The following is a 57671-nucleotide window of genomic DNA, read 5'->3' on the forward strand; positions in this document are numbered from 1 at the left end:
AAGATTAGCAGAACTGTGACTTGCCTCTTATATTCAAATGGAATTGTTTATACCTAAAATGACTTTTTGGCTGATTTATTAGTCAATCTGATGCGTTATGAAACGATTGAACTGCATTTGTAGCGTATTAATCATCTGCGAAGACCAGCGTACCGCGCTGTTCTCTTGTACGGTTTGCGGCATCCAGATTGCCCATGCGAACAGTGCCATACACAGAAACCGCTCCAGTTGATTGCCTTTTTGCGGCACGAGGATAGGCAGACGAAAACGCCAGCGGCAGGGCCAAAGCAGGGGAACGCCTGCTGGGGTCAGCATGTCGGCCAGAATGTGACTAAGATAGCCGAGTACCATACCTTGTAAGGCATCGGCAGGTATTATCCAGGTATCCGGGACTTTCAGGTAGAACGTGGCCAGCAGGGCAAAAACCGCCAGCAGGCTATGTGTAAACCCGCGATGGCCAAATGCCCGGGCAATGGGTTTTGATATCCACTTCAGACGCTGCCCCAGCAGAGATTTGGGATGATCGATATCCGGCAGCAGGCACGTTAAAATGGCTGAAGGAACAATATGCCACCAGTCACCCTGCGCAAGAACGGGCGTTAGCTCGGCATTCTTGGCAAATACCGCACAGGCAATAGAAAAAAGAAGGTGGCCTTCCGCCGTCATGATAAAACCCAATAAACTGTCGATTCATACAGTATAGGGGTTTTATACAGTAGGCGGAAGAGGTGACGTTGTAACCCTTTGTCACAAGTGCGCCTTTACCGCGCCAGCCAACCGCCATCCACCGCCAGCGTATAACCATGAATATAGTCAGAGGCGGGACTTGCGAGGAACACGACCGGACCTTTTAGATCATCCGGCGTGCCCCAGCGCCCTGCGGGAATACGATCGATAATCTCCTGATTGCGCTCGCTGTCTGCGCGCAGTTGCTGGGTGTTGTTGGTCGCCATATAGCCGGGCGCGATGGCGTTGACATTAATTCCTTTGGCCGCCCATTCATTGGCGAGCAGGCGAGTGATGCCCAGAACGCCGCTTTTTGATGCGGTATAGGAAGGTACACGGATACCCCCCTGAAAAGAGAGCATCGAGGCAATGTTAATGATTTTTCCGCCATTGCCCTGAGCCAGAAACTGGCGCGCCACGGCCTGCGACAGAAAGAAAACGGATTTTAGATTCAGATTCATCACGTCATCCCAATCTTTTTCACTGAAGTCCAGTGCATCCTGACGGCGTATAGTTCCTGCATTGTTGACCAGAATATCGACCCGGCCAAACGCCGACACCGTTTGTGTCACGATGCTGGTGAGAGCATCTTGTTGACTGAGGTCGGCCTGAATGGCCATAAAGCGTCGACCGAGGGCGTTAATTTTCTCTGCGGTTTCATGCGGTATTTTACGATTCACGCCGACTACATCGCAGCCCGCTTCAGCCAGCGCCACTGCCATACCCTGCCCGAGGCCGGTGTCACATCCAGTGACGATGGCGACTTTACCTTCGAGACGAAAAGCTTCCTGAATCATGTTTACCTCAACTATTTAAGTCATTAACGCTTGCGCTATAGGGCAAGGATAGGAGAGGTTAAACAGAAATACAATTAAAAATGAAACGCTGTTTTAAAAATTCAAAGGTGAAAAATGAAAAAGCGGGCAATACGATCATTGCCCGTTACAGGATTAGCCGCGCAGATGAGCGGCTGTGAGTTCGGTGAGCGAGGTTAGTTTGACGTCGGCAAGCACGAAGCGAGGATCGTCCTGATTCTCATGCGCTGGTACGACGATGGAACGCATACGGGCAGCTTTCGAGGCAATCATGCCGTTCACTGAGTCTTCCAGTGCTACGCAGTTTAACGGGGCAATGCCCAGTTTCGCCGCACTATCGAGGTAAACTTGTGGGTGCGGTTTGCTGTAAGGCAGTTTTTCTGCAGAAGCCAGCGCGTCGAAGTCATCGCGCAGATCAAACATGGTCAGCACTTTTTCCAGCATATGTAGCGGCGAGGCGGATGCCAGTCCTACTTTGATTCCCTGAGATTTGCACAGTGCCACAGCTTCACGAACGCCTGGCAGCAGCGGTTTTGTCTCTTCAACCAACGCAATGGCCCGGGTAATGATGCGCTCGGTGACTTCCTGACGTGAGGGGTCGTTCCAGGGTTGCTGCGCAAACCACAAATCAACCACCATGTCGATGCGTAAGCCAAGGGTATCGGGAAGTTCATGGCGGCGGGAGATATCAACGCCTAAACTTGCTATCACATCCAGTTCAGCCTGATCCCAAAGCGGTTCAGAATCGACCAGTAACCCATCCATATCGAAAATTGCAGCAAGAATTTGACGCGGGGTTGACATTACAACCTCTCCTTTACGGTGATAAAAGGGATTAGAGCCAGCCTGGACGGACTCTGAGCGTTCATTATGGCTAATTCAGAAGTATACCGCCTTTAAAGATCAGGCGAAAACGGTAATCAACGGGTAAACTTAGGCCAAAATGACGCGTCTTAATCAAGGGGAACTCATGACGTATCAACAAGCTGGACGCATTGCCATCTTGAAAAGGCTGGTGGGATGGGTGGTTTTCATTCCCGCGCTGATTTCAACGCTGGTTTCAGTACTAAAGTTTATGTACGCGCACAGCGAAAAGCAGGAAGGGATTAACGCGGTCATGCTCGATTTTGCCCATGTGATGATCGACATGATGCGGGTGAACACACCTTTTCTTAACGTGTTCTGGTATAACTCGCCAACGCCCGATTTTCAAAGTGGGCTGAATCTCGTTTTTTGGCTGATATTCATCCTGATTTTTATCGGCCTGGCGTTGCAGGACTCAGGCGCCAGAATGAGCCGTCAGGCGCGTTTCTTACGCGAAGGCGTAGAAGATCAGCTAATTCTGGAACAGGCAAAGGGCAGTGAAGGATTATCCCGCGAGCAACTGGAGTCGCGAATTGTGGTACCGCACCATACGATCTTCTTACAAATTTTCCCGCTTTATATTCTGCCGGTGATCGTTATCGTGATCGGCTACTTCTTCTTCTCATTGCTGGGCTTTTTGTAAGTGCCGAACTATCGGGCCTGCCACGTTGCGAAACGGCAGGCCTGATAAGCAACGCGGTACGTCGTTAAGCCGCCAGTAATCTATCCAGTGCTTTCTGCGCCACAACCAAATGCTGTCCCCCGAACAGAATTGCCCGATTCAGTAGCGTATAGAGCTGGTAGATTGGCTGCCTGTCGAGAAAGTCCAGCGGCAGTGGCGAGACAGACTGGTAACCGTCATAAATTTGCGGCGGCTGATCGGTATGTAACGGCAGCATTGCCAGGTCACACTCTCTGTCCCCCCAGTAGCAGGCAGGGTCAAAGATGTACGGACCGTTAGGACCGAGGGCGCAGTTCCCGGACCACAAATCACCGTGCAGGAGAGACGGCTGCGGCTGATGAGAAGAGAGACGTTGCTGAACGTGTTCGACGATGGCGTCAATATTGCCAAACGCTATGCCTTTTTCAGCGGCGAGTTCCAGCTGCCAGCCTATACGCTGCTCGGCGAAAAAGGTTGACCAGCGACGTTGCCAGGTATTTGGCTGCGGCGTGGTAGAGAGCGCGTTATCGAAGTCGAGACCAAACTGAGGCTGGTCGCTCCATTCGTGCAAATGCGCAAGCTGTTGACCGAGGATAAACGCGTTATGCGCATCAAGCGGACGGGGAGGGAGGAAATCCATCACCAGAAAGCTGTAATCTCTGTCTGCGCCTACTGCCCAGACTTTCGGTACAGATACAGTTTGACTGCGGGAAAGTAGCTCCAGCTGATCGGCTTCTGCCGTAAAGCCGGTTAACAGCTCTCTTTCATCGCATTTGACGAAAAAATCTCGCCCCGCATAGCGTAAATGCCATGCGGCGTGGATCTCTCCGCCGGGCAGTTCATTACGCAGTTCGATTTCGCCTTCACCTAATTGCTCGCTTAAAAGACGACTGATAGCCTGCCACATGATGTCTCTCCCCATGTTGTCTGCCAGATCATAAGGTTAGCGCAAGAATGCGGTTAAAAAACACGAACTGACGCACACCACGGACGCGTCATCGCTGGAAAGGCACTTAATGTTTGTCGTTCTTCTTCACCCCGTACCGTTGTGGAGACGTCTGACTGCACATGATTCACTTCTTTGTAATCACGTGATTTTTTAGCATAGACGTATAACCCCCATGCCGACAGTTTTACCGGAACATCCCCCTTCTGTTAAAAGGGGGACGGTGCCATTACTGCGCAAGGTATGCATATATTTTTTGCGTATCGTCCAAAGCGCACAGACGCGTACCCTGATTCAGGGTTGCTGCGCTACCGGCGGCGACACCGTAACGGACAATATCCTCAAAAGGCGCGTTCTCTGCCAGTTTAAGCGTCATGGCTCCGACCATACTGTCGCCCGCGCCTACGGTACTTTGACTTTTCACCGGTGGCGGAACCACCTGAACGCAGGTATCGCGATCTACACCCAGCGCCCCTTGCGGCCCAAGCGATACCACAACGCGGTGCGCTTTTCCGCTTTGCACGATTTCCTGCGCGGCCTTGCGCACATCATCGGGTTGAGTGAGTTCGCGGTTTACCAGCGCACTCAGTTCTTTGAGGTTGGGTTTGACCAGTTCGATATTGCCGATGGCTAACGCCGCCGTCAGTGCTTCGCCTGAACTGTCGACAATACAGCGGATCCCCTGTTTTTGTGCGGTGGTAATGAGTCGGGTCAACTTCTCAAGCTGTACGCCGGGCGGCAAACTGCCGCTGATGACCAGCAGCGCACCAGACTCAATTTCCAGCACCTGATCCTGAAGTTGGTAGAACTCGTCATCGGTCAGCGCAGCGCCTGGCATGACAAAACGATATTGTTCGCCGCTGGACTCCACGTGGACATGAAGATTTTGTCGGGTCCAGTCTTTGGCTTCGACGGTAGATACGGGAACATTTTCGTCGGCGAGCAATGCAACAAGATGCTCTCCGGTTGCTCCCCCCGCGGGGAAAATCGCTGTTGCGGTTCCGCCAAGATGGGCAATTGCGCGAGCGACGTTGATACCGCCGCCGCCGGGTTCAAAAACCGGCGAGGTACAACGAAGCTTACCTTCCGGGTAAATTTGCGGGGTGATTGTTGCGCTATCGAGAGAGGGCGCAAGTGTTAACGTATAGATACGTACCATCTTTACCTCCTGTTAGGCTGAACTCAGTCTGGCACTTAACCTCCCGAAAGTGAAGTAATTAACAACATGATTTTTCATATCTTTATTTAAAATTATCGTCATAAAGATATATAAATAAAATAAAGGTTTAGGAACGCTCTTATTCAAAAAATGAAATAAGAATTTATTGCTATGTTATTCGAGTCTTTTTATAATTTGTTACCTTTCAAGGGTCTTTTGTCATTGATCCATATGAAAGTTTCCGAGACCGTAATGGTCTCTTTTTTTGTTGTACGGACTCTTAATAAATGAAGCTTTTGAAGACAGTGCCCGCAGCATTACTGCTGACGGGAGGCCTGCTTGCGTCAATGCATGCTGTAGCCGATGATTCCGTTTTTACTGTCATGGATGACCCTTCCAGCGCGAAAAAACCCTTTGAAGGTAACCTGAACGCGGGATATCTCGCCCAGTCAGGCAACACAAAAAGTTCTTCTTTAACCGCAGATACCACCATGACCTGGTACGGCCAAACGACGGCATGGTCTCTGTGGGGAAATGCCAGCAATACCTCCTCAAATGATGAGCGTTCATCGGAGAAATATGCCGTAGGTGGCCGTAGTCGTTACAACATGACCGACTATGACTATCTCTTTGGACAGGCAAGCTGGTTGACCGACCGCTACAACGGCTACCGCGAGCGTGACGTGCTGACAGCGGGTTATGGTCGTCAGTTCCTCAACGGACCTGTGCACAGCTTCCGTTTCGAATTCGGTCCTGGCGTGCGCTATGACGAGCACACGGATGGCACCACCGAAACACAGCCGTTGGGCTATGCGTCCGGGGCTTATGCATGGCAGATGACGGACAACACCAAGTTTACTCAGGGTGTGTCGGTATTCGGCGCTGACGATACCACGCTCAACTCTGAAACTGCCCTGAACGTTGCCATCAACGAGCACTTTGGGTTAAAGGTGGCTTACAACGTGACCTGGAACTCTGAACCGCCGGCAACAGCGCCGGAGCATACCGATCGCCGCACGACAGTTTCCCTCGGCTATCGGATGTAACGACAAGCCGGGTCAAATAAATGACCTGGCTTTTCTAAATTAAAGTTAAGTTTATTTAATATTTAATTTGCGTTTTATTTTTTTATCTGTTCATAACGCGCTATTTTCAGACAAATTCGATTAATCGATAAATAAACGAAAGCGGAACAGTGGGTGAGCGTCATTTAGCCCCAGATCATCGCAGCCCAGCGCAGCATCAACATGGCCGCACAAATAACGAGCAGAATCACAACCATCTTCCAGTGTTTCTTCGCAAAGCGATTTGTGGGCATTGTTTTTTTCCTGCTCAGGTTAGATGACTTTGTGCAAGTGTAACAAAGACGGTTGGGTGTCAGTGAATTGATTTACATCATAGAGCGCGCGTTGATTGTTGCTTTGATCGACCCGTAATGCCGTGTACACTGTCAAACGGTGTTATCAAAAAGCGGGTGTAGGTCCAGTGTGGTCTTTAAGGCAACCAGTGACATATTTCGCAGAGTGAAGCGGGAATCAGCCCACACCTTTTTGATAATTTTAAATATTGAATCTTTGTATGTGATCTTACGTGTGGGTCACCACTGCAAATAAGGATATAACATGCCTGTTATTACTCTTCCTGATGGCAGCCAACGCCATTATGACCACGCTGTAAGCCCCATGGATGTTGCGCTGGACATCGGTCCAGGTCTGGCGAAAGCCACTATTGCTGGCCGTGTTGACGGTGAGCTGGTAGATGCTTCCGATCTGATTGAGCATGATGCGAAGCTCTCCATCATCACCGCGAAGGATGAAGAAGGTCTGGAGATCATTCGTCACTCCTGTGCGCACCTGTTAGGGCACGCGATCAAACAACTCTGGCCGCACACCAAAATGGCGATCGGACCGGTTGTTGATAACGGTTTTTACTACGATATCGATCTTGACCGTACGTTAACCCAGGAAGACGTCGACGCGCTCGAGAAGCGGATGCACGAGCTCGCTGAGAAAAACTACGATGTCATTAAGAAGAAAGTCAGCTGGTACGAAGCGCGTGAAACCTTCGTGAAGCGTGGCGAGACCTATAAAGTCTCCATTCTTGATGAAAACATTGCCCATGATGACAAGCCTGGCTTGTACCATCATGAAGAATATGTCGATATGTGCCGTGGCCCGCACGTGCCGAACATGCGTTTCTGCCATCACTTCAAACTGATGAAGACCGCAGGGGCATACTGGCGTGGCGACAGCAATAACAAGATGCTGCAGCGTATTTATGGTACTGCATGGGCAGATAAAAAAGCCCTGAATGCCTACCTGCAACGTCTGGAAGAAGCGGCCAAACGCGATCACCGTAAAATCGGTAAACAGCTTGACCTGTATCATATGCAGGAAGAAGCACCGGGTATGGTGTTCTGGCACAACGATGGCTGGACTATCTTCCGTGAACTGGAAGTATTCGTTCGTTCAAAACTGAAAGAATACCAGTATCAGGAAGTGAAAGGTCCGTTCATGATGGACCGCGTGCTGTGGGAAAAAACAGGTCACTGGGATAACTACAAAGATGCAATGTTCACCACCTCTTCTGAGAACCGTGAATACTGCATTAAGCCAATGAACTGCCCAGGCCACGTGCAGATCTTTAATCAGGGTCTGAAATCCTATCGCGATCTGCCGCTGCGTATGGCTGAGTTTGGTAGCTGCCACCGTAATGAACCGTCAGGTGCGCTGCATGGCCTGATGCGTGTTCGTGGCTTCACTCAAGATGATGCACATATCTTCTGTACTGAAGAGCAGATTCGTGATGAAGTTAACGCGTGCATTCGTATGGTCTACGATATGTACAGCACCTTTGGCTTCGAGAAAATCGTCGTCAAACTGTCCACTCGCCCCGAAAAACGTATCGGTAGCGATGAAATGTGGGACCGTGCTGAAGCTGACCTGGCCGTTGCGCTGGAAGAAAACAACATCCCGTTTGAGTTCCAACTGGGTGAGGGCGCGTTCTACGGTCCGAAAATTGAATTTACCCTGTATGACTGCCTCGATCGTGCATGGCAGTGCGGTACTGTACAGCTGGACTTCTCCCTGCCGTCCCGTTTAAGCGCCTCTTACGTTGGCGAAAACAACGAGCGTCAGGTTCCGGTTATGATTCACCGTGCAATTCTTGGGTCGATGGAACGTTTCATCGGTATCCTGACCGAAGAGTTCGCTGGCTTCTTCCCGACCTGGCTCGCGCCGGTTCAGGTTGTGGTCATGAACATCACCGATTCTCAGTCTGAATACGTTAACGAATTAACGCAGAAACTACAAAATGCGGGTATTCGTGTAAAAGCAGACTTGAGAAATGAGAAGATTGGCTTTAAAATCCGCGAGCACACTTTACGTCGTGTCCCTTACATGTTGGTCTGTGGCGACAAAGAGGTAGAAGCAGGCAAAGTTGCCGTGCGCACCCGTCGTGGCAAAGACTTGGGCAGCCTGGACGTAAATGAAGTGATTGAGAAGCTGCAACAAGAGATTCGCAGCCGCAGTCTTCAACAACTGGAGGAATAAGGTATTAAAGGCGGAAAACGAGTTCAAACGGCACGTCCGAATCGTATCAATGGCGAGATTCGCGCCCTGGAAGTTCGCTTAACAGGTCTGGAAGGCGAAGCTTTGGGTATTGTGAGTCTGAGAGAAGCGATCGAAAAAGCTGAAGAAGCTGGAGTAGATTTAGTTGAAATCAGCCCTAACGCCGAACCGCCAGTTTGTCGTATTATGGACTACGGCAAGTTCCTTTATGAAAAGAGTAAGTCTTCTAAGGAACAGAAGAAAAAGCAAAAAGTTATCCAGGTTAAGGAAATTAAATTCCGTCCTGGCACCGACGATGGCGATTACCAGGTAAAACTCCGCAGCCTGGTACGCTTTCTGGAAGATGGCGATAAGGCTAAGATCACGCTGCGTTTTCGCGGTCGTGAGATGGCCCACCAACAGATTGGTATGGAAGTGCTCAACCGCGTCCGTGACGATCTGAGTGAACTGGCAGTAGTCGAATCCTTCCCTACGAAGATCGAAGGCCGCCAGATGATCATGGTGCTCGCTCCTAAGAAGAAACAGTAAGGCCTTCAAGTAGCAATGTCTGTGGAGCCCACGGGTTCCACAGCCGTTGTTCGCCTACGTTTCGTTTATTAACAATGCGAAGTGGAAGTTATTAAAATGCCAAAAATTAAGACCGTACGCGGTGCTGCTAAGCGTTTCAAAAAAACCGGTGGTGGTGGATTTAAGCGTAAGCACGCAAACCTGCGTCATATTCTGACCAAAAAATCTACTAAGCGTAAACGTCACCTGCGTCCAAAAGGCCTCGTGTCTAAAGGCGATCTGGGTCTGGTTATCGCGTGCCTGCCGTACGCATAAGCCGTTAACGTTTAATTCATTTTTTTACTAAGAATATAGATACAGGAGAGCACATATGGCTCGCGTAAAACGTGGTGTAGTTGCCCGTGCACGTCACAAGAAAATTTTGAAACAAGCTAAAGGCTACTACGGTGCGCGTTCTCGCGTATACCGCGTTGCCTTCCAGGCTGTTATCAAAGCTGGTCAGTACGCTTATCGTGACCGTCGTCAGAAAAAGCGTCAGTTCCGTCAACTGTGGATTGCGCGTATCAACGCAGCAGCACGTCAGAACGGTATTTCTTACAGCAAATTCATCAACGGCCTGAAAAAAGCCTCTGTTGAAATCGACCGTAAGATCCTGGCTGACATCGCAGTATTCGACAAAGTAGCGTTCACCGCTCTGGTCGAAAAAGCGAAAGCAGCTCTGGCATAAGCCGGTGAAAAGAGGGAGCCTGGCTCCCTCTCTTTTATTTGTAGTGCAATCAATTAGTTGACAATTTATCCGTAAGCCTTTTCAATAAAGGTTGTCCGGTTTTTACCACACAAGGTAACGCAAGCATGAATGCTGCTATTTTCCGCTTCTTCTTTTACTTTAGCACCTGAACTCAGGAGGCTTGCGCGTGAAAGAAGAAACGGAAAACAGCGCCTAAAAGCCTCCCTGGTGGAGGCTTTTTTTATACGCGTCATCCTTCAAGTTGTCTCTGTATTGGCTGCATTCGCTCTTTGGCCGCGTTGATACAACTTGAATGATTTTGCGTATATACGAGCGACTAGTGAATATCGCAACATAACGAGGAAAACCATGTCACATCTCGCAGAGCTGGTTGCCAGTGCAACGGCCGCCATTAACCAGGCTTCAGATGTTGCCGCGTTAGACAATGTCCGCGTCGAATATTTGGGCAAGAAAGGGCACTTGACCCTTCAGATGACAACCCTGCGCGAACTGCCGCCAGAAGAGCGCCCGGCAGCAGGTGCGGTGATTAACGAAGCCAAAGAGCAGGTACAGCAAGCGCTGAACGCGCGTAAGGCCGAATTAGAAAGTGCTGCGCTGAATGCTCGTCTGGCTGAAGAAACGATCGATATCTCCCTTCCTGGGCGTCGTATCGAAAACGGCGGTCTGCATCCTGTAACGCGTACAATCGACAGGATTGAAAGTTTCTTCGGTGAGCTGGGCTTTACCGTGGCGACTGGTCCGGAAATCGAAGATGACTATCATAACTTCGATGCGCTCAACATTCCTGGCCATCACCCGGCGCGCGCTGACCACGACACTTTCTGGTTTGACGCGACGCGTCTGCTGCGCACACAGACTTCCGGCGTGCAGATCCGTACCATGAAAGAAAAACAGCCGCCGATCCGTATTATCGCCCCGGGCCGCGTATATCGTAACGATTACGATCAGACTCACACCCCAATGTTCCACCAGATGGAAGGGCTGATTGTTGATACCAACATCAATTTCACCAACCTGAAAGGCACACTGCACGATTTCCTGCGCAACTTCTTTGAAGAAGACCTGCAGGTTCGTTTCCGTCCTTCCTACTTCCCGTTCACTGAACCATCTGCGGAAGTTGACGTGATGGGCAAAAACGGCAAATGGCTGGAAGTGCTGGGCTGCGGGATGGTTCACCCGAACGTGTTGCGTAATGTTGGCATCGATCCGGAAATCTATTCCGGCTTTGCATTCGGTATGGGTATGGAGCGTCTTACTATGTTGCGTTACGGCGTTACCGATCTGCGTTCTTTCTTCGAAAACGATCTGCGTTTCCTCAAACAGTTTAAATAAAGGCAGGATAAAACAATGAAATTCAGTGAACTGTGGTTACGCGAATGGGTAAATCCGGCGATTGATAGCGATGCGCTGTCAAACCAAATCACGATGGCGGGTCTTGAAGTTGACGGTGTGGAACCTGTTTCCGGCGCGTTCAATGGCGTTGTGGTAGGTGAAGTGGTTGAATGCGGCCAACACCCTAACGCTGACAAACTGCGCGTCACCAAAGTGAATGTAGGCGGCGACCGCCTGCTGGATATCGTCTGCGGCGCGCCAAACTGCCGTCAGGGGTTGAAAGTGGCTGTGGCAACCGTTGGTGCCGTTCTGCCGGGCGATTTCAAAATTAAAGCCGCGAAACTGCGCGGTGAACCATCTGAAGGCATGCTGTGCTCGTTCTCCGAGCTGGGTATTTCCGACGATCATAACGGGATTATCGAACTGCCTGCCGATGCGCCAATTGGCACCGATATCCGTGAATACCTGAAGCTTGACGACAACACCATCGAAATCAGCGTCACGCCGAACCGCGCCGACTGCTTAGGCATCATCGGTGTAGCGCGTGATGTTGCTGTACTGAACAAAGCCCCGCTGGTTGAACCGGAAATCGCGCCAGTAGCCGCGACCATTAGCGACGTCCTGCCGATTCAGGTCGAAGCCGTGGAAGCCTGCCCACGCTATCTGGGCCGCGTGGTGAAAGGCATCAATGTTAAAGCGCCGACCCCTCTGTGGATGAAAGAAAAACTGCGCCGTTGCGGTATTCGTTCTATCGATGCCGTGGTTGACGTGACTAACTATGTGCTGCTCGAACTGGGTCAGCCGATGCACGCATTCGACAAAGACCGCATTGAAGGCGGAATTGTTGTCCGTATGGCAAAAGAGGGTGAGACCCTGGTATTGCTGGACGGCAGCGAAGCGAAGCTGAATGCAGATACGCTGGTGATTGCGGACCACAACAAAGCGCTGGCGATGGGCGGCATCTTTGGTGGCGAACATTCCGGTGTGAACGATGAAACACAAAACGTCCTGCTGGAATGTGCATTCTTCAGCCCGCTGTCTATTACCGGTCGCGCGCGCCGTCACGGTCTGCACACCGATGCATCTCACCGCTATGAACGTGGTGTCGATCCTGCGCTGCAACATAAGGCCATGGAACGTGCAACGCGCCTGCTGATTGATATCTGCGGCGGTGAAGCGGGCCCAGTCATTGATGTGACGAACGAAGCCACGCTGCCAAAACGCGCAACCATTACGCTTCGTCGTAGCAAACTGGATCGTCTGATCGGACACCATATTGCCGATGAGCAGGTGAGCGACATTCTGCGTCGTCTGGGTTGTGACGTGACGGAAGGGCAGGATGAGTGGAAAGCGGTCGCGCCGAGCTGGCGTTTCGATATGGAAATCGAAGAAGACCTGGTCGAAGAAGTCGCCCGCGTATACGGGTATGACAATATCCCGAACACGCCGATTCAGGCGGGTCTTATCATGGGTACGCATCGTGAAGCGGATTTGTCGCTGAAACGTGTAAAAACCATGCTGAATGACAAAGGCTACCAGGAAGTCATTACCTATAGCTTCGTCGACCCGAAAGTCCAGTCGCTGCTGCATCCGGGTGAAGAAGCGCTGCTGCTGCCAAGCCCAATCTCTATTGATATGTCGGCAATGCGTTTGTCCCTGTGGACCGGCTTGCTGTCTACGGTAGTGTATAACCAGAACCGTCAGCAGAACCGCGTACGTATTTTTGAAACGGGTTTACGTTTCGTGCCAGATACGCAGGCCAACCTCGGGATCCGTCAGGATCTGATGCTGGCTGGCGTGATCTGCGGTAACCGTCATGATGAACACTGGAATCTGGCAAAAGAGACCGTTGATTTCTATGATCTGAAAGGCGATCTGGAAGCAGTTCTCGACCTGACCGGAAAACTGGGGGACATTCAGTTCAAAGCTGAAGCGAATCCAGCACTGCATCCGGGTCAGTCTGCGGCGATTTATCTGAAAGGTGAACGTATTGGTTTCATTGGGGTTGTTCATCCTGAACTGGAACGTAAACTGGATCTGAACGGTCGCACTCTGGTGTTTGAACTGGAGTGGAATAAGCTCGCAGACCGCGTGGTGCCTCAGGCGCGTGAAGTTTCTCGCTTCCCAGCGAACCGTCGCGATATCGCAGTCGTTGTGGCAGAAAACGTTCCCGCTGCGGATATTTTATCCGAGTGTAAGAAAGTTGGCGTAAATCAGGTAGTTGGCGTAAACTTATTTGACGTGTACCGCGGTAAGGGTGTTGCGGAGGGCTATAAGAGCCTCGCTATCAGCCTGATCCTTCAGGATACCAGCCGTACACTTGAAGAAGAGGAGATTGCCGCTACCGTCGCCAAATGTGTAGAGGCATTAAAAGAGCGATTCCAGGCATCATTGAGGGATTGAACCTATGGCGCTTACAAAAGCTGAAATGTCAGAATATCTGTTTGATAAGCTTGGGCTTAGCAAGCGGGATGCCAAAGAACTGGTCGAGCTGTTTTTCGAAGAGATCCGTCGTGCTCTGGAAAATGGTGAGCAGGTAAAACTCTCTGGTTTTGGTAACTTCGATCTGCGTGATAAGAATCAACGTCCGGGCCGTAACCCGAAAACGGGCGAAGATATTCCCATTACAGCACGGCGCGTGGTGACCTTCAGACCCGGACAGAAGTTAAAAAGCCGGGTTGAAAACGCAACGCCCAAAGAAGAGTGATTTAACGATACGCAGAGTATGACGCGTATAACTAAAAAGGCCGCTATGCGGCCTTTTTCCTTTTCACTACCGAATCAGCACCGTAGAATCACCTCCATCTCTTTTCAGCAGAATGGAAAACATGCTGACTTTCGCCCATCAACAGCAGCGTCGAAACGTACGCTGGATACTGTCACTGTCAGTACTTATGCTACTGGCAACGATTCTAAGCTTGTGCTCAGGAGAACAATGGATCGCTCCCGGCGACTGGTTCAGCGCCCGCGGCGATCTGTTCGTCTGGCAAATTCGACTTCCCCGTACCCTTGCCGTTTTGCTGGTAGGCGCTGCATTGGCCTTATCTGGCGCAGTGATGCAAGCTCTGTTTGAAAACCCGCTCGCAGAGCCTGGATTACTGGGCGTATCTAACGGCGCGGGAGTCGGGCTTATCGCGGCGGTTCTGCTGGGGCAGGGGCAACTCCCCGGCTGGGCGTTGGGCCTTTGCGCCATTGCCGGAGCGCTGATTATCACGCTTATTCTGCTACGTTTCGCTCGTCGACATCTGTCTACCAGCCGCCTGCTGCTGGCGGGGGTGGCGCTGGGGATAATCTGTAGCGCGCTGATGACATGGGCTATCTACTTCTCTACCTCGTTTGATTTACGTCAGCTGATGTACTGGATGATGGGGGGCTTCGGTGGCGTAGACTGGCATCAGGCTTGGCTCATGGTGGCGTTGATTCCGGTGCTGGTGTGGATCTGCTGTCAGTCGCAGCCGATGAATATGCTGGCGTTAGGAGAGACTTCTGCGCGTCAGCTAGGACTGCCATTATGGTTCTGGCGCAACCTGCTGGTGGTTGCCACAGGCTGGATGGTTGGCGTGAGCGTGGCTCTGGCAGGGGCGATTGGTTTTATTGGGCTTGTGATCCCGCATATTTTGCGACTGTGCGGCCTCACCGATCACCGTGTTTTACTGCCAGGTTGTGCGTTGGCTGGCGCAATCGCATTATTGTTTGCTGATGTTGTCGCGCGTTTGGTGCTGGCCTCGGCTGAATTACCTATCGGCGTGGTAACGGCCACCATGGGCGCACCGGTATTTATCTGGCTATTGTTAAAAGCCGCGCGCTAGAACGCGTTGGTTCGGTCTATGATTAAAAACTGAAAATCCACCTGTTGTTCTGGAGATGCTATGCAAAACACTATCCTCGATACAGAAGTGACGACCATTGACGGCGAGGTTACCTCACTGCAGCCGTATTCCGGGAATGTGCTGTTAATCGTCAACGTTGCTTCAAAATGTGGACTGACGCCGCAGTACGAGCAACTGGAAAATCTGCAGAAAGCCTGGCACCAACAGGGCTTCAGCGTTCTTGGTTTCCCTTGCAATCAGTTTCTGGGCCAGGAGCCGGGCAGCGAAGAGGAAATAAAAACGTACTGCAGTACCACATGGGGCGTAACTTTCCCGATGTTCAGCAAAATTGACGTCAACGGCGAGGGACGCCATCCGCTGTATCAGAAGCTGATTGATGCCGCGCCAACGGCCGTTGCGCCTGCGGATAGTGGGTTCTACGAGCGAATGGCGAGCAAAGGTCGTGCGCCGCTCTACCCGGACGATATCCTGTGGAATTTCGAGAAGTTTTTAGTGGGTCGCGATGGAAAAGTGCTGCAACGATTCTCACCGGATATGACGCCTGAGGATCCCATCCTGGTGCAAACCATCAAGCAGGCGCTGGCAAACTAATGTCTCGATTGATGCAGCTACAGGACGTCGCGGAATCGACCCGTCTCGGCCCGCTTTCTGGTGAGATCAAAGCAGGAGAGATCCTGCATTTAGTGGGACCAAACGGTGCCGGAAAAAGTACGCTGTTGGCGCGTATGGCGGGTCTGACAAACGGAGAGGGTAGTATCACTTTTGGTGATATGCCGTTGGAGGAATGGCCTGCCGCCAGGCTGGCGCAATATCGCGCCTATCTTGCGCAACAGCAAAATCCGCCGTTTGCCATGCCGGTCTGGCATTTTCTGACGCTGCATCAACCCGACAAAGCACGCACCGATCTGTTACAGGAGGTCGCCGATGCGCTCGGCCTGGGAGATAAACTGGGGCGCGGCGTGAACCAACTCTCCGGCGGTGAGTGGCAGCGTGTGCGCCTGGCTGCGGTTATCCTGCAGATTTGCCCACAAGCGAATCCATTAGGTCAGCTTTTACTGCTGGATGAGCCGATGAACAGTCTGGACGTCGCGCAACAAAACGCACTGGACCGCTTGTTGAGTCAGCTGTGTTTGCAGGGCATAGCGATTGTGATGAGTAGCCACGACCTTAATCACACCTTACGCCATGCGCATAAAGCCTGGCTACTCAAACGCGGGAAACTGCTTGCCAGTGGTTCACGAGATGCGGTACTGACGCCGGCCAATCTGTCTGCGGCCTATGGCGTCAACTTCCGACGTTTGGATATTGAAGGGCACAGAATGCTCATATCAACCACTTAAGTGAAATGGGTTCTTGAAAATCATATAATTTCCACGCTAAATTGGCATAAAAATAAAATTCAGAGGATTCGTACTGAATGCGCTTTTGGCTCCTTTTCATCACAGCATTGTTTTTGGCGGGCTGCAGCAGCCATCGTGCGCCTGCGCCAAATGCCCGCTTGTCGGATTCTATTGCCGTTATCGCCGGTCTTAATGATCAGCTACAAACCTGGCATGGCACACCCTATCGTTATGGCGGTATGAGTCGTAGTGGGGTGGATTGTTCTGGATTTGTTTTGATGACGATGCGCGATAAATTCGACCTGCAACTTCCGCGCGATACGCGTACGCAATCAAAGATTGGTACCGAAATTGATAAAGACGATTTGCTGCCCGGCGATCTGGTTTTCTTTAAAACCGGGTCTGGGGAAAGCGGTCTGCATGTTGGTATTTACGATACCAATAATCAATTTATTCATGCTTCAACCAGCCGTGGCGTGATGCGCTCGTCTCTGGATAACGTTTACTGGCGTAAAAACTTTTGGCAGGCGCGACGTATTTAATCCCCCGCAACTCCGAGGCTGCCATCGAGTGCGCAGCCTCAACATCACCATTTGAAAGTTAACTTTTATTTCTGCTTTTGGTTAGACAATACCCCTGAACATTAAGAGCGTATCTTGCTAAAAATATGATTTATTCCGAGATATTAAAAAGTGCAAAGCTGGATATTCGCTTATAATCAGGATAAGCTAAAAAAAAGGATTCGATTTACCGGCTAAAAAGGGAAAAATGAAAGGGCCTCTACTTGCATCAGCAGTAACGTATTTCTCCATCCTTTGCTACAGGATGCCGGATAACACCCATGCAGCGGGGCTGGCACGATGATTGTTTCACTGGATAATCTTTACCATTCTGAGTTCTCTTTTCTTCCTGCGAGAAGCGAAAAAGGCGATCTTGAATTCGTCGATATCATCACCAGTTTCGCCAGTGCGCATGGGGATGTGCGTATACCCACCGAGCTGGTCCTACCTCGGATGTCAGACGACGAACAATGTCGTTTATTTGTAGAAAAACTAGAATTAATCGAAACGTGCCAACATTTTTTTATTCAGCGAAAAGTATCCGCCTGGATTAATTTAACGCCAGCAGTTGCTAATACTTTATTATCAGATACTGAATTTGCTTCACAAGTTGAACGATTTTCATTTCTGGAGCTGACTATTAATGAAAGCTATCCGGAGTTAAACAAAGGTAAAGATAATCCAATATTGGCCGCACTTGCTGCGCGATTTCCATTAGTCCTGACAAACTATGGTTCTGGCGGTATATCAACCCGGGCAATTTTTGACGGCCTGTTCAAACGCGTCGTGCTGGATAAAAACTTTGTTCAACAAAGGATTGCACATATTTCGTTTGAACCGTTTATGCGGGCTATTCTGGCGCAACTATCGCCCAGCTGTGAGTCAATAATCATTAGCGGAATTGATACACAAGAGATGCTGGAGCGCGTCTTGCCTGTGGGATTTAGTGCCATGCAGGGAGGGTTGTGGCCTGCGGTGCCTCCTGCGCAGATAATTTCGCTCGCTAAGATATAACCCTTTTATTTGCTGGTGTTTAACAGCCTATTAACAGTCTACACTAGAGGCAGGAGGCCCTATGACCCTGTCTTTTACCACTCGCTGGCGTGATGAACTACCAGCAACCTATACCGCGCTTTCACCCACCCCTCTGAAAAACGCGCGCCTTATCTGGCATAACGATGCGCTGGCGGAGCAATTAGCAATTCCTGCGGCGCTATTTGATATTCCGACTGGTGCAGGCGTTTGGGGCGGCGAATCGTTGCTTCCCGGGATGTCGCCTTTAGCCCAGGTTTATAGTGGGCATCAGTTCGGCGTCTGGGCTGGTCAGCTTGGCGACGGACGAGGGATCCTGCTGGGAGAACAACAGCTCGCGGATGGTTCAACGTTTGACTGGCACCTGAAAGGCGCCGGACTCACACCGTATTCCCGCATGGGTGATGGGCGTGCCGTGCTGCGCTCGACCATTCGTGAAAGCCTGGCCAGTGAAGCGATGTACTACCTGGGAATACCGACCACGCGGGCATTGTCGATTGTCACCAGTGACACGCCGGTTTATCGCGAAACGGTCGAAGCAGGGGCGATGCTCATTCGCGTGGCGCAAAGCCATATGCGGTTTGGCCATTTTGAGCATTTTTACTATCGCCGAGAGCCGGAAAAAGTGCGCGAGTTGGCTGACTTTGCGATTCGCCATTACTGGCCGCAATGGCAGGAAGAAGCCGATAAGTATCAGCTGTGGTTTAACGATGTTGTCACGCGTACTGCGACGTTAATCGCTGACTGGCAGGCGGTAGGATTTGCACATGGTGTTATGAACACGGACAACATGTCGATTCTGGGTCTGACGATGGATTACGGTCCATTCGGTTTTCTTGATGATTACGTGCCTGATTATATCTGCAACCACTCTGACAACCAGGGGCGATACAGTTTCGATAACCAACCGGCTGCCGCGTTGTGGAACCTGCAACGTCTGGCGCAAACCCTGTCGCCGTTTATCCAGGTCGAGGCGCTAAATGATGCGCTGGACGGTTACCAACTGGCGCTGTTAACTCGCTATGGTCAGCGGATGCGGCAAAAGCTCGGCTTCTTTAGCGAGCAGAAAGACGATAACGAACTGCTTAGCGAACTGTTTAGCCTGATGGCGCGAGAAAGAAGCGACTATACGCGAACGTTTCGCATGCTCAGCGAAACGGAGCAGCACAGTGCGCAATCTCCGTTGCGCGATGAGTTTATCGACCGCGCAGCATTTGACGACTGGTTCACGCGGTATCGCTCGCGCCTTCAGCAAGACAATATTGCCGATGCAGTCAGACAAACACAGATGAAGGCGGTAAATCCGGCGATGGTATTACGTAACTGGCTGGCGCAACGGGCGATTAGCCAGGCAGAGCAGGGGGATTACGCCGAGCTGCATCGGTTGCACCAGGCGTTGCGTACCCCGTTTATCGATCGTGATGATGACTATGCCAGCCGTCCACCTGACTGGGGCAAACGGCTGGAAGTGAGTTGTTCAAGCTAAGGGGCCAGAAATACCTGCGGGGAGGCGTTGGCCGGATGCTGGCCAACGTGTACCTGAGCACCGTACCAGCGCTTCAGATCATCGGCCTGTAACACAGTTTCCGGTGTTCCCTGCGACACCAGCCTGCCGTTGTGCAGCAGCACTATTCTGTCTGCCCACAGTGCGGCGAGGTTCAGATCGTGAAGCACAATGCACACATGCAGCTCACCCGAAGCGGTTAGCGTTTTTAGCATGCGCAACAGATGCTGCTGGTGGTAAAGATCCAGCGCGGAGGTCGGTTCATCAAGGAATAACCAACCGCGAGGCGCACCGTCGTACCAGAGTTGCGCCAGCGCACGGGCTAACTGCACTCGCTGTTGCTCGCCGCCGGAAAGCGCGGCGTATTGCCGGCCTGCCAGAGGCGTACATCCGGTCATCTCCATTACCTGTGCAATAAGCCCAGGTTCCGGTCGTTGGGTCCAGGGCGCGCGACCCATCGCGATGACGGCCTCTACCGGCCAGTCAAATCCAAGTTGCGTTTGCTGACGCATTACCGCCCGGTGTCGCGACAGCATTTGGGTAGGCCACTCCTCCAGCGGTTTGCCCGCCAGCACGCAGCGCCCGGTAGCCGGTTTCAGAAAACCGGTCAGCAAGCGTAGCAGAGTGGATTTCCCCGCACCGTTTGGGCCGATGAGCGCCACCAGTTCACCTTTTGTAAGGGCGAGTGATACGTCGTCGATCACCGCTCTGCCAGCTACGTGATAGTGAAGCCCTTCAGCGATGAAATGTTCAGCCATGCGGTCCTCGCTGACGAAAAATAAGCCATAAAAACCACGGTGCGCCGAGAAGACTGGTCAACAGACCGACCGGCATCTCCGCAGGCGCAACCGCCGTACGGGCCAGTGTGTCTGCAATCAGCAATAAAAACGCGCCCGCCAGCACGGAACCCGGAATAACGGCCCGATGGTCTGAGCCGAGCCACATACGTATTAAATGTGGGATGACCAACCCGATAAAGCCAATCACGCCGCTTACCGCCACGGCTGAGGCAACCAGTAGTGCGCTACAAAGCAGCAAAATACGCTGGATTGTACGCACATCAACGCCGAGATAATGCGCCTCTTCCTCACCCAGTTGCAGAAGATTCAGCGCCGGAGCAAGTCGCCAGATGATCAGCACTGTCGGGATTGTCAGTGAAGTGACAGCCAACAGTGTGGACCACTGCGCGGCCCCCAGACTTCCCATTCCCCATAGCGACAGCTGGCGCAGTTGCGCATCATTACTGACCCACGACAAAACGCCAACCGCCGCCCCACAGAGCGCGTTAATGGCAATGCCGACCAGCAGCAGGCGTGAGAGTGAACCGCCGCGCTGTTGGCTAAGGATAAAAATCACTACGGTTGCCGCCAGCGCGCCGAAAAAAGCGGCCAGCATTGGAGCATACAACATCAGCAGCGCGGGCAAGGAGACAGGCAGCACCACCCACAGGGCCACAGCGCAGGCGGCGCCGCTGCTTATTCCCAGTAATCCAGGGTCTGCAAGTGGATTGCGAAACAGCCCCTGCATCACGCAGCCCGCGAGCGCCAGAGAGCCGCCAATCACCAGCGCCAGCAGGACGCGGGGCAGACGAATCGTGAGCCAGATTTGACGCAGTGCCTCATCGCCATCACGCCAGAGCAGACTTACCGGCAGGCGCAACGCGCCAAAACCGGTAGCCAGAACCGTCATTACAACCAGCATCAATGCCAACATCCACAATGAACAGGTGATCCGCCGGGACATCAGGGCAATTGCTCCGCTTTAGCACGAAGCTGCAAAATAGCCTGTGGCGTGCGAACGCTGAAGCCCAACAGCGCCATATCGTCAACCTGCAATACCTGTTTATTCCTTCCGGCAGGTGTTTGCGCAAGTCCCGGTAGCGCCCACAGATTTGCCTCGCCACCCATCGCCTTAACACCTTCTTGTGAAATCACTACCAGATCGGGCTGGCTGGCAATGACGCCTTCTTGTGACAGCGGCTGATAGCGATTAACGCCCTGCATCGCGTTGCGTAGACCTGCGGCACGAATCGCCGCATCGGCTCCGGTTTGCTGGCCCGCCGCCATCGCGGTCATCCCGCCATGATTGAGAATAAACAGCACACGTTTATTAAGTTCAGATGACGGGAGCGTCGCCAGTTCCTGACGTAACGTTGCGCGCAGCGTTTCGCCGTCGGCCTCCCGATGAGTAGCCTCGGCGATAACCCGAACTTTTTCATCAATCGCGTTAAGATCGTTGCTTGCTGGGATCGTGACAACCCTGACGTTGCTCTGCTCGAGCTGTTTTAACACCAGAGAAGGCTGCGCCTGCGCGCTGGCAAGGACCAGCGTAGGGCGTGTGGCAAGGATCCCTTCGGCGTTGAGCTGGCGCAAATAACCAACATCAGGTAACGCGGTTGCCGCAGCAGGCCATTGGCTGGTGCTGTCTCTCGCCACAAGGGAGGGTTGTGCTCCCAGTGCGTATACGATCTCGGTGACATCGCCACCGAGGGCAACAACTCGTTCCTCGGGCGCAGCCAGTGCGGCGAAGGGCAGCAGCACGATCAGGGCCAGCAGTTTTTTCATGCGGCCAGTCCTTTCGGCGTTAGCGCGTCAATCTGTGTGCGCCATTGCGTCTGTTCCGGCTCGCCTTCCGTACGTTGACCATACAGTTGTGCGATTTGCGTACCGTCGGCAGCAAACAGTTCCAGACTGGTGACGTGACCATCGGCGGTCGGTTTGCGCGTCACCCACGTTTCAGTCACGCTCTCTTCCAGCAGATGTAGGGTAAAGGTTGGGTTGAAGATGTTTAGCCAGCCTTTCATCGGTACCAGTTTTTCAATCACGCCGGTAAAAATCTGTACACAGCCGCGATTACCCACAAAAACCATAATTTCGTTGCCATCCTGACGCGCGGTGTCGAGTAACTGCGCCAGTGCACTATTAGAAACCTTACAGGCCAGATCGTCGCCCACCAGATTAAACGCCTGTTGGCGGGTGAGTTCATGGCGTTTCAGCAGACCGAAGAACTGGTGGACATCGGTCATCGCTCGCCACTCTTGATCAACGGTCTGCGCATCGACCGTGACGGCGGCAGGCGCGGAATTGTTGGCGGGTTGCAGTGCCAGCGGCGGGTTTTCTGCAAAGATGAAACGGGTCAGCAACGCTGCCCATTCCTCAACGAGGGTATTTTGCGTGGTATAGACCTTCAGCAGCGCATCTCCCTGATGGTCGAAGAACTGAATGCTCTGACGCTCACCATGGGCGGTTGTTTCGCTGATATGAAAGGTACTGGCCCACTGATTCAGGAACAGACGCAGATCGAGGGCGCGCGGATTGAGAACCAGTCCGGCATGACCGTTGAGGTGCTGATTGGTAAAAGCACCCACCTGCTCATGTACTGCGTATTCATTGCGGCAAATACATTTGGTTTCGCCAACTGCTTCCAGTGCGCTGAGAATTTCACGCACTTCGCCACGTAAGCGCCAGGCATCGTGACCGACGCGTGCAAAGGTCAGTTCGGCTTCGCTAATATTCATCAACCCCGCAATATCACGTGCGTATTTGCCAGGATTTTCTTTCTTCAGTTCCAGCCAGCGTGTGTAATGATTCATTGTCTCTTCCTTCCAGATTGCGGCCCCGGCGAACCGGGGAAAAGTGATTACCACTGATAACTCACGAAAATTTTGCCATTACGACCATCCTGCGGAATGCCTTGCGGCGACCAGTACTCTTTGTCGAAGGCGTTGCCCAGTACCAGCGTGGTGGTCATGCCTTTCAGCGCTTGTTGGCCCTGATAGCTGACGTAGAAATCGTTTACCGCATAGCCGGGCTGTTTAGCGTAGGTGCTGCTGATATGCGTTGAACGGTCAGCAAATGTCCCTATCCAGCCGACAGAGAAACCGCTGTGCGCAACTGGCACATTCAGTTTGCTGGTGACGGTGTCCGGGTTAATGCTTGAAATGTATTCGCCGGTGTCAGTATCTTTTCCGCGTGTGCGGTTATAGGCCATGTCGAGGCTGAACAGATCGGCGGAATATTTCGCCATCACATCCCAGCCCCAGATTTTGGCGTTGGGTACGTTATAGGACATGGTTGTCGCAGCGGCGAAATCGACGCTGGTGGAGATGTAATCTTTCGCTTTGGTGTCGAAATAGCTGGCTTTAAATTCGAGCGCGTCGCTCGCCATCAGAAGATCGTCAAAGCGCAGGCCAAATCCGTATTCCTGTGTTTCGTTGGTTTCCGGGCGCAGGTTAGGGTTCGGCACCCAGTAGTTGGTGTAAAAACGACCAATCGAGAAGTGTTTCGCATCGTTATACATCTCCCCCATAGTAGGGGCACGAAAAGCCTGAGCGTATGAACCGAACAGCATCAGCCAGTCAGTTGGCGCAACCGTTAATCCGGCGCGGGACGACCATTTATCGGCATCGACATCTTCATAACCGTCGCTGCTGCCGCGATAAGAGTCATAACGGGTACCGCCCAGCAGCGTAACCGGCAGGTCGCGCAGGGTGATTTCATCCTGGAGCCAGCCGGAGCTGAAATCGATCTTAGCCTCCGGGAAACCAGTTGTTGCTCCTCCCGGTTGTTGTTCCTGACGATAGTATTCACCGCCGTAGGTCAACAGGTGAGATGCAAAAGAGTCGGTAAACAGACGGCTGCGGTTGTCGATCTTCCCGCCTTTGGTGGTTTGCTTGCGAAATTCGCCAGTGTTATCTGCATTCTGAGCATTAATGCGCGCTTCGGACCAGTAGATACGGGCGTCAGCGTTCAGCCAGTCATTGTCCGCCGGAGCGAGCGAGTAGGTCAGTTGCGCATCACGCTGGATCGTTGAACGGTTGGTCATCGGATTGCTGGCATCCGCCGCGCTGGTCTGCGGGTTTTTAGGTTCCCGGGCGTCATTATTGTAGTAACGCAGCGAACCGGCCAGCGTCTGGGCGCTGTCAATTTTCCAGCTACCTTTCGCCAGCATATTGTTAATTGCTTCGTCATTCGGCGCAGTAGTACCGTCACTCTGGCGTAAATCACCGCGATCGCGGCTGGACCAGGCAAGCAGTCCGTCCAGCGTATCGGTACGGCCATACGTGCTGGCACCCATGCCGAGACTGTGATCGCCGGTTGCCGCGGTACCGAACACGCGATAACCGCTGTTTTGCCCGACGTCCAGTAGATCTTTGGCATCTGCAGTGTCATAGGCGATCACGCCGCCTAGCGCGCCGCTACCGTACAGTAGTGCGGAAGGGCCACGCACGACTTCGATGCGTTTGATAAGCGCCGGGTCGAGGAAGGTACTGTTCAGGTGTCCGGTGTCGGTTCCCTGACGAACGCCGTCAACCAGTACCAGAACTCCGCGTCGATCATAGCCGCGCAGATTCACGTCCTGGCCGTTGGTACGGCCCGTACCGTCAAGGGTCAGGCCTGGAACCTTACGTAACAGGTCGGCAGCGGAGCTGGCGGTTTGGTTTTCTGGGGCGGTGGCGTCAATGACGCTAACCATCATTGGCGCTTCAAAGGCGCTACGGGCATTGCCGGTGGCGGTAACGGTCATATCCTCGACCGCCGCATAGGCGACGGCGGGCAGGTTACTGATAATCGCCAGCGCCAACAGCGATGGGCGCAGGGAAGCGGTGTGCAGGTAAGGCATAGCAACTCTCCATTAGGAAATCGAAAAGCGCTGGCTGCCTGGGTATGACCTGGGTGGCTGGCGAAATGTGTTGTTTATTTAGTCAGAATGAGTTTTCCGGCTTGTGTCTGGCGCAGCAGGTAGTGCTGACCATCATGTTCTATGATCACGCGTCCTTCGTTACCAAGCAGGGTTTTACTGTCAATTCGTCGCTCGTTGGGCGCGACGGAAGGCGGTGTTTTGTCTTTTGCAGGCGTTGCCGTTGTGTTATCCATACGTGACATAGTGTTTAAAAATAACAATCAATGTAACAATGATAATCATTATCATCAAACTACAAATTTGCGGCAAGCGTTTTTGTGAAATAATTGTGACGAGAACGTTTTTTGCGCAATAAGCAAGGGGAAAACAAGGGATTAGCGCCGGGCAAGGTGATATTGCCCGGCGAACAGCATTAAAAACGGCTATCAACCGCAGAGGCGAGTTTTTCAACCAACAGTTCAGTATCTTCCCAGTTCAGGCACGGGTCGGTAATGGACTGACCGTAAACCAGCGGCTGGCCGCTAACGATTTTTTGCGTACCTTCACGCAAGAAACTCTCCGCCATAATCCCGGCAATCGCCGTCGAACCATTGCGAATTTGCTGGCATACATCATCACAAACGTCCAACTGACGGCGATGCTGCTTCTGGCAATTGCCGTGGCTAAAATCGACCACCAGATGCTCAGGCAGGGAAAATTCGTGCAGGGTATCGCAGGCGGCAGCAATATCTTCAGCATAATAATTCGGCTTTTTACCGCCACGCATGATGATATGCCCGTAAGGGTTACCGCTGGTCTGGTAAATGGTCATCTGACCGGTTTTATCCGGCGAGAGGAACATGTGACTGGCGCGGGAGGCGCGAATCGCATCGACGGCGATGCGCGTGTTGCCATCCGTTCCGTTCTTAAAGCCAACCGGGCAGGAGAGCGCGGAGGCCATTTCACGATGGATCTGACTTTCGGTGGTGCGCGCGCCAATAGCTCCCCAACTGATTAAATCAGCAATAAACTGGCCGGTCACCATGTCGAGGAATTCAGTCGCCGTGGGGACGCCCAGTTCGTTGACCTGCAACAGCAGTTTTCGCGCCAGTTCAATACCGTGGTTCACACGATAACTGCCATTCAAATCCGGGTCGGAAATCAGGCCTTTCCAGCCTACGACGGTGCGTGGTTTTTCAAAATAGGTACGCATCACGATTTCCAGACGCGCCTGGTGCTTAGTGCGCAGCGCCTGTAACCGTGTCGCGTATTCCATCGCGGCATCAAGATCGTGAATCGAGCAGGGACCTACGATCACCAGTAAACGGGGGTCTTCACCATTTAAAATTTTTTCTATCCGACGTCGGGAGTCCGTAACATGACGGGCGACGGAGGACGAAACAGGATGCCGTTGCGCAAGCTCTGCTGGAGTGACCAGGTTGTCAATACGCGCAGTACGGAGTTCATCGGTTCTGTTCATTACTTGTCTCAGAAATTTGTTGCTTCAACGGCAGGACTACCGGGAAGTGATGTACATCACAATATCACACTCATCCTGCCTGGTGGCGAGCATAATAACAAAAAATCGAACCAATGCACTAGCATTCTAGTACATGCGGCGATTCAGTCCCATGATATCGAGGATCTTGGTAGCAATCTCTTCTACCGAATAATTGGTACTGTTCAGCCAGGGGATCTGGTTTTTCCGATAAAGCGCTTCCACCTCAGCAACTTCCATACGGCACTGACGCAGCGAGGCGTAACGGCTGTTCTCACGGCGTTCTTCGCGGATGGCCGCCAGGCGCTCAGGGTCGATAGTCAGACCGAACAGCTTATGCTGCAACGGCTTCAGGGAGGTGGGCAGCACCAGATTATCCATATCATCGGCAATAAAGGGGTAGTTGGCCGCGCGGATACCAAACTGCATGGCCAGATACAAACTGGTCGGGGTTTTGCCGCAACGGGAAACGCCGAGCAGGATCACCTGCGCCTGATCGAGGTTGCGCAACGAAATACCGTCGTCGTGGGCGAGGGTGTAGTCAATGGCAGCAATGCGCGCGTCGTACTTGTTGAGGTTACCGGGATTCAGACCGTGAGTGCGATGGGCGATAGGCGTAGGGTCGAGTTTCATCTCGTGTTGCAGTGGGGCAACCAACGCCTGCACGATATCCTGACAAAACCCTTCGCTTTGCAGAATGATCGAGCGAATTTCCGGCAGGACGATGGAGTAAAACACTAAAGGGCGCACGCCAGTTTGTTGGTAGATAGCGTCAATCTGGTCTTTAACCGCGCGCGCACGACTCTCATTTTCCACAAACGGCAGCGTAATGCTGCTGATCGTGACAGGAAATTGCGACATCACCGCGTGACCCAATACCTCGGCGGTGATGGCCGTACCATCAGAAATATAAAATACGTGACGATCAACAGCATTATCCATTTTGCTCATCCTGGGGCAGATATAATTCTCTGAAAGCATAAATTAAAATTCGCCAGAAGCGAATATTGCGGCATCTATTTTATAAAATGAAACGGTATTTTTATATTTAATGAAAAGTGGATTTCATTTTTCGGAACAAATGTTTATACCGATCGTTTTTGTGGTGATCCCGTGTGGCTCGCGGGTTTGCGCAAATGCGGAAACAATCTGAAAAAATAAAAAATAAAGTTGCTTGAACGATTCACCGTTTTTTTCGCCGGAGTAAATATGCCAAGATAATTACGCAAAATTGAGTTTCCTAACCTCGTTCATATATAAGGATTGTTCGATGTCCAACAATGGCTCGTCACCGCTGGTGCTTTGGTATAACCAACTCGGCATGAATGATGTAGACAGAGTTGGAGGCAAAAATGCCTCCCTGGGTGAAATGATTACTAACCTTTCAGGTATGGGTGTTTCCGTACCGAATGGTTTTGCAACGACCGCCGATGCGTTTAACCAGTTTCTGGACCAGAGCGGTGTAAACCAGCGCATTTATGAGCTGCTGGATAAAACGGATATCGACGATGTCACTGAGCTTGCGAAAGCCGGGGCACAGATCCGCCAGTGGATTATCGACACTCCTTTCCAGCCCGAACTGGAAAATGCCGTCCGCGATGCCTACGCGCAGCTGTCAGCGGACGATGCCAATGCCTCTTTTGCCGTGCGTTCTTCCGCTACCGCAGAAGATATGCCAGATGCGTCATTTGCCGGTCAGCAGGAAACCTTCCTCAACGTCCAGGGATTTGATGCCGTACTGGTTGCCATCAAACACGTATTTGCCTCGCTGTTTAACGACCGCGCGATCTCTTATCGTGTTCACCAGGGCTATGACCACCGTGGCGTCGCGCTCTCTGCTGGCGTTCAGCGGATGGTACGTTCTGACCTCGCGTCCTCAGGCGTAATGTTCTCCATCGATACCGAATCCGGTTTCGACCAGGTTGTCTTTATCACGTCCGCCTGGGGCCTGGGCGAAATGGTCGTGCAGGGCGCCGTTAACCCGGATGAATTCTACGTGCACAAACCGACCCTGGCGGCTAACCGTCCGGCGATCGTCCGTCGCACAATGGGATCGAAAAAAATCCGCATGATTTACGCGCCGACCCAGGAACACGGTAAGCAGGTGACCATTGAAGATGTCCCGCAGGAACAACGCGACATTTTCTCCCTGACTAACGAAGAAGTGCAGGAACTGGCTAAGCAGGCGGTACAAATCGAGAAGCACTACGGTCGTCCAATGGACATCGAATGGGCGAAAGACGGTCATACCGGCAAGCTGTTCATTGTTCAGGCGCGTCCGGAAACCGTGCGTTCTCGCGGTCAGGTGATGGAGCGGTATACTCTGCATGCTCAGGGTAAAATTATTGCTGAAGGTCGCGCCATCGGCCACCGCATTGGCGCGGGTCCGGTCAAAGTCATTCATGACATCAGCGAAATGAACCGCATCGAACCAGGCGACGTACTGGTTACCGACATGACCGACCCGGATTGGGAACCGATCATGAAGAAAGCGGCAGCAATTGTCACTAACCGTGGCGGTCGTACCTGTCACGCGGCAATCATTGCCCGTGAACTGGGGATCCCTGCCGTGGTTGGCTGTGGCGATGCGACCGAGCGCATGAAAGATGGTGAGAAGGTAACTGTCTCCTGTGCCGAAGGTGACACCGGTTATGTTTACGCTGACATGCTCGACTTTAGCGTGAAGAGTTCCAGCGTGGAGACCATGCCGGATCTGCCGTTGAAGGTGATGATGAACGTCGGTAACCCGGACCGGGCTTTCGACTTCGCCTGTCTGCCAAACGAAGGCGTCGGCCTGGCGCGTCTGGAATTTATCATCAACCGCATGATTGGCGTACACCCGCGTGCGCTGCTGGAGTTTGATGACCAGACGCCTGAGCTGCAAAATGAAATCCGCGCCATGATGAAAGGTTTCGATTCTCCGCGTGAATTCTATGTCGGTCGTCTGACGGAAGGGATCGCGACGCTGGGTGCGGCGTTTTATCCAAAACGCGTCATCGTGCGTATGTCTGACTTTAAGTCCAACGAATATGCCAACCTGGTCGGCGGTGAGCGTTATGAACCGCATGAAGAGAACCCGATGCTGGGCTTCCGTGGGGCGGGCCGTTATGTTGCCGACAGCTTCCGCGACTGCTTCGCGCTGGAATGCGACGCAGTAAAACGTGTCCGTAACGACATGGGCCTGACTAACGTTGAAGTGATGGTACCGTTTGTACGTACCGTTGCCCAGGCGAAAGCGGTGGTGGAAGAACTGGCACGCCAGGGGCTGAAACGCGGCGAGAACGGACTGAAGATCATCATGATGTGTGAGATCCCGTCTAACGCCTTGCTGGCCGAGCAGTTCCTCGAATACTTCGACGGTTTCTCCATCGGCTCAAACGACATGACGCAGTTGGCGCTGGGTCTGGATCGTGACTCTGGTGTGGTTTCTGAACTGTTTGATGAGCGTAACGACGCGGTGAAAGCGCTGCTGTCGATGGCGATTCGCGCAGCCAAGAAACAGGGCAAATACGTGGGTATTTGCGGTCAGGGACCTTCTGACCACGAAGACTTCGCGGCCTGGCTGATGGAAGAGGGGATCGACAGCCTGTCGCTGAACCCGGACACCGTCGTACAAACCTGGCTGAGTCTGGCTGAACTGAACAAGTAATATCATGCCTTATCCGGCCTATTCAACGTAGGCCGGATAAGATGCGTGAGCATCGCCATCCGGCGCTTTATCCTGTAATACTCTCCACGCTCAAACGCTGAATAATATCCTGACGAAGCTGGTATTTTTGTACTTTACCGGACGCCGTGCGCGGTAATTTTTCCACGATCACAATGTGCTCAGGGTATTTATACTTTGCCACCCGCTTGCGGCTAAAAAAGGCCACCACTGATTCCAGCGACAACGAATGATGCGGGGGTTTTAGGACCACGTAAGCACACGACCTTTCACCTAAGCGTTCGTCCGGCATCGCGACAACACAGGCATCGTGAATGCGAGGATGCTGCAATAAAATATCCTCAACTTCGCGGCTGCTGATGTTTTCTCCACCGCGGACAATGATATCTTTTTTCCGTCCGGTGATTTTGATGTACCCCGCATCGTCCATTCGGCATAAGTCGCCGCTGTAATACCAGCCGTCTTGATCCAGCGCGCGGGCGGTAAGTTCGGGTTCATCGAGGTAGCCCATAAACACATTAGGACCACGCGAAGCTTCTTCACCTTCTACCCCCGCGGGCAACGTATTGCGTGCTTCGTCGACCACTTTAATTTCGACGCCTGCAGCAGCATATCCGTCGGTATTCATCATGCGAGAAAGCGAATCATCGAGATTGACCAGCGCATGCGGTGAACTCTCTGTCGAGCCATAAATGCTTAATAATTTTATGCCAAGCTGCTGGCAGTCACGGGCAATCTTTTGTGGAATGGTTGTGCCCCCACATAAGAAAAAGCGTAGCGATGAGAGATCGCGTGGTCGTTTTTCCATGCTACACAACATGTCGTAGACGAAGGGCGTTGCGCCGAGCACACAGGTACAGCGTTGTTGCTCCAGCAGTTCAAGACAGGCGGTTGGGGTGAAAATATCTAACAATACGCTGCGTGCGCCGATTAAAAACGGTGCAGTAACGCCATGCAGAAAACCGGTAGCGTGTCCCAGTGGTGCGGGCATCAAAAACACATCCTGCCAGGTGAGATTGAGGCGGGCACAATAGGCGCGCTCGCTGGCAAGGATGTTGTTGTGGGTCAGCATTACGCCTTTTGGCATTCCCTCGGTACCGGAGGTAAACAACACCGCCGCCAGTTCATCGGCGTGAACATTAATCGTCTGGGTTAAAGGCGGAGCTAAAAGCAGTTGACTGAGCGCCAGCGAGGTAGTTGCCGGAGCCAGTTTATCCACGGCAACGATCTGTTGCAGATGCGGCAACTGGTTTTGTAAGGGGAGGATCAGATCGACCGGTCGGGTCTGTTTAAACAGCGTCGGTGCGAAAAAAATCTTCGCTTTGCACTTATTTAGCACCCATACCAGCTCTGCTTCACGCCACGCTGGCAGCAGCGGTACGGAAACGGCCCCGGTTTTCAGGCAGGCCAGGTAGATAATCGTAAACTCGCACCAGCCCGGTAACTGGAAGGCAATGCGATCGCCGGGTTGAATACCGCAGGCTAAAAACCAGGTTGCCAGACTGCTGGCCGCGCTGTCGAGTGCAGCATAGGTGTATGAAGCGCCATGGTTATCAACCACAGCGATTTTATCTGGCATGGCTCTGGCAGTTTGGTTCCAGTAATCGCCAAGCGAAGCATCTCCCCATAAACCCTGTTGCCGCCAGACTTCGCGGCGTTCGGCGTTAAACGTTAGTGTGATACTCATTAAGTTATTCCCAGGATGATTTCGGCATACATCTGACCGGATGGCCGGCGTGGCCGATCCGGTGTACTACAGGCAAAATCCATTAGCCGTAGCGAAAATCAACGCCAAATGTTCCGACCGGATATTCCCATTGGTCGAGGATTGTGTCGCCGCAAAGTACTCGACACGTTCCGCACTCCAGGCAACCAGCAGAATCAAAATGAATGTTTCCACTCTCGTCCTGCTTATACAGCCCGGCGGGGCAGGCTTTCAGCAGCTTGCGAAATTCATTAAGGTCTGGATGTTCGGCCAGAATAATGTGCGGGTGGCCTTCATCGACATTGAATTTATTGACGCCCAGTTTGACGTCAACGTTAACGGTATTGTCCTGATTCATAGTGCAGTTGCCCCCTTGATACCGTCTTTCAGTAAGTTCATCAGCCCGATTTGTTTTGCGTGGGACATAATCATCTTGCGAACCGGTTGATTTGGACGTCCGTCAACGGTGAACATATCGCTCATGATGTCGGCCACCATACGCGGATACTGAGTGAACAGCCGTGGGTTTTCCATTAACGCCGGGATCTTGCGAAAATGCTGTAAATCACGCATCACACAGCCCTGTTCGAGCGCGCGCTTGTAGTCCATCAGGCTGCTGGCAGAGAAATCCTGGCGTTCTTTTGCTGCAATAGCTGTTTGGGCAGCGGCTTCTGCGGAAGCGATGGCCAAATCCATACCTCGCACCGTGAAACCCAGGTTCAAACAGAAACCGGCGGCATCGCCCACGATCATCACACCGTCATCGACCAGCTTTGGAACCATTGCCAGACCGCCTTCCGGCACCATATGCGCGGAATATTCCAGTAGTTCTCCACCGGCAATCAATGGCCGAATAGTTGGATGTTGCTTAAAGTCTTCCAGCATTTGTGGAATGCTTTTTGTGGCATGGGCAATATCCCCCAGACCACACACCAGACCCAGAGAGATGGAGTCCTGGTTGGTATACAAAAATCCGCCTCCCATCAACCCATCAGACGGTGAGCCTGCAAACAGCCAGGCCGCGCCTTCATTACCTGAAAGATTGAAGCGATCTGCAATGACCGCTGGAGGTAAGCCGATCAGCTCTTTTACGCCAACGGCATAGTGATGTGCAGAAGAGGGCGGAACCATCCCCAGGGAACGCCCCAGCATAGAGTTGACACCATCGGCAAGGATGACAATATTGGCTTCCAGGATATCGTCACCGGCCTGAACTCCGGTAACCTTATTACCTTCGCGGATCAGGGCATCGACGCGCACGCCGGGGATGAACTGCACGCCAGCTTGTTCCGCCTTATCCATTAGCCATGGGTCAAGTCTGTTGCGCAAAACGGTATACGAATCCTGCGTTGGTGCGTCAGCTTTTTCACAATGGAAATCGAGAGTGACGGCGCTTTCTTCGGTCAGAAAGGAGATTTTTTCGCGGGTGACTTTACGCTCGAGCGGCGCTTCCTGCGCGAACCCCGGCATGATGCGCTCAAGACTATGTGCATAGAGTCTTCCGCCGGTCATATTTTTACTGCCTGCACTGTTTCCGCGCTCGATGACCAGTACGTCCAGTCCGGCCTGAGCCATCACGTAGCCTGCAACCGTACCCGCCACGCCAGCACCGACCACAATGGCATCAAATTTTTCATCTGACATGCTTTATGCTCCCTTCCCGCTGCGAGGGCAGCGGGATATGTGCGTTAAATGTGGGGGTTAGCGGCTGAGATGCTCGATAAGAGCCGGAACGACTTTGTAGATGTCGCCGACCAGTCCGTAATCGGCGTAATTGAAAATAGGGGCTTTCTTATCTTTGTTGATGGCAACAATGACTTTCGCGCCGTTACCGCCAACCATATGCTGAATTTGTCCTGAAATGCCGAGGGTGAGGTAAAGGTCCGATTTCAGTAACACGCCAGAAACGCCGATGTAGCGTTCGCGTTCCATCCAGTTTTCGCCTTCGGCAATCGGTCGTGAACAACCCACTTCTGCACCCAGTACAGATGCCAACTGGCGCACCATCTCCAGATCGTTTTGCGCAACCAGGCCGCGGCCCACACCCACCACACGTTTGGCTTTGCTGAGATCCACGCTGCTCACGGATTTGGCGCGACGTTCCTGGCACATAATTTCATGGTGTGGTGCGATGTAAGGTGCAGAGACAACAGGGCAGGTATGTGAAGCATTAGCCTCTACCGGTTCAAGTACGCCTGGGGCAAGGGTGATAATTGCCTGAGTTGTTTTGATTTTTTCTTTGCCGAATGCCAGGCCACCGTACATACGGTGTTCTGCGAACAGTGAGTCATCATCAAGCGTTACCGACGTGGCGTCATTTACCATCGCTGCATTGAGCTGAATACTTAACCGCGCACCAAGGGATTTAGCGCGTTTAGTCGCTGGCATCAGCAATAGCCCGGTATGTTCTTGTATCAGGGCGGCGATGGTCTCGGCAAAATTTTCAACACGCTGTAAACCAGACTTTGTTTCAAGCACGACAATCTCATCGGCACCCAGAGGTTTAACCTGATTGGCCTGTTCGTTGCCTTGTACAATAAGGTGTACCTGTTCACCCCACAGGCGTGCGCCGGCCATTAATTCTGCATAGCGTTCTACGTTATCGCTGAACACCCATACGTTAGCTAATTTACTCATGATAATTTCTCTCCGTTGGGCTTAGTTCAGGGCTTTTTTCAGATGCTCAGCCAGCTCGGCGATGGCTTCTGCTGAGTCATTTTCCAGAATGATGTGCTTACGTTCTGTTTGTGGCGGAACGGTGAGGCTCACCAGTTCTGCTAACGGTGAGGCAGGTGTCCAGCCAATATCGCTGGCTTGCCACGGTGTGACTGGTTTTTTACCTGCGCCCAGAATGGCTTTCATCGAGGGAATACGCGGTGTATTGATATCCGAGGTTACGCACAGCACGGCGGGGAGCGACAGTTCAATCACTTCAACTTCGTCTTCCAGCGTACGTTCAACCACAATGCGATCGCCGTTACGTTGGATGTTGCTGACGGCGTTAATTACCGGAAGTTGTAAGAGTTCGCCAACCAGTAAGCCAACCTGCTGGGCGTAGATGTCTCCAGACCCTTCGCCGAACAGCATCAGGTCGAATTCAATGTTTTTGGCCGCGCAGGCCAGCGCCTGAGCCGTGTCTCGCGGTAATGAATGCTCCAGTTGGGGATCCTGCACCATAAACAAACTGTCCGGCCCGCGGGACAGTACGTCTTTACGCACTTTGGAGTTTTGCAGTAGCGAGCCGCCAACCGTTAAGGCGACGATTTCATCACCTTCCGCACTAAGTTGCGTCGCGGCCTCTATTGCATTCAAATCAAACTGACTGATTTTGGCATCGGCCCGGTCAAAGTTAAGCGAACGTTGTGGGGTAACAACAATGTCCTGTTCTTCAGGCACCAACTTAAAGCAGGTTATTAGTTTCATGGCATCTCCAGTGATTCTCGTGTGGATGATGACGGGGAGTGACATCATCAACAGTAGGGAAAATTGACTGAAAATAGTGTGCGGCAGAGGGGGACTGTTTTCGACGGGGCAATCTGTTTTCATTCCCAACAATCTTGCAAAAAAAAGGACTTTAGGAATGCTGAGTTTATGAACGTAAAGACGACGTCGGGTGTTAAAGTGATAAAAATAGAAATAAAATCGAGGCGCTTTTTTGAGAAATGGATCATATTTTTATCCGTTTCTGCATGCACTTTGTTTCTGGTGTGTAAATTATTATTGCTGACTTAATAACATTTACACTTTCCTGTTATTTTAAAATAAAAACAATTTGCGTGAGCAGCGTGCTGAAGTTGGAGGTGTCATCTTGCAGACGAGGCAAATAATTTTGTTTCGCCTGGACAGAATAACGTTGTATAACGTCTTCATCGTTTTTACTTTTCGATATTAATTATCCGCAAAATTACTGCCTTTCGGTGGAGGTTGTCATGTATCAACGCTGTTTTGATAATGCCATGGAGACCCTTTTTGAACAGGGAAAAACCCCGAGATTTTCGCGATTCGTCATCAGTGATGATCCTAACTGGGAGTCGGGTCATCATGTTCATGACAATGAAACAGAGCTTATCTATGTAAAAAAAGGTGTCGCAAGGCTAATTATCGACTCTTCGCTGTATGTCGCACATGCGGGTGACATCGTAGTGATAGAACAAGGGCGGTTACATGCGGTTGCTTCCGATAGCAGCGCACCTGCAACCACTTACACCTGTGCGCTCTACGGTTTTCGTTTTAACGACTGGCAGGAGAACCAACTCTTGCAGATGCACTCGTGTCCGGTTATTAACGTCAGCCAGGGCAAAGAGGTTATTAAAAGTATCTTTAATGAACTGAGTGTTATGATCCCGCAGAGCAAGAATAACCTGACGTCTTCCGCTTATGACGCCTTCGCTTATGCATTAACCGTTTTATATTACGAAAACTTTAAAAATGCTTATCGTTCTGAGCAGGGATATATTAAAAAAGATATATTAATTAAAGATGTGTTGGTTTATTTAAATAACAACTTTCGAGAGAAAATTACGCTGGAACAGTTGTCTAAGAAATTTCGTGCCAGCGTGAGCTATATCTGTCACGAGTTTACTAAGGAATATCGTATTTCGCCGATTAATTATGTGATTCAGCGGCGAATGACAGAGGCAAAATTTGCCCTGACGAATACGGAGTCCTCGTTGGCAGAAATTTCCTGGCGGGTAGGGTATGAAAATGTCGATCACTTTGCCAAACTCTTTCAGCGGCATGTGGGTTGTACCCCCAGCGATTATCGTAAGCAGTTTAAAAATAACCTTGTAGAACAGGAATGTTTGATGCCAGAAATATGATTCACCTGGCTCGTGCCGGATAACGCATTTGCGCTATCCGGCAAGCATTACTGCTTACTTATTCTGATAATCTTTCAGGATTTGGCGACCCGCGACGTAAATCATGATTTCATCTGTGCCACCGCCAATGCGTTCACAGCGAACATCGCGCCAGAAGCGGGAAACGCGTGCTTCGTCGGTGTAACCCAGCCCACCCATAATCTGAATGGCGTCATCAATCACTTCCATTGCAGTACGTGCACAATACAGTTTTGCCAGCGCTGCACTGGTGCGCAGAGACTGTTCCTGATCGGCCTGCCAGGCGACTTTTAATACCATATTGCGCATGTTATCGATTTTAATCGCCATCAGCGCCAGTTTTTCCTGGATCATCTGATTGTGACCAATTGGCTTACCGAATGCGATACGCTGGTTGGCGTAACGGGCGGCATCTTCGAAGGCGCATTCAGCAAAACCGGTACTGCGTGCAGCGTTGATCAAACGTTCCATTTCGAAGTTGTACATGACGTTGAGGAAACCCATGCCTTCCTCTCCGACCATATCGCTTTCGTCCACTTCGACGTCATCAAGATAAACTTCGCAGGTGCTGAGCATATGCCAGCCGATTTTATGCAGCGGATTAACCTTAATGCCGGGTTTCTTCGAATCGACCCACCACAGCGTAAAGGCTTTTTTCGGATCTTTTGGCTCCGGATCTCGGGCCAGTACCAGCATATAGGGATACTCTTTCGCGCCGGTGATAAAGGTTTTCTGCCCGTTGAGATAGACCTTACCGTTTTTGCGAGTGTAGCTGGTGGTCGCGCTGTTGTTGTCGGAGCCAGCTCCCGGTTCGGTTAATGCCAGCGCATACGCTGGATCGCCCGTTTCCATGGTGCTTTCTGCGGTCTTACGCAGCTGTTCAGCGGACCCAAAACGACGCATACTGTGAATGCACTGACCGTTAGTGATCAAAAAAGCGGGTGCGCCGCATTTTGAAACTTCCATCAGCGCCAGCATCTGTGTGACGTAATCTGCCGGGATGCCACCAAACTCTTCCGGAACGCCCAGCATCGAAATACCGTTGTCCGCCAGGGCACGCATAAACTCTTTCGGGTAGGTCGCCGTCTGATCGCAGGTACGGAAATATTCTTCCGGGAAATTGCTGGTAATCAGTTCTCTAATACTGGCAAGCAGCAGTTCTTGTTCTTCAGTTAAAGAAAAGTCCATCAGGGTACTCCTTTTAATTGGCGGCGACGGGTAATACAAAACCCATCGAGGCATCGATAAATAATCTTTCGTCCATCATCTTCAGATTTGGCGAAATAATTGGCGTGAAATCCATCTTGTCCAGGATGTCTTCCTGTAAAGAGACTCCCGGTGCAATTTCGATTAAATGAAGACCATCTGCTTTTAACGTAAATACAGCGCGTTCAGTGATGTAACGCACATCAAGTCCACGTTCGAGAGCAATTTTTCCGCTGAAAGTCACTTCAGGTAATTCGTTGACGAATTTTTTCACCCGACCTTCCTGCACGATATTTAACTTGCCATCGGCAACTTCCGTTTTCAGACTTCCGGCAGTTAACGTGCCGCAGAAAATAATTTTTTTGGAGGTGGCGCTAATATCGATAAAACCGCCGGTACCCATGATTTTACCATTGAATTTGTGTACGCCGACGTTGCCGTGGCGATCGACTTCGGCAAAACTTAAATAGCACACATCCAGCCCACCACCGTGATAGAAGTCAAACTGGGAGGTCATATCCAGAATGGCGCGGGTGTTGACGTTGGCGCCGAAAGCAATACCTTGAGAGGTGATGCCGCCAATCGGACCCGTTTCGACTGTCAGAATAAAATCGTCAGCACAGCCTTCTTCGCGCGCGACGAGGCCAATGCCATCGGCAATGCCTACGCCAACGTTGCCGACCGCACCTTTGCGCATTTCAAACAGGGCGCGTCTGGCCACCAGTTTACGCTGATTGAGCGGCAGGGCAGTCTGTTGGCTGTCATCGAGAACAAAATCGCCAGAGATAAAGCGGTTAACCGGCGCGCCACCATACAGTTGCGTTTGGTCGGGGTCGATGACCACAATATCGACCAGATAGCCGGGAATACGCACCGATTTCGGATGCAACGTGGCTTTCTTCACCATCTTTTGCACCTGCATCATAACGATGCCACCGTTATTGTGTACGGCCTGGGCAATCACCAGCGCATCAAGATACATCACTTCATCTTCAAAGGTGGCGTAGCCTTCACTGTCGCAAGTGGTGGCGCGAATAAAGGCGATGTTTGGCGCAATGGCTTTGTAATACAGGTACTCTTTGTTATCAATTTCCACCAATTTTATCAGATCTTCGGTGGTCACTTCATTCAGCTTACCGCCCTGTTGGCGAGGGTCAACAAATGTACCGATGCCGATATCACTAAGGATCCCCGGCTGGTGAGCCGCCGATGCACGCAGGGTTTGGGTTAATACGCCCTGAGGATAGTTATAGGCGGCAATTTTATTTTGTTCAGCCAGATCGGAGATTCGCGGTGATTGTCCCCAGTGTCCGCATAATGCCCATTTGACTAAACCTTCCTGTGCCAGTGGGCTAATTCCCCGGTCGGCACGGTCACCCAAACCTGTAGGACTAATCAACGCTAAATTTCGCGGTGACTGTGAGTTTTTATATTTTTCAGCCAGTGCATTAATTAATGTTGTTGCTTCGAGAATCCCCCCTCCAGCACCTAATACACAAAGCGTTGCTTCATCAGGAATATAATTGACTGCATCTGCAGCGGATAATACGGGTACCCGACCATCTATACGATTTGGCCTTGAAAATTTCATGTGAACTCCAGATTATATGCGTGCGACTACCTGTCGCTATATTCGACAATAATATTGTGAGTTATTTAATAACGCTTGATTACCGGCCAGATATCCGTGGTTAGACGAATATCTGGGGTAGGGCATTACTGATATTTATATGGATATATCTGTAATTAAGCCTGATGCAATATTGTCAATACAGTACGCAGGTCGGTGACCGAAATTTGTCCTGGTGCGGAGGCTTTTTTTACTGCCCCAAAGGTTGCCGCTGAACCGAAAACCTCACCAGACAGACGTGAAATCACCCCTGTTTTAGCCATCGACATGGTGATTATCGGGCGATCGGCATAGCGTTCTTGCATTTCCAGCGTGGCACTAAGCAGCGTCAGAACATCCGTTTTATTTTGCGGCATCAAGGCAATCTTGGGGATATCTGCACCCAGCTCCTGCATTTTACGCAGGCGCTGGACAATCTCTTCCGCGGCTGGTGTCTTATGAAAATCGTGATTGGACATAATCACAAAGACATTTTTCGCATGCGCATGCTTGACGGTCGCTTTGACCAGTTCGTCACCGGTAAACAGTTCCAGATCGATCATATCCACCAGACTGCTGTCTACCGCCGCGCGGTTAAGTGCAATATAGTGCTCGACAGACAGAGCCTGTTCACCGCCTTCTTTGGCGCTACGGAAGGTGAAAAGCAGTGGTTTGTCAGCCATCACATCGCGGATGGTGCGCGCAGCTTCCAACACCGCCTCAATGGAAGAGACATCAGTGAAATGGTCTACGCGCCATTCCAGAATGTCGAAATCCGCTTTGCGATAGGCCAGCGCTTCGCTTTTTACCGTTGCGATGTCTTTACCCATCAGCGAGACAATGATCTTCGGCGCACCCTCGCCAATAACGAGGTTTTTTACGGTTACGGTTTTCATTGATTACCCTTTAACTATTGTACAAATGCTTGCCTGTCAGGCGGCAAAACCCATAACCTGTTTCACATACTCCAGTGGGAAATCTTTCCCGGTCCAGAGCTTGAACTGTTCAGCCCCTTGCCACAACAACATGCCGTAACCATCAATTGTTTTGCAACCAGCACTTTGTGCCTGCTGCAATAATTTGGTCATATGCGGGTTGTAGACGCATTCGGTTACCAGCAGTTCCGGACGCAGCAGGGAAGCGTCGGTCACGAGAGATTCATTTTCCAGCGGCTTCATGCCGACTTTAGTGCCGTTGGTCAAAATATCTGCGCTGGCAAGTGCGTCAGCAAAAGCCTGGCGATCGGCGAGATCGATAACGGTGACCACGCAGTCGGTGTTTTCATTGACGCGTTTGGCAAACTCCTGCGCTTTGGCAAAAAACTCATCCTGGCGGTTAAAGAGTTTAATTTCTTTGATGCCTTCAATCGCTGCCTGTGCACCAATGGCCGTCGACGCACCGCCTGCGCCCAACAGTACCATGGTTTTACCTTTGATATCGAAACCACTTTCCTTAATTGCACGAATATGGCCCGTGCCATCGGTATTGTAACCACGCAGGTAACCATCATCATTGACGATAGTGTTAATTGCGCCGACCAGCTTGGCTGCAGGCGTTAATTCATCAACATACTCACATGCCAGCTGCTTGTTGGGCATTGAGACCCCGGTACCCCGCATCTTTAAGGCCTTCAGCCCGGCAATGGCATTAGCAAACGTTGAGTTATCAACTTCAAATGCCATGTAAGTGAATGGCAATCCCGCTTTTTCTAATGCCTTATTTTGCATTTCAGGCGACAGACTATGTCTGATAGGGTAAGCCATCAAACCAATCAGTTCATATTTAGCAGTTACGTCCATTTGATACTCCTTCTAAACAATTTATTGAAAATAACGCTCGCCCAACCGCACATCATTTTTGGGGATATCAAATACGCGGTAGTAACGAATAAAGACGATGATGGCGGTGACAAAAGCCAACAGAGCAAATGCAAGGTCCAGCAAAATAATGTATTGCAGACCAATGTTAGAGAGGTATCCGGTGATTAATGGGATAATAAAGTTGGCTACGCCACCCATCATCATATAAATACTGGTGACTTTGGCCTTGCTCTTGGGAAAGAACTCTGACATCACCGATACACCGAGTTGTAAAATACCGCCAGCGGCAGAGAATCCAATGAGAAATGAACCTGCGTTACATACCAGCGGAGATGGGTATAAATAAATGACGGCTGCGGTGATGGTTGCCAGTCCGGCGTTAAATACGTTTGCCCAAATAGGTCGTACCCATTTTTTCAACAGTGCGGCAAAGATAAATACGCAGACCAACGAACCCATACTGTAGTAAGAGATTGTTTTCAGTGCGTCGGATTCTGCCATGCCAGCAAAGGCCATCGCATATTTCGGCATCCAGACCACGATGACGTAAAAAGTCGAAAAGGCAGCAACACCAAACATGACGGATGCCACACCTTCCAGCCAGACCAATGGTTTACTGTTCATCTGTGGCAGATCTTTCGCGATGCCGGCATCCACCATCTGGCTGGGGAAACGACTTTTTAGCAGCATCAGGGTAATGACTACAAACAACGCTCCCGGGATAATGACCGCATAACCGTACCAGATATGGTTGAGCAGCATGGTGCTGACGACGATGGGGTAGATCATCTGCCCAAACGAGACCATAGCTTTCACCAGGATAACGGCTGAGCCAGAGGCTTTAGGGAAGCATTCCATTAACGCCGGGTACCCACCGGTATCCAGTGCCGAGTTTGCCACGCCAACGCAAACGGCCAGAATAAAGGCAATCATCAGATTAGGGCTGGCGGGAATACCGAAGAAGAACAGTATATAAAGAATCGCCCCTAACAGAATGATAGCCCGACGACCAAATTTATCTGAGAGCACGCCAAAGAATAAGATGCTCACTAGTCGCCCCAGACCAATGCCTGAAATTAAATAGGCAATTCCTGCATTGTCGGTGGAAAACTTTTCTGCAAGAGAGGTCATATTTTGCGCCAGTGTAATGACGCTAATGCCGTGTAGGAAATAACTTAAATAAATACAGGTTATCGCCAAAAGAAATGGCGTATTAAAGGTCTTGCTTTGAGACATTTTCACAACTCCTTGCGGATTTTAAAATTGTTCTGTGCTCGTCGATATTGTTTAAATTGCGGCGACCTTGTAATTAATATACCGGGCAGCAGCCACAGAGCCTACATAGCATGGCGTTTAAGTTACCAGGTATATTGCATAACACACTGTGAAATTGAACTCTGCCAGCCGGTGTTTTGTTGATGTTTTAAAACATATGCCAATTATTTTGCAGAAGGGGGGAACAATATTGCATCCACGCTATTCTACGGCTTGTATCATTTTTAGCTGATGCTTTGACGCGATGTGGCTGCGATAACCAATAAACAACGCCAACAGGAACCCAACAGCGGCTATACCAGTATCAAACCACATGATGTGAGCAATACTGGTTTCTGAGAGTTTTGCTGTTATCAATGGAATGGTGAAGGTCGCAATGCTGCCCGCGCTGTAGTAAATCCCGGTCGCTTTGCCCTTCGCATGCGGAAAGCGTGCGGCCATGAGCGTTAAACCGATTTGCACAACGCCCCCAGCGGAAGAAAAACCGATGACAAACGCAAAGATAATGACCACGTAAGGTGTCGGATGCAGACAAACCATCAACAGTGCGGCAAATGAGATAAACGTATACAGCATCAGCATCGATGTCGCGCGTTCTGCTTTTCGCGCCAGCGGGGCGGTGATCAGCACGCACAGTAGAGAGCCGCAGGTATAAATGCTTAACAGTTTGATAGATAACGTATAGGACATTCCTGCGACGAACTGTCCGTATTGCGCCAGCCACTGGCTTACCAGGTAAAATGTTGCCATTGCGATGTAGCCGTATAGGGTGTAACTGGCAAGGTCGAGCAGGGAGCAACGATGTTCAGGTTGTGCGGTTTCTCGTTCAGCAGGTTGTGCCCGGATGACGGTATGAGGCCCGGGATGTGGCGGAAACCGACAGCGAAACAAAAACACGCCGTTGAGTATCATAACGGCAGCCGCCAGCAGGAAGGACCAGCCAAACCAAAGTTCGCTCCACACCAGCAGGCTGATGATCATCGGCAGCAGGAACTGACCGCTGGAGACGAAGGCTTTTATCAAAATATTGGCTGTGCTGGGGGAACGGGGGAATGCCTCCATCAGGCTGGGATAGGTTCCGGCATCGAGAAAACTGTTTGCCATTCCTGCTAAAAAACCAAAAGCATAGGCAAGAAAAATACTGTGAGTATTGATGATGCCAATAAAGAAAATCAGGTAGCAGGTCATACCAAGGATAATAAATGGTCTGCGACCGTAGCGATCGGAAAGCATCCCTGCCACTAATAAAACGCTTAAGCGGCCGATGCCGAGTGAGGAAATAACAATCGAGACGCCCGCAGCATTGGTTTGCCACTGTTGTTCCAGCGAAGACATATTGAGGCTCATCAGAATGACCCCCATGCCGTGCACCAGATAATTTAGGTACAGCCCTATCGCAGTGGAGAAATAGGTGTTTTTCATAATGTGTTACTCAGCGAAGAGGCTAAATAGGTATGGCGTTGCAATCTCTTAACACATACGCTCGAGATCGTGAGCATAGAGTTCAACAGCAGCCGACTGATAGATTTTCCAGTCGAGAAAACCATCGTGGTGATAAACCGCCTGAAAAGCGTTCAGATCGGGGAAAAAACGCATGGTGTTATTACCGATACGATTATTTATTTTGTCGATAATTGCATTAATTCTTAACTTCCTCCTTGCTTTCATTTCTGAACAAATGCGGATGATGTCTTCTGGAATTTCTCTTTCACCCTTTTCCCATTGCTGCCAGGCGGCAACATTGTTATCGCGCGCGATATACCTGGCGCTTTCTTCCACCGTCATAGCAAAAATATGGCGGATCGCCTGTAGCTCTAATGCGTTCATTATTTGGTCACTTCATAAAAGACGGTGGAATAGTAATAACATTGCTGTGGATATTTCTGCTTGAAGAGAGTCACAGTATTTTGTGCAATATTATTTGTTCCTTGACGGGGAAGATAATGTGTTGGTGCGTTAAGGTTGGTGGAGTGGCGCGCGAAGGACAAAAAAAAGCCCATCGTGGGAGATGGGCAAAGACTACACACAGCAATTCGTTGTTTCACTCAGGGGATTTCCATGCTTATAAATCAATGTGTTGATCTAAAGCCATGAGCTAATAGTAGGCATAGTGATTTTTTACGTCGATCAGATTCATCTCAATAGTTTAAAAACTGTAAAGAATTTGCGACACAAATGATTATTTAAAGAAGGGCGAGGTTGGGTCTAATCCCGCAAGAGGAAGGATTGATTAGTATTGTTAAACAATCAGGCGGCGCTGCCGCCTGATGTTGGATTACTTATTGCGTTCGATTTCAGCAATTTCTTCGAGGATTTCATCCGGATTGGTACCTGGCGCAGGGGCTTCGTTTACCCAGGCGGAGAACAGACGCCAGGAAACGGCCAGCACTACTGGACCGATAAACAGACCAATCATGCCGAAGGCAATCAGTCCGCCGATGACCCCGGAGAGAATCAGGATCAGTGGCAAATCGGCACCCATACGAATCAGCATCGGTCGAATAACGTTATCCAGCGTTCCGACTACGCCGCTCCACACCAGCAGAACCGTGCCCCAGGTGGAATCCCCCGTCCAGTATAGCCAGATAATGGCCGGAATCAGCACTGGCAACGGCCCCAGTTGCACCAGACAAGACAGGATCATCAATACCGCCAGCAGCGTGGCGTAAGGCACGCCGGTTACCGCCAGACCAATACCCCCGAGCACTGCCTGCACCAGAGCGGTGACCACAACGCCCAATGCGACGGCGCGAATGGCTTGCGCGGCCAGCAGAATGGCAGCATCGCCACGTTTAGAGGCAAGACGGCAGGCGAAGTGACGAATACCTAATGCGACCTGTTCACCGCGCCAGTACAATAGGGCACTGAACAGCAGCATCAGACCACAGTGCATCATAAAGCGGCCGATATGCGCGGCCTGACCGACAAACCAGGTGGTGGTGGTACCGATATAAGGACGAACTTTGGCCATAATGGCCGAACCGCCCATATCCAGTAAACTGTGCCATGCGCCATACATTTTGGCACCCACCAGTGGAATGCTGTTCAACCATGCCAGATCCGGTAGCGTCATATCACCTGCGGTTACGGCATGGATCAGCGGCCCGCTGCCATCGACGATACTGTTAACCAGCAGCGCGATAGGGATGATGAACAACAGCACTAACAACAGTGTCATCACCAGTACGGCAAGTGAACGACGTCCCCAGAGCAATTTTTGTAAGCGTAGCAGGATAGGCCAGGTCGCAATGACAATCGTACCTGCCCAGGCAAAACCGAGGATAAAGGGCTGAACAATCCAGAGACAGGCCACAATCAGGATGGCTAAAAACAGCACCGATAGCAGCACTTGTGCAATATCCCTGGGCTGACGGAAATTTACCATAAATACTTTTCACCTTTGTCTTTGCGCCAGAACGTTGACGCGACGTGAACACGTTAATCACACTCTATAATGATGAGCAATTTCAGCGGTTTTGAACAGGCGGATTCTGCCTGTAAATCTGCTGAGCGTATTAGAAAAAAATGTGATACAACAAACAAAGCAACACGCAAACGATTAAATTCACAACACAGACCGCAGGAAAGGGTCACTATAATGATTCCACAAATTTCTCAGGCGCCAGGTGTCGTTCAGCTGGTGCTCAATTTTTTGCAGGCACTGGAGCAGCAAGGATTCACGGGTGATACGGCAACGAGCTATGCCGATCGTCTGACAATGTCGACGGATAACAGTATTTATCAGCTGCTTCCTGATGCTGTCGTTTTCCCTCGTTCAACCGCAGATGTGGCGCTAATCGCCCGTCTGGCGGCAGAACCGCTATTCTCGTCGTTGATTTTTACCCCGCGCGGCGGCGGCACCGGGACCAACGGTCAGGCGCTGAACCAGGGCATTATTGTTGATATGTCCCGCTATATGAGCCGGATTATTGAAATCAACCCGCAAGAAGGTTGGGTGCGGGTAGAAGCCGGGGTGATAAAAGACCAGCTTAACCAGTTTCTGAAGCCATATGGCTATTTCTTTGCCCCGGAATTATCCACCAGTAACCGGGCAACGCTCGGCGGGATGATCAACACCGATGCGTCCGGGCAAGGATCGTTGGTTTACGGTAAAACTTCCGATCATGTGTTGGGCATCCGTGCGGTGCTGATGGGCGGTGATATTCTGGATACCCAGCCCATGCCGGTCGAGCTTGCCGAAATGCTGGGTAAAAGCAATACCACGATTGGCCGTATCTATAAGACCGTTTATGAGCGTTGTCGTGATAACCGACAGCTGATCATGGATAAATTCCCGAAACTTAATCGCTTCCTGACGGGTTACGATCTGCGGCACGTCTTTAACGATGAGATGACCGAATTTGATTTAACCCGCATTCTTACCGGCTCTGAAGGTACGCTGGCGTTTATCACCGAAGCCCGCCTTGATATCACGCCACTGCCCAAAGTCAGACAGTTGGTTAACGTTAAGTACGATTCGTTTGATTCGGCGTTGCGTAACGCGCCGGTGATGGTGGAAGCGCGCGCATTGTCGGTAGAAACCGTCGACTCCAAAGTACTCAATCTGGCGCGTGAAGACATCGTCTGGCACTCGGTAAGCGAACTGATTACCGATGTCGCGGATAAAGAGATGCTGGGCCTGAATATTGTCGAGTTTGCCGGTGACGACGAAACCTTGATTAATTCGCAGGTCAGCGCACTCTGCGAACGCCTGGATGGGTTAATCGCTCGCCAGGAAGCGGGCGTTATTGGCTGGCAGCTATGTACCGAACTGGCGGGCGTCGAACGAATTTACGCCATGCGCAAAAAGGCTGTCGGTCTGCTGGGCAATGCAAAAGGTTCCGCGAAGCCAATTCCGTTCGCCGAGGATACCTGCGTTCCTCCGGAGCATCTGGCTGACTATATTGCCGAGTTTCGCGCGCTGCTCGACAGCCATGGTCTGAGTTACGGCATGTTCGGCCACGTGGATGCTGGCGTGCTGCACGTCAGGCCGGCTTTGGATATGTGCGACCCGCAGCAGGAAGTGCTGATGAAACGCATTTCTGATGATGTCGTCGCGCTGACGGCAAAATATGGCGGTTTGTTGTGGGGTGAGCACGGGAAAGGTTTCCGTGCGGAATACAGTCCGGCGTTTTTCGGTGATGAACTGTATCGTGAACTGCGCAAAGTGAAATCGGTGTTTGATCCGCAAAACCGGCTCAACCCCGGCAAAATCTGTCCACCGGAAGACGTTGATGCGCCGATGATGAAAGTGGACGCGGTGAAACGCGGAACGTATGACCGTCAAATCCCGCTGGCCGTACGCCAGGAGTGGCGTGGGGCAATGGAGTGTAATGGCAACGGGTTATGCTTTAACTTCGATGCGAAAAGCCCCATGTGTCCGTCGATGAAAATCAGCCTTAACCGTATCCATTCTCCGAAAGGGCGAGCTACGCTGGTACGTGAGTGGCTGCGTCTGTTGGCCGATCGCGGGATCGATCCTGTGCAACTGGAAAAAGAGCTACCGGAGAAACGCGCCAGTTTACGCACGCTGATTACCCGTACCCGCAACAGCTGGCATGCACGCAAGGGCGAATACGATTTCTCGCACGAAGTAAAAGAGGCGATGTCAGGGTGCCTGGCGTGTAAAGCCTGTTCCACACAGTGTCCGATTAAAATTGATGTGCCGGAGTTCCGCTCACGCTTCCTGCAGCTGTACCACACGCGTTATCTGCGCCCGTTGCGCGATCATATGGTGGCGACCGTTGAGAGCTATGCACCGCTAATGGCGCGGGCGCCTAAAACGTTTAACTTCTTCATCAATCAGCCGCTGGTGCGAAATCTGGCTAAAAAGCACATTGGAATGGTTGATTTACCGCTATTGTCTGCGCCGTCGCTGCAACGCCAACTGGTGGGACATCGTTCTGCCAATATGACGCTGGAACAGCTCGAATTACTCAGCCTCGAGCAAAAAGCCCGTACGGTGCTGGTGGTGCAGGACCCTTTCACCAGCTATTACGATGCGCAGGTGGTCGCTGATTTTATACGTCTGGTAGAAAAACTGGGTATGCAGCCGGTACTGCTGCCGTTTTCGCCAAATGGCAAGGCGCAGCACATTAAAGGCTTTTTAAACCGTTTTGCCAAAACGGCGAAAAAGACATCCGAGTTTCTTAACCGGGTAGCGAAGCTGAATATTCCGATGGTGGGTGTTGATCCGGCGCTGGTGCTTTGTTATCGCGATGAATACAAGCTGGTGCTGGGAGAACAGCGGGGTGATTTCCATGTGCTGCTGGCCAACGAATGGTTATCAAAAGCTGTGGAAACACAGCAGTCAGTCGCTGTTGGCGGTGAACCGTGGTACTTCTTTGGCCACTGTACCGAAGTGACGGCTTTACCGGGCGCGCCTGCACAATGGGCGGCTATTTTTGCTCGCTTTGGCGCAAAGCTGGAGAACGTCAGCGTGGGGTGCTGTGGTATGGCTGGCACTTACGGTCACGAAGTGAAGAATCACCAAAACTCATTGGGGATCTATGAGTTATCATGGCACCAGGCAATGCAACGATTGCCACGTAACCGTTGTCTGGCTACAGGGTACTCCTGTCGCAGCCAGGTTAAACGCGTTGAAGGTACGGGCGTTCGCCACCCATTACAGGCACTGCTGGAGATTATAGGATGATCTGGAAACGTGAAGTCACACTCGAGGCTCTCAATGCCATGGGTGAAGGAAATATGGTTGGGTTGCTCGATATTCGGTTTGTGCACATTGGCGACGATACGCTGGAAGCTACGATGCCAGTGGACCATCGCACCAAACAACCCTTTGGGTTGTTGCACGGCGGCGCATCCGTGGTGCTGGCGGAAAGCATTGGTTCGGTAGCTGGCTACTTGTGTACTCAGGGTGAGCAGAAAGTGGTGGGCCTGGAGATCAACGCCAACCATATCCGTTCTGCACGGGAAGGGCTCGTCAGGGGTGTATGTCGCGCGTTACATACAGGTTCTCGTCACCAGGTGTGGCAAATAGAAATCTTCGATGAGCAGGGTCGATTGTGCTGCACGTCGCGTCTGACGACCGCAATTTTGTGATGCATATTGCTTTTGGTCATTATCTGCACAGGGAATGGTGTTATACTGTGCAGGTTTTGAACACAAGCGAGGATGATATGTCTACCCAATTAGACCCTGCCCAACTGGCAATAGAATTTTTACGTCGTGATAAAACCGATCTTTCACCGGCTCAGTACCTGAAAAGGCTGAAACAGCTTGAGCTGGAGTTTGCAGATCTGTTGGCGCTCTCTTCCACTGAACTGAAAGAAGAGATCTATTTTGCCTGGCGCATGGGCGTTCATTGATTCCGGTATGCTTATCGTAACGAAACCCCGACACGCGTTCGGGGTTATTTTTTGCCTTAAATCTTCATTACCACTTCATCTCGCCGCTGTTAACCTTCGCACTTAGTTCCAGCGAGCTTACGTCTGCAAGGCCTGGCCATGCTGCCGTCATGGTTTTAATCACATAGTCCGATCCTTTCTTCGCCCCTAGCGCCTGCTCAAACGACTGCAAATAGTCCTGGGTGAAGCGAATAGCTTTATCGCCGGTTGGGCGGTCGCCAATGTAATGGCCCGGGACCACCTGAGTGGGCTGTAAGCTCTGCATTTCGCTCAGTACGCTACGCCATGCACTACGTTGTTGTTCAGACTGTGTATCCGCCGTCCAGACGTGAATACCTGAAGCCACGCCTGTGCCGCCAATAATGGCTCGATTCGCCGGGATCCAGATATACGCTGCATAATCGTTGGTGTGACGCAGTTCCAGCGTTTCGCCATCAACCGTGAACTGCGTTTGCGTAGTCGCCTGCGGAACGGTAAGCGATGTTGGCGCGCCGTCCTTCATTTGCGGGCCCCAGAACTGCAGCTTGGCCTCTTTGGTGGCGCGGATATGGTCTACCACCTGCGGCGTTGCCAGGACTTTTACCTGTGGGAAGGCCTTAACGATGGGCTCCAGACCAAAATAGAAATCCGGATCGCCGGAGGTGATCACAATAGCCTTCAGCGTTTTACCGCTGGCGCGAATCATTTGCACCAGTTGTTCACCATCTTTGGTACTGAACTGGGCGTCAAACAAAATCGCCTCTTTTGGGCCAGACACCAGCGTCGAAGAAACCGGGAAAATAGCCTTATCCTGTGGATTATAGACGTCCAGCTGTAGCGGCGCGGCGAAAGCTGAAGACGCAATCAGAGGTAACAGCAGGGCCAGAGTTTTAACTTTCATACCAGGTAACCTTGTGCAGGAAATTGTCTTTTGATAGTTCCCGTATTTTAAGGATATTCGGATCTGTTAGAATTCCCTCATTAGGACATGCTGAGTTTCATAAAACGATCGGATGGGAACAATGGACAGAGTGATGGCGGCAACGGTATTCAACCATATCTGTGATTTGGGTAGCCTTAGCGCAGCCGCGCGTGCGTTGGGGCTTTCCCGTCCGATGGTCAGTCGTTATCTCGACGAGATGGAAAAATGGGCAGGCGCAAGGCTTATCCATCGCTCATCGCGTCGCTTGACGATCACGCCAGCGGGTGAAGAGGCATTAGTGAAAACACGTTCTCTGGCGCAACTTTCGCTGGATATTGGTGCCGCCAGTGCCGCGCAAATTCCCTCCGGCACGCTACGTGTAGCCTGCGCCCATTTTACCGCGATGCATATTCTTGCTCCGGTTCTGCCGACGTTTATGGCGCAATATCCGCAATTACGTATTGAGGTGGAGATCAATAATCAACCGGTAAGCCTTGTGGGGGAACGCATCGATGTGGCGATCCGCATAACAGATAATCCAGAGCCAGGGACTATTGCCCGTCGGTTGGGCGACTGTAAATCGGTGCTTTGCGCGTCTGCAGATTATCTGCATCAACATGGCACACCTGAGACAATCGACGATCTCACACGGCACAATTGCCTGTACTACAGCGGTTTTGCCGGACAATCCTGGCACTTTTGGGAGCCTCAGGGGCAGCCTGTCTCCGTTGCAATCAAAGGGAATTTGAGTGCAGGGATCTCTTCGCTGCTCTGCGAGTCTGCGGTGGCCGGAATGGGGATCGCGTTGGTGCCAGAGCTGGAGGCGCAGGAAGGGCTGGAGCAGGGAAAGCTAATTCGATTACTGCCAGAACTTCAACCTAAGTGCCTGCCGATTTATGGTTTATACCTTTCACGTGAGCATCAACCCGCAGGGCTACGCCTGCTGCTGGACACGCTCAGTGAGGCACAGCGTTAAATATGTGATTGAACGCGTTTATAAAAGAGTCAAACCGCAATTAGTGTTAAAAAAAACTAATCGGTGTATGAGATTCTTCTTATCGCCCCTTCAAGAGCTAAGCCAATATGAGTGCCGGAGATAAGCGCCGGATGGGGCCGGAACCCTTAAGCCTGCCAACAAGCAGACTTAAGGGTTTTTTGTTGTTTGTTTATTATTTGAATTGTTTTTCCCTACCTTCATCCCCACCTATCCCTTAAATAGACATTTTCTATACATCTTTTGTCATTTGACCTGACTGAACGATTGGATTTTCATAATCCATTATTAATCAATGCATTGAACAAAATAATCCATCCCTGTAAACCCTCGCTGCAGGGTCTATGCTTAGTAAAAGTAGTCAAAAAGGGCGATTAACCCGAATGCCCCTGCTGTTGAGGGGTTGAAGTGATAATCATTATCACTAACATGGTGTTATAGCTTAAAAGCTAGTGACTCGAGGTAACTCTATGGAATTGCATTCAGGAACATTTAACCCGGACGATTTTGCCTGGCGTGGGCTGACGTTAACGCCAGCGGCTGCGGCGCATATCCGTGAACTGGTGGCAAAGCAACCTGACATGTTGGGTGTGCGTTTAGGCGTGAAGCAAACAGGGTGCGCGGGATTCGGTTACGTGCTGGATACCGTCCGCCAACCCGAAAAAGACGATCTGCTGTTTGAAACGGAGGGCGCCAGACTTTATGTGCCGTTGCAGGCGATGCCGTTCATTGACGGCACAGAAGTCGATTTCGTTCGCGAAGGATTAAACCAGTTATTTAAATTTCATAACCCGAAAGCCCAGAACGAATGCGGCTGTGGCGAAAGTTTTGGGGTATAGGCGGTACTATGTCTCGTAATACTGAAGCAACTGACGATGTCAACACCTGGGCTGGCGGGCACCTTAATTACAAAGAGGGCTTCTTCACCCAACTGCAAACCGATGAGCTGGCAAAAGGGATCAATGAAGATGTCGTGCGCGCGATTTCGGCAAAACGAAATGAACCCGACTGGATGCTGGAATTTCGCCTGAATGCCTTTAAAGCGTGGCTGACCATGGAAGAACCACACTGGCTTAAAGCGCATTACGACAAACTGAATTATCAGGAGTACAGCTATTACTCCGCACCTTCCTGCGGTAACTGCGATGAAACCTGTGCGTCTGAACCGGGAGCGGTACAGCAAACGGGCGCGAATGCATTTTTAAGCAAAGAGGTTGAGGACGCATTCGAACAGCTTGGCGTGCCGGTACGTGAAGGCAAAGAAGTTGCGGTTGATGCCATTTTCGACTCGGTATCGGTAGCGACCACCTATCGCGACAAACTGGCGGAACAGGGCATTATTTTCTGTTCGTTCGGTGAGGCCATTCACGATCATCCTGAGCTGGTAAAACAGTACCTGGGCACGGTTGTCCCCGGCAATGACAATTTCTTTGCCGCGCTGAATGCGGCGGTGGCATCTGACGGCACGTTTATTTATGTACCGAAAGGCGTACGTTGCCCAATGGAGCTGTCGACCTATTTCCGTATCAATGCGGAAAAAACCGGGCAGTTTGAACGCACCATTCTGGTTGCGGATGAGGGCAGCTACGTCAGCTATATCGAAGGCTGTTCAGCCCCGGTGCGCGACAGTTACCAACTACACGCGGCGGTGGTGGAAGTCATCATCCACAAAGATGCCGAAGTGAAATACTCCACGGTGCAAAACTGGTTTCCCGGCGATGGCAATACGGGCGGTATTTTGAATTTCGTCACCAAACGCGCACTCTGCGAAGGCGAAAACAGCAAAATGTCGTGGACGCAGTCGGAAACCGGCTCGGCCATTACCTGGAAATACCCAAGCTGCATTTTGCGTGGCGACAACTCGATCGGCGAATTCTACTCCGTCGCGCTGACCAGTGGACATCAGCAGGCCGATACCGGCACCAAAATGATCCACATTGGCAAAAACACCAAATCGACCATTATCTCGAAAGGGATCTCCGCCGGACACAGCCAGAACAGTTATCGCGGCTTAGTGAAAATCATGCCGACCGCTACTAACGCCCGCAACTATACCCAATGCGACTCGATGTTGATCGGTGCGGATTGTGGGGCACACACCTTCCCGTATGTGGAGTGTCGTAACAATAGCGCCCAGCTTGAACATGAAGCCACCACGTCGCGTATTGGTGAAGACCAGTTGTTTTACTGCCTGCAGCGCGGCATCAGTGAAGAGGATGCCATTTCGATGATCGTGAATGGTTTCTGTAAAGACGTGTTCTCTGAACTGCCACTGGAGTTTGCCGTGGAAGCGCAAAAACTTCTCGCCATAAGTCTTGAGCACAGCGTCGGTTAAATTTTAAGGAAAGCACATGTTAAGCATCAAAGATTTACAGGTCAGTGTGGAAGATAAGGCGATCCTGCGTGGGTTGAGCCTTGAGGTTCGCCCCGGAGAAGTTCACGCCATTATGGGACCAAACGGTTCGGGGAAAAGTACGCTTTCTGCAACTCTCGCTGGGCGGGAAGACTACGACGTCACTGGCGGGACGGTAGAGTTCAACGGCAAAGATTTACTGGAACTGTCGCCGGAAGACCGGGCCGGTGAAGGGATCTTCATGGCATTCCAGTATCCGGTGGAAATCCCTGGCGTCAGTAACCAGTTTTTCCTGCAAACGGCGCTGAATGCGGTGCGAAGTTACCGTGGCGAAGAGTCGCTGGATCGATTCGACTTCCAGGATCTGATGGAAGAGAAAATAGCGCTGCTGAAGATGCCGGAAGATTTGCTCACGCGCTCGGTAAACGTCGGTTTCTCCGGCGGTGAGAAAAAACGTAATGACATTCTGCAAATGGCCGTACTGGAGCCTCAGTTGTGCATTCTTGATGAGTCAGACTCCGGGCTGGATATTGATGCGCTGAAAATCGTTGCGGATGGCGTGAACTCGCTGCGTGACGGGAAACGCTCATTCATTATCGTCACTCACTATCAGCGCATCCTGGACTATATCAAACCCGATTTTGTTCACGTTCTCTACCAGGGGCGAATTGTGAAGTCCGGCGATTTTACGCTGGTCAAACAACTGGAGGAGCAAGGTTATGGCTGGCTTAGCGAACAGCAGTAACGTGCTGCAACAGTGGCACCATCTGTTTGAGACGCAAGGGGAGACACGCTCACACCATGCGCAGCAGCACTTGCAACAGATGCTGCGTCTGGGGCTGCCAACGCGGAAGCATGAGGACTGGAAATACACGCCGCTGGAGGGATTAACTAACAGCCAGTTTGTCAGTCATGTCGCTGAGATAACGTCAGCCCAATGTGCAGCGTTGTCGCCGACAATTGATGCTGTACGACTGGTGTTTGTTGACGGGCAATTCTCTCCGACGCTCAGCGACAGTACAGACGGTAGCGGTTTTGACATTACCATTGACGATGCGCGCCAGGCGCTGCCAGCAGCTATCCAACCGGAAGTGTTTTTGCACCTTACCGAAAGCCTGTCCCGTAGCGTAACGCACATTCAGGTGAAGCGTAACCAACGCCCCGCGAAACCGCTGCTGCTGCTGCACATAACCCAGGGGCTGGCGGGCGATGAGGTGAATACGGCGCACTATCGCCACCATCTGGAGCTAGCGGAAGGCGCAGAAGCCACCGTCATTGAACACTATGCCAGCCTCAGCGAGCGTCGCCATTTCACCGGCGCACGCTTAACGATGAACGTCGCGGCAAACGCCCATTTGCGCCATATCAAACTGGCGTTCGAAAATCCGTTTAGTCACCACTTCGCGCATAATGACATTCAATTGGGCGCGGATGCTACTGCCGTTAGCCACAGTTTCTTGCTTGGTGATGCGGTATTGCGCCATAACACCAGTACGCAGCTTAACGGTGAAAACACCACGCTTCGGCTGAACAGTCTGGCGATGCCGGTGAAAAATGAAGTCTGTGATACACGGACCTGGCTTGAGCACAACAAAGGGTATTGCAACAGTCGCCAGCTGCATAAAACGATTGTCAGCGATAAGGGACGAGCGGTCTTCAATGGTCTGATCAACGTCGCCCAGCACGCCATCAAAACCGACGGTCAGATGACCAACAATAATTTGTTGCTCGGAAAGCTGGCGGAGGTGGATACCAAGCCACAGCTCGAAATTTACGCCGACGATGTGAAATGCAGCCACGGGGCGACGGTAGGACGGATCGACGGCGAACAGATGTTCTATCTGCGTTCGCGAGGGATCGGCCAGCAGGATGCTCAACACATGATTCTCTATGCGTTTGCCGCTGAGCTGACGGAAGCCCTGGGCGATGAAACGCTGAAACAACAGGTACTGGCGCGGATCGCCCAACGCTTGCCGGGAGGCGCAGCATGACATTTCCCATTGAAAAAGTACGGGCTGACTTTCCGGTCCTGACGCGTGAAGTGAACGGGTTACCGTTGGCGTATCTGGACAGCGCTGCCAGCGCGCAAAAACCCAATCAGGTGATTGATGCCGAGGCCGAGTTTTATCGTCACGGCTATGCGGCGGTCCACCGCGGTATTCATACGCTGAGCGCCCAGGCCACGGAAAAAATGGAAAATGTGCGCAAGCTTGCCTCGTTGTTTATTAACGCCCGCTCAGCGGAAGAGCTGGTGTTTGTTCGTGGTACGACGGAAGGCATCAATCTGGTGGCGAACAGCTGGGGCAGCAGCAATGTGCGAGCGGGCGATAACATTATCATCAGCGAAATGGAGCACCACGCCAATATTGTGCCCTGGCAGATGCTGTGTGCCCGCGTAGGGGCAGAGCTGCGCGTTATTCCGCTCAATGCCGATGGTACGTTGCAGCTGGAGACGCTGCCGACGCTGTTTGACGATCGTACGCAACTGCTGGCGATTACCCACGTTTCTAACGTGTTGGGTACCGAGAACCCGTTATCGGAAATGATTGAGCTGGCGCATCAATACGGCACAAAAGTGTTGGTGGATGGCGCGCAGGCGGTGATGCATCATCAGGTGGATGTCCAGGCACTGGATTGCGATTTTTATGTTTTCTCCGGGCATAAACTTTATGGACCAACCGGTATTGGCGTTCTGTATGCCAGAGAGTCGCTGTTGCAGGAGATGCCACCCTGGGAAGGCGGTGGTTCAATGATTGCGACGGTGAGTTTGAGTCAGGGAACAACGTGGGCTAAAGCCCCCTGGCGTTTTGAAGCCGGAACGCCAAACACCGGAGGTATTATCGGACTCGGCGCGGCTATTGAGTATGTTTCAGCACTGGGGCTTACTGAAATCAGCGAATATGAACAGTTCATGATGCGCTATGCGTTGGAGCAGCTGGCGGATGTGCCGGATTTGACACTCTACGGACCGGATAACCGCCTGGGTGTGATTGCATTTAACCTTGGTAAACATCACGCCTTTGACGTCGGCAGTTTTCTTGATAACTATGGAATAGCCGTACGGACGGGGCATCACTGCGCTATGCCGCTGATGGCCTACTATAACGTTCCTGCTATGTGTCGGGCGTCGATTGCAATGTACAACACCCATGAAGAAGTGGATCGCCTGGTAACGGGCCTCAAGCGTATTCATCACTTACTGGGCTAACAGGGAGGCGTTATG

56 protein-coding genes, 1 other RNA gene and 1 other annotated feature (1 of these 58 only partly in view) are annotated in these 57671 nt (G+C 51.5%); of the genes, 28 read left to right on the forward strand and 29 right to left on the reverse strand.

What is annotated here, in order from left to right; all coding sequences use genetic code 11:
- Positions 1-78 precede the first annotated feature (78 nt).
- From BZK40_RS00315 to hxpB, 3 genes are all read right to left on the reverse strand, one after another.
- A complete protein-coding gene (locus BZK40_RS00315; RefSeq protein WP_008784570.1) occupies positions 79-678 on the reverse strand; it encodes a metal-dependent hydrolase in 600 nt (199 codons plus the stop codon).
- A gap of 83 nt (positions 679-761) precedes the next feature.
- On the reverse strand, positions 762-1523 hold the full coding sequence (gene kduD, locus BZK40_RS00320) for a 2-dehydro-3-deoxy-D-gluconate 5-dehydrogenase KduD (RefSeq protein ID WP_008784571.1): 762 nt from the start codon (positions 1521-1523) through the stop codon (positions 762-764).
- A 153-nt stretch (positions 1524-1676) separates the two neighbouring features.
- Positions 1677-2345, reverse strand: a complete 669-nt coding sequence (gene hxpB / locus BZK40_RS00325) for a hexitol phosphatase HxpB (RefSeq protein WP_079933928.1) — start codon at positions 2343-2345, stop codon at positions 1677-1679.
- Positions 2346-2511: 166 nt separating this feature from the next.
- Here hxpB and BZK40_RS00330 point away from each other — a divergent pair, with 166 nt between their 5' ends.
- A complete protein-coding gene (locus BZK40_RS00330; RefSeq protein ID WP_008784573.1) occupies positions 2512-3048 on the forward strand; it encodes a YniB family protein in 537 nt (178 codons plus the stop codon).
- 64 nt (positions 3049-3112) lie between these two features.
- Here the strand turns inward: BZK40_RS00330 and BZK40_RS00335 are convergent, their stop codons facing one another.
- Both BZK40_RS00335 and pfkB read right to left on the reverse strand, forming a co-directional pair.
- Positions 3113-3973: a fructosamine kinase family protein gene (locus tag BZK40_RS00335; protein ID WP_003030598.1), complete on the reverse strand. Its 861-nt coding sequence runs from the start codon at positions 3971-3973 to the stop codon at positions 3113-3115.
- A 268-nt stretch (positions 3974-4241) separates the two neighbouring features.
- Positions 4242-5171: a 6-phosphofructokinase II gene (pfkB, locus tag BZK40_RS00340; protein WP_079933929.1), complete on the reverse strand. Its 930-nt coding sequence runs from the start codon at positions 5169-5171 to the stop codon at positions 4242-4244.
- 287 nt (positions 5172-5458) lie between these two features.
- On the opposite strand from pfkB, the gene BZK40_RS00345 reads away from it, so the two are divergent.
- Positions 5459-6217: a DUF481 domain-containing protein gene (locus BZK40_RS00345; RefSeq protein WP_003832568.1), complete on the forward strand. Its 759-nt coding sequence runs from the start codon at positions 5459-5461 to the stop codon at positions 6215-6217.
- Between the two features lie 164 nt (positions 6218-6381).
- Here BZK40_RS00345 and yniD read toward each other — a convergent pair whose 3' ends face one another.
- Positions 6382-6489 carry a small membrane protein YniD gene (gene yniD, locus BZK40_RS24105; RefSeq protein ID WP_003030590.1) on the reverse strand — a complete coding sequence of 36 codons (108 nt, stop codon included), beginning with the start codon at positions 6487-6489 and terminating at the stop codon, positions 6382-6384.
- 304 nt (positions 6490-6793) lie between these two features.
- On the opposite strand from yniD, the gene thrS reads away from it, so the two are divergent.
- The 14 genes from thrS (at position 6794) to selO (ending at position 19575) form a co-directional block, all read left to right on the forward strand.
- Positions 6794-8722, forward strand: a complete 1929-nt coding sequence (gene thrS / locus BZK40_RS00350) for a threonine--tRNA ligase (RefSeq protein WP_003832572.1) — start codon at positions 6794-6796, stop codon at positions 8720-8722.
- Between the two features lie 3 nt (positions 8723-8725).
- Positions 8726-9268, forward strand: a complete 543-nt coding sequence (gene infC, locus BZK40_RS00355) for a translation initiation factor IF-3 (protein ID WP_048997935.1) — start codon at positions 8726-8728, stop codon at positions 9266-9268.
- Between the two features lie 96 nt (positions 9269-9364).
- Complete coding sequence (gene rpmI / locus BZK40_RS00360; RefSeq protein WP_003030583.1) at positions 9365-9562, forward strand: 50S ribosomal protein L35; 198 nt, start codon at positions 9365-9367, stop codon at positions 9560-9562.
- A gap of 55 nt (positions 9563-9617) precedes the next feature.
- Positions 9618-9974 (forward strand): 50S ribosomal protein L20, encoded by a 357-nt coding sequence (gene rplT / locus BZK40_RS00365; protein WP_003030578.1) that lies wholly within the window; start codon positions 9618-9620, stop codon positions 9972-9974.
- A gap of 120 nt (positions 9975-10094) precedes the next feature.
- Positions 10095-10219, forward strand: a sequence feature (Phe leader region).
- On the forward strand, positions 10100-10144 hold the full coding sequence (pheM, locus tag BZK40_RS24590; protein ID WP_001386830.1) for a pheST operon leader peptide PheM: 45 nt from the start codon (positions 10100-10102) through the stop codon (positions 10142-10144). It overlaps the preceding feature by 45 nt.
- A gap of 124 nt (positions 10220-10343) precedes the next feature.
- A complete protein-coding gene (gene pheS / locus BZK40_RS00375) occupies positions 10344-11327 on the forward strand; it encodes a phenylalanine--tRNA ligase subunit alpha (protein ID WP_003832580.1) in 984 nt (327 codons plus the stop codon).
- Positions 11328-11342: 15 nt separating this feature from the next.
- Positions 11343-13730, forward strand: coding sequence for a phenylalanine--tRNA ligase subunit beta (pheT, locus tag BZK40_RS00380; RefSeq protein ID WP_079933930.1), 2388 nt, complete (start codon positions 11343-11345; stop codon positions 13728-13730).
- A 4-nt stretch (positions 13731-13734) separates the two neighbouring features.
- A complete protein-coding gene (gene ihfA, locus BZK40_RS00385; protein WP_003030571.1) occupies positions 13735-14034 on the forward strand; it encodes an integration host factor subunit alpha in 300 nt (99 codons plus the stop codon).
- A 121-nt stretch (positions 14035-14155) separates the two neighbouring features.
- On the forward strand, positions 14156-15136 hold the full coding sequence (gene btuC, locus BZK40_RS00390; RefSeq protein ID WP_079933931.1) for a vitamin B12 ABC transporter permease BtuC: 981 nt from the start codon (positions 14156-14158) through the stop codon (positions 15134-15136).
- A 60-nt stretch (positions 15137-15196) separates the two neighbouring features.
- Positions 15197-15748 (forward strand): glutathione peroxidase, encoded by a 552-nt coding sequence (locus BZK40_RS00395; protein ID WP_003832585.1) that lies wholly within the window; start codon positions 15197-15199, stop codon positions 15746-15748.
- The gene (gene btuD, locus BZK40_RS00400; RefSeq protein ID WP_003030567.1) at positions 15748-16497 is read left to right on the forward strand and encodes a vitamin B12 ABC transporter ATP-binding protein BtuD; all 750 of its coding nucleotides are present in this window, start codon (positions 15748-15750) and stop codon (positions 16495-16497) included. Before BZK40_RS00395 ends, btuD begins: the two co-directional genes overlap by 1 nt.
- Before the next feature lie 77 nt (positions 16498-16574).
- On the forward strand, positions 16575-17039 hold the full coding sequence (locus tag BZK40_RS00405) for an NlpC/P60 family protein (RefSeq protein ID WP_003832591.1): 465 nt from the start codon (positions 16575-16577) through the stop codon (positions 17037-17039).
- 318 nt (positions 17040-17357) lie between these two features.
- Positions 17358-18071 carry an EAL domain-containing protein gene (locus BZK40_RS00410; RefSeq protein ID WP_048235505.1) on the forward strand — a complete coding sequence of 238 codons (714 nt, stop codon included), beginning with the start codon at positions 17358-17360 and terminating at the stop codon, positions 18069-18071.
- Between the two features lie 61 nt (positions 18072-18132).
- A complete protein-coding gene (gene selO / locus BZK40_RS00415; RefSeq protein WP_079933932.1) occupies positions 18133-19575 on the forward strand; it encodes a protein adenylyltransferase SelO in 1443 nt (480 codons plus the stop codon).
- Here the strand turns inward: selO and BZK40_RS00420 are convergent.
- The 8 genes from BZK40_RS00420 to ppsR form a co-directional block, all read right to left on the reverse strand.
- On the reverse strand, positions 19572-20351 hold the full coding sequence (locus tag BZK40_RS00420) for a heme ABC transporter ATP-binding protein (RefSeq protein WP_008784582.1): 780 nt from the start codon (positions 20349-20351) through the stop codon (positions 19572-19574). The two genes, selO and BZK40_RS00420, sit on opposite strands and share 4 nt — an antisense overlap.
- Complete coding sequence (locus BZK40_RS00425) at positions 20344-21336, reverse strand: FecCD family ABC transporter permease (RefSeq protein WP_079933933.1); 993 nt, start codon at positions 21334-21336, stop codon at positions 20344-20346. The genes BZK40_RS00420 and BZK40_RS00425 overlap by 8 nt, the downstream gene beginning before the upstream one ends.
- Positions 21336-22157, reverse strand: a complete 822-nt coding sequence (locus BZK40_RS00430; protein WP_048235502.1) for a heme/hemin ABC transporter substrate-binding protein — start codon at positions 22155-22157, stop codon at positions 21336-21338. The genes BZK40_RS00425 and BZK40_RS00430 overlap by 1 nt, the downstream gene beginning before the upstream one ends.
- Complete coding sequence (chuS, locus tag BZK40_RS00435; RefSeq protein ID WP_071446891.1) at positions 22154-23185, reverse strand: hematinate-forming heme oxygenase ChuS; 1032 nt, start codon at positions 23183-23185, stop codon at positions 22154-22156. The genes BZK40_RS00430 and chuS overlap by 4 nt, the downstream gene beginning before the upstream one ends.
- A gap of 47 nt (positions 23186-23232) precedes the next feature.
- Positions 23233-25215: a TonB-dependent hemoglobin/transferrin/lactoferrin family receptor gene (locus BZK40_RS00440; RefSeq protein ID WP_079933934.1), complete on the reverse strand. Its 1983-nt coding sequence runs from the start codon at positions 25213-25215 to the stop codon at positions 23233-23235.
- Positions 25216-25289: 74 nt separating this feature from the next.
- Positions 25290-25478 carry a hemin uptake protein HemP gene (gene hemP, locus BZK40_RS00445; RefSeq protein WP_032943171.1) on the reverse strand — a complete coding sequence of 63 codons (189 nt, stop codon included), beginning with the start codon at positions 25476-25478 and terminating at the stop codon, positions 25290-25292.
- 170 nt (positions 25479-25648) lie between these two features.
- Positions 25649-26695, reverse strand: a complete 1047-nt coding sequence (aroH, locus tag BZK40_RS00450) for a 3-deoxy-7-phosphoheptulonate synthase AroH (protein ID WP_003030555.1) — start codon at positions 26693-26695, stop codon at positions 25649-25651.
- Between the two features lie 126 nt (positions 26696-26821).
- On the reverse strand, positions 26822-27655 hold the full coding sequence (gene ppsR / locus BZK40_RS00455; RefSeq protein WP_003832602.1) for a posphoenolpyruvate synthetase regulatory kinase/phosphorylase PpsR: 834 nt from the start codon (positions 27653-27655) through the stop codon (positions 26822-26824).
- Positions 27656-27983: 328 nt separating this feature from the next.
- Between ppsR and ppsA the strand changes: the two genes are divergently transcribed.
- Positions 27984-30362 (forward strand): phosphoenolpyruvate synthase, encoded by a 2379-nt coding sequence (gene ppsA / locus BZK40_RS00460; protein WP_003832604.1) that lies wholly within the window; start codon positions 27984-27986, stop codon positions 30360-30362.
- 67 nt (positions 30363-30429) lie between these two features.
- Here ppsA and fadK read toward each other — a convergent pair whose 3' ends face one another.
- The 5 genes from fadK to BZK40_RS00485 form a co-directional block, all read right to left on the reverse strand.
- Positions 30430-32067, reverse strand: a complete 1638-nt coding sequence (gene fadK / locus BZK40_RS00465) for a medium-chain fatty-acid--CoA ligase (protein WP_079933935.1) — start codon at positions 32065-32067, stop codon at positions 30430-30432.
- An 82-nt stretch (positions 32068-32149) separates the two neighbouring features.
- Positions 32150-32443, reverse strand: coding sequence for a ferredoxin family protein (locus BZK40_RS00470; RefSeq protein WP_003832609.1), 294 nt, complete (start codon positions 32441-32443; stop codon positions 32150-32152).
- Complete coding sequence (locus tag BZK40_RS00475; RefSeq protein WP_079933936.1) at positions 32440-33729, reverse strand: FAD-dependent oxidoreductase; 1290 nt, start codon at positions 33727-33729, stop codon at positions 32440-32442. Before BZK40_RS00475 ends, BZK40_RS00470 begins: the two co-directional genes overlap by 4 nt.
- Positions 33730-33786: 57 nt before the next feature.
- Entirely contained in the window at positions 33787-34722 is a 936-nt protein-coding gene (locus tag BZK40_RS00480) for an electron transfer flavoprotein subunit alpha (protein ID WP_079933937.1), read from the reverse strand.
- A gap of 21 nt (positions 34723-34743) precedes the next feature.
- Complete coding sequence (locus BZK40_RS00485) at positions 34744-35508, reverse strand: electron transfer flavoprotein (protein ID WP_003832614.1); 765 nt, start codon at positions 35506-35508, stop codon at positions 34744-34746.
- A gap of 506 nt (positions 35509-36014) precedes the next feature.
- Here BZK40_RS00485 and BZK40_RS00490 point away from each other — a divergent pair.
- Positions 36015-36905 (forward strand): AraC family transcriptional regulator, encoded by an 891-nt coding sequence (locus tag BZK40_RS00490; RefSeq protein WP_008784594.1) that lies wholly within the window; start codon positions 36015-36017, stop codon positions 36903-36905.
- Positions 36906-36959: 54 nt separating this feature from the next.
- Here the strand turns inward: BZK40_RS00490 and BZK40_RS00495 are convergent, their stop codons facing one another.
- The 9 genes from BZK40_RS00495 to ydiK form a co-directional block, all read right to left on the reverse strand.
- Positions 36960-38111: an acyl-CoA dehydrogenase gene (locus tag BZK40_RS00495; RefSeq protein ID WP_003832619.1), complete on the reverse strand. Its 1152-nt coding sequence runs from the start codon at positions 38109-38111 to the stop codon at positions 36960-36962.
- A gap of 13 nt (positions 38112-38124) precedes the next feature.
- A complete protein-coding gene (locus BZK40_RS00500; protein WP_079933938.1) occupies positions 38125-39720 on the reverse strand; it encodes an acyl CoA:acetate/3-ketoacid CoA transferase in 1596 nt (531 codons plus the stop codon).
- 155 nt (positions 39721-39875) lie between these two features.
- A complete protein-coding gene (gene aroD, locus BZK40_RS00505; protein WP_079933939.1) occupies positions 39876-40634 on the reverse strand; it encodes a type I 3-dehydroquinate dehydratase in 759 nt (252 codons plus the stop codon).
- Between the two features lie 36 nt (positions 40635-40670).
- Entirely contained in the window at positions 40671-41537 is an 867-nt protein-coding gene (gene ydiB / locus BZK40_RS00510; RefSeq protein ID WP_003836604.1) for a quinate/shikimate dehydrogenase, read from the reverse strand.
- A 21-nt stretch (positions 41538-41558) separates the two neighbouring features.
- The gene (locus BZK40_RS00515) at positions 41559-42794 is read right to left on the reverse strand and encodes an MFS transporter (RefSeq protein ID WP_032943180.1); all 1236 of its coding nucleotides are present in this window, start codon (positions 42792-42794) and stop codon (positions 41559-41561) included.
- Positions 42795-43034: 240 nt separating this feature from the next.
- Positions 43035-44255, reverse strand: a complete 1221-nt coding sequence (locus BZK40_RS00520) for an MFS transporter (protein WP_079933940.1) — start codon at positions 44253-44255, stop codon at positions 43035-43037.
- A 48-nt stretch (positions 44256-44303) separates the two neighbouring features.
- Positions 44304-44660: a YdiL family protein gene (locus BZK40_RS00525; protein ID WP_008784601.1), complete on the reverse strand. Its 357-nt coding sequence runs from the start codon at positions 44658-44660 to the stop codon at positions 44304-44306.
- Between the two features lie 157 nt (positions 44661-44817).
- Positions 44818-44925, reverse strand: an RNA gene (gene rprA, locus BZK40_RS00530) — antisense sRNA RprA.
- Between the two features lie 183 nt (positions 44926-45108).
- Positions 45109-46218: an AI-2E family transporter YdiK gene (ydiK, locus tag BZK40_RS00535; RefSeq protein WP_003832632.1), complete on the reverse strand. Its 1110-nt coding sequence runs from the start codon at positions 46216-46218 to the stop codon at positions 45109-45111.
- Between the two features lie 213 nt (positions 46219-46431).
- Here ydiK and ydiJ point away from each other — a divergent pair, with 213 nt between their 5' ends.
- From ydiJ to BZK40_RS00550, 3 genes are all read left to right on the forward strand, one after another.
- Positions 46432-49488, forward strand: coding sequence for a D-2-hydroxyglutarate dehydrogenase YdiJ (gene ydiJ / locus BZK40_RS00540; protein ID WP_057067855.1), 3057 nt, complete (start codon positions 46432-46434; stop codon positions 49486-49488).
- Complete coding sequence (gene menI, locus BZK40_RS00545) at positions 49485-49895, forward strand: 1,4-dihydroxy-2-naphthoyl-CoA hydrolase (RefSeq protein ID WP_008784603.1); 411 nt, start codon at positions 49485-49487, stop codon at positions 49893-49895. The genes ydiJ and menI overlap by 4 nt, the downstream gene beginning before the upstream one ends.
- Positions 49896-49972: 77 nt before the next feature.
- On the forward strand, positions 49973-50161 hold the full coding sequence (locus tag BZK40_RS00550; protein ID WP_003030540.1) for a YdiH family protein: 189 nt from the start codon (positions 49973-49975) through the stop codon (positions 50159-50161).
- 67 nt (positions 50162-50228) lie between these two features.
- Here the strand turns inward: BZK40_RS00550 and BZK40_RS00555 are convergent, their stop codons facing one another.
- Positions 50229-51080: a Vmh family MBL fold metallo-hydrolase gene (locus tag BZK40_RS00555; RefSeq protein ID WP_079933941.1), complete on the reverse strand. Its 852-nt coding sequence runs from the start codon at positions 51078-51080 to the stop codon at positions 50229-50231.
- 121 nt (positions 51081-51201) lie between these two features.
- Here BZK40_RS00555 and BZK40_RS00560 point away from each other — a divergent pair, with 121 nt between their 5' ends.
- From BZK40_RS00560 to sufE, 7 genes are all read left to right on the forward strand, one after another.
- Positions 51202-52077 carry a LysR family transcriptional regulator gene (locus BZK40_RS00560; RefSeq protein WP_079933942.1) on the forward strand — a complete coding sequence of 292 codons (876 nt, stop codon included), beginning with the start codon at positions 51202-51204 and terminating at the stop codon, positions 52075-52077.
- Positions 52078-52565: 488 nt separating this feature from the next.
- Complete coding sequence (sufA, locus tag BZK40_RS00565) at positions 52566-52934, forward strand: Fe-S cluster assembly scaffold SufA (protein ID WP_003832645.1); 369 nt, start codon at positions 52566-52568, stop codon at positions 52932-52934.
- A gap of 8 nt (positions 52935-52942) precedes the next feature.
- Entirely contained in the window at positions 52943-54430 is a 1488-nt protein-coding gene (gene sufB, locus BZK40_RS00570; protein ID WP_020996440.1) for a Fe-S cluster assembly protein SufB, read from the forward strand.
- A gap of 16 nt (positions 54431-54446) precedes the next feature.
- Positions 54447-55193, forward strand: a complete 747-nt coding sequence (gene sufC, locus BZK40_RS00575; protein ID WP_003832649.1) for a Fe-S cluster assembly ATPase SufC — start codon at positions 54447-54449, stop codon at positions 55191-55193.
- Positions 55168-56439 (forward strand): Fe-S cluster assembly protein SufD, encoded by a 1272-nt coding sequence (gene sufD / locus BZK40_RS00580; protein ID WP_079933943.1) that lies wholly within the window; start codon positions 55168-55170, stop codon positions 56437-56439. The genes sufC and sufD overlap by 26 nt, the downstream gene beginning before the upstream one ends.
- Entirely contained in the window at positions 56436-57656 is a 1221-nt protein-coding gene (gene sufS / locus BZK40_RS00585) for a cysteine desulfurase SufS (protein ID WP_079933944.1), read from the forward strand. Before sufD ends, sufS begins: the two co-directional genes overlap by 4 nt.
- Before the next feature lie 12 nt (positions 57657-57668).
- On the forward strand, positions 57669-57671 hold the 5' end (the start) of the coding sequence (gene sufE / locus BZK40_RS00590; protein WP_003832654.1) for a cysteine desulfuration protein SufE. The gene runs 414 nt beyond the window's last position; 3 of the gene's 417 nt are visible here — the first part of the coding sequence; its start codon is at positions 57669-57671; the stop codon falls past the right edge of the window.

The sequence above is a fragment of the Citrobacter portucalensis genome, assembly GCF_002042885.1.
Taxonomy (GTDB): Bacteria; Pseudomonadota; Gammaproteobacteria; order Enterobacterales; family Enterobacteriaceae; genus Citrobacter; species Citrobacter portucalensis.

What these genes read in the sequence shown, in the direction of transcription:
- BZK40_RS00425 (WP_079933933.1), bottom strand. Translation starts at nt 21,336, where the DNA reads ATGTCCCGGCGGATCACCTGTTCATTGTGGATGTTGGCATTGATGCTG.
- BZK40_RS00475 (WP_079933936.1), bottom strand. Translation starts at nt 33,729, where the DNA reads ATGTCAGATGAAAAATTTGATGCCATTGTGGTCGGTGCTGGCGTGGCG.
- selO (WP_079933932.1), top strand. Translation starts at nt 18,133, where the DNA reads ATGACCCTGTCTTTTACCACTCGCTGGCGTGATGAACTACCAGCAACC.
- sufC (WP_003832649.1), top strand. Translation starts at nt 54,447, where the DNA reads ATGTTAAGCATCAAAGATTTACAGGTCAGTGTGGAAGATAAGGCGATC.
- sufA (WP_003832645.1), top strand. Translation starts at nt 52,566, where the DNA reads ATGGAATTGCATTCAGGAACATTTAACCCGGACGATTTTGCCTGGCGT.
- pheS (WP_003832580.1), top strand. Translation starts at nt 10,344, where the DNA reads ATGTCACATCTCGCAGAGCTGGTTGCCAGTGCAACGGCCGCCATTAAC.
- sufD (WP_079933943.1), top strand. Translation starts at nt 55,168, where the DNA reads ATGGCTGGCTTAGCGAACAGCAGTAACGTGCTGCAACAGTGGCACCAT.
- ydiB (WP_003836604.1), bottom strand. Translation starts at nt 41,537, where the DNA reads ATGGACGTAACTGCTAAATATGAACTGATTGGTTTGATGGCTTACCCT.
- ppsR (WP_003832602.1), bottom strand. Translation starts at nt 27,655, where the DNA reads ATGGATAATGCTGTTGATCGTCACGTATTTTATATTTCTGATGGTACG.
- fadK (WP_079933935.1), bottom strand. Translation starts at nt 32,067, where the DNA reads ATGAGTATCACACTAACGTTTAACGCCGAACGCCGCGAAGTCTGGCGG.
- ydiJ (WP_057067855.1), top strand. Translation starts at nt 46,432, where the DNA reads ATGATTCCACAAATTTCTCAGGCGCCAGGTGTCGTTCAGCTGGTGCTC.
- BZK40_RS00555 (WP_079933941.1), bottom strand. Translation starts at nt 51,080, where the DNA reads ATGAAAGTTAAAACTCTGGCCCTGCTGTTACCTCTGATTGCGTCTTCA.
- ihfA (WP_003030571.1), top strand. Translation starts at nt 13,735, where the DNA reads ATGGCGCTTACAAAAGCTGAAATGTCAGAATATCTGTTTGATAAGCTT.
- BZK40_RS00500 (WP_079933938.1), bottom strand. Translation starts at nt 39,720, where the DNA reads ATGAAATTTTCAAGGCCAAATCGTATAGATGGTCGGGTACCCGTATTA.
- rplT (WP_003030578.1), top strand. Translation starts at nt 9,618, where the DNA reads ATGGCTCGCGTAAAACGTGGTGTAGTTGCCCGTGCACGTCACAAGAAA.
- BZK40_RS00430 (WP_048235502.1), bottom strand. Translation starts at nt 22,157, where the DNA reads ATGAAAAAACTGCTGGCCCTGATCGTGCTGCTGCCCTTCGCCGCACTG.
- BZK40_RS00395 (WP_003832585.1), top strand. Translation starts at nt 15,197, where the DNA reads ATGCAAAACACTATCCTCGATACAGAAGTGACGACCATTGACGGCGAG.
- hemP (WP_032943171.1), bottom strand. Translation starts at nt 25,478, where the DNA reads ATGTCACGTATGGATAACACAACGGCAACGCCTGCAAAAGACAAAACA.
- BZK40_RS00480 (WP_079933937.1), bottom strand. Translation starts at nt 34,722, where the DNA reads ATGAGTAAATTAGCTAACGTATGGGTGTTCAGCGATAACGTAGAACGC.
- hxpB (WP_079933928.1), bottom strand. Translation starts at nt 2,345, where the DNA reads ATGTCAACCCCGCGTCAAATTCTTGCTGCAATTTTCGATATGGATGGG.
- btuD (WP_003030567.1), top strand. Translation starts at nt 15,748, where the DNA reads ATGTCTCGATTGATGCAGCTACAGGACGTCGCGGAATCGACCCGTCTC.
- ydiK (WP_003832632.1), bottom strand. Translation starts at nt 46,218, where the DNA reads ATGGTAAATTTCCGTCAGCCCAGGGATATTGCACAAGTGCTGCTATCG.
- BZK40_RS00330 (WP_008784573.1), top strand. Translation starts at nt 2,512, where the DNA reads ATGACGTATCAACAAGCTGGACGCATTGCCATCTTGAAAAGGCTGGTG.
- sufB (WP_020996440.1), top strand. Translation starts at nt 52,943, where the DNA reads ATGTCTCGTAATACTGAAGCAACTGACGATGTCAACACCTGGGCTGGC.
- pheT (WP_079933930.1), top strand. Translation starts at nt 11,343, where the DNA reads ATGAAATTCAGTGAACTGTGGTTACGCGAATGGGTAAATCCGGCGATT.
- chuS (WP_071446891.1), bottom strand. Translation starts at nt 23,185, where the DNA reads ATGAATCATTACACACGCTGGCTGGAACTGAAGAAAGAAAATCCTGGC.
- kduD (WP_008784571.1), bottom strand. Translation starts at nt 1,523, where the DNA reads ATGATTCAGGAAGCTTTTCGTCTCGAAGGTAAAGTCGCCATCGTCACT.
- BZK40_RS00525 (WP_008784601.1), bottom strand. Translation starts at nt 44,660, where the DNA reads ATGAACGCATTAGAGCTACAGGCGATCCGCCATATTTTTGCTATGACG.
- BZK40_RS00410 (WP_048235505.1), top strand. Translation starts at nt 17,358, where the DNA reads ATGATTGTTTCACTGGATAATCTTTACCATTCTGAGTTCTCTTTTCTT.
- BZK40_RS00520 (WP_079933940.1), bottom strand. Translation starts at nt 44,255, where the DNA reads ATGAAAAACACCTATTTCTCCACTGCGATAGGGCTGTACCTAAATTAT.
- btuC (WP_079933931.1), top strand. Translation starts at nt 14,156, where the DNA reads ATGCTGACTTTCGCCCATCAACAGCAGCGTCGAAACGTACGCTGGATA.
- ppsA (WP_003832604.1), top strand. Translation starts at nt 27,984, where the DNA reads ATGTCCAACAATGGCTCGTCACCGCTGGTGCTTTGGTATAACCAACTC.
- pfkB (WP_079933929.1), bottom strand. Translation starts at nt 5,171, where the DNA reads ATGGTACGTATCTATACGTTAACACTTGCGCCCTCTCTCGATAGCGCA.
- sufS (WP_079933944.1), top strand. Translation starts at nt 56,436, where the DNA reads ATGACATTTCCCATTGAAAAAGTACGGGCTGACTTTCCGGTCCTGACG.
- aroH (WP_003030555.1), bottom strand. Translation starts at nt 26,695, where the DNA reads ATGAACAGAACCGATGAACTCCGTACTGCGCGTATTGACAACCTGGTC.
- BZK40_RS00335 (WP_003030598.1), bottom strand. Translation starts at nt 3,973, where the DNA reads ATGTGGCAGGCTATCAGTCGTCTTTTAAGCGAGCAATTAGGTGAAGGC.
- aroD (WP_079933939.1), bottom strand. Translation starts at nt 40,634, where the DNA reads ATGAAAACCGTAACCGTAAAAAACCTCGTTATTGGCGAGGGTGCGCCG.
- BZK40_RS00495 (WP_003832619.1), bottom strand. Translation starts at nt 38,111, where the DNA reads ATGGACTTTTCTTTAACTGAAGAACAAGAACTGCTGCTTGCCAGTATT.
- BZK40_RS00405 (WP_003832591.1), top strand. Translation starts at nt 16,575, where the DNA reads ATGCGCTTTTGGCTCCTTTTCATCACAGCATTGTTTTTGGCGGGCTGC.
- BZK40_RS00550 (WP_003030540.1), top strand. Translation starts at nt 49,973, where the DNA reads ATGTCTACCCAATTAGACCCTGCCCAACTGGCAATAGAATTTTTACGT.
- rpmI (WP_003030583.1), top strand. Translation starts at nt 9,365, where the DNA reads ATGCCAAAAATTAAGACCGTACGCGGTGCTGCTAAGCGTTTCAAAAAA.
- yniD (WP_003030590.1), bottom strand. Translation starts at nt 6,489, where the DNA reads ATGCCCACAAATCGCTTTGCGAAGAAACACTGGAAGATGGTTGTGATT.
- BZK40_RS00345 (WP_003832568.1), top strand. Translation starts at nt 5,459, where the DNA reads ATGAAGCTTTTGAAGACAGTGCCCGCAGCATTACTGCTGACGGGAGGC.
- BZK40_RS00485 (WP_003832614.1), bottom strand. Translation starts at nt 35,508, where the DNA reads ATGAAACTAATAACCTGCTTTAAGTTGGTGCCTGAAGAACAGGACATT.
- BZK40_RS00420 (WP_008784582.1), bottom strand. Translation starts at nt 20,351, where the DNA reads ATGGCTGAACATTTCATCGCTGAAGGGCTTCACTATCACGTAGCTGGC.
- menI (WP_008784603.1), top strand. Translation starts at nt 49,485, where the DNA reads ATGATCTGGAAACGTGAAGTCACACTCGAGGCTCTCAATGCCATGGGT.
- BZK40_RS00560 (WP_079933942.1), top strand. Translation starts at nt 51,202, where the DNA reads ATGGACAGAGTGATGGCGGCAACGGTATTCAACCATATCTGTGATTTG.
- BZK40_RS00490 (WP_008784594.1), top strand. Translation starts at nt 36,015, where the DNA reads ATGTATCAACGCTGTTTTGATAATGCCATGGAGACCCTTTTTGAACAG.
- BZK40_RS00470 (WP_003832609.1), bottom strand. Translation starts at nt 32,443, where the DNA reads ATGAATCAGGACAATACCGTTAACGTTGACGTCAAACTGGGCGTCAAT.
- BZK40_RS00440 (WP_079933934.1), bottom strand. Translation starts at nt 25,215, where the DNA reads ATGCCTTACCTGCACACCGCTTCCCTGCGCCCATCGCTGTTGGCGCTG.
- thrS (WP_003832572.1), top strand. Translation starts at nt 6,794, where the DNA reads ATGCCTGTTATTACTCTTCCTGATGGCAGCCAACGCCATTATGACCAC.
- BZK40_RS00515 (WP_032943180.1), bottom strand. Translation starts at nt 42,794, where the DNA reads ATGTCTCAAAGCAAGACCTTTAATACGCCATTTCTTTTGGCGATAACC.